This is a genomic window from Actinotalea alkalitolerans, assembly GCF_023369855.1.
Taxonomy (GTDB): Bacteria; Actinomycetota; Actinomycetes; order Actinomycetales; family Cellulomonadaceae; genus Actinotalea.
The window spans coordinates 1-55887 of record NZ_JAMBPP010000021.1; the positions used below are offsets into that span (position 1 = coordinate 1).

General features: G+C 72.2%; 56 protein-coding genes (1 of these 56 only partly in view). 16 read left to right on the forward strand and 40 right to left on the reverse strand.

The annotated features are described in order from the left end of the window. The coding region (locus M1R94_RS20975) for a hypothetical protein (protein ID WP_374109496.1) at positions 1 to 183 on the forward strand (183 nt) is incomplete at its 5' end. 70 nt (positions 184 to 253) lie between these two features. Here the strand turns inward: M1R94_RS20975 and M1R94_RS18720 are convergent. The 4 genes from M1R94_RS18720 to M1R94_RS18735 form a co-directional block, all read right to left on the reverse strand. Continuing rightward, a complete protein-coding gene (locus tag M1R94_RS18720) occupies positions 254 to 1591 on the reverse strand; it encodes a S1C family serine protease (protein ID WP_249383252.1) in 1338 nt (445 codons plus the stop codon). A gap of 86 nt (positions 1592 to 1677) precedes the next feature. Continuing rightward, a complete protein-coding gene (menD, locus tag M1R94_RS18725; protein ID WP_249383253.1) occupies positions 1678 to 3459 on the reverse strand; it encodes a 2-succinyl-5-enolpyruvyl-6-hydroxy-3-cyclohexene-1-carboxylic-acid synthase in 1782 nt (593 codons plus the stop codon). Further along, a complete protein-coding gene (locus M1R94_RS18730) occupies positions 3456 to 4424 on the reverse strand; it encodes an o-succinylbenzoate synthase (protein ID WP_249383254.1) in 969 nt (322 codons plus the stop codon). Before M1R94_RS18730 ends, menD begins: the two co-directional genes overlap by 4 nt. A gap of 32 nt (positions 4425 to 4456) precedes the next feature. Continuing rightward, positions 4457 to 4927, reverse strand: coding sequence for a hypothetical protein (locus tag M1R94_RS18735; RefSeq protein WP_249383255.1), 471 nt, complete (start codon positions 4925 to 4927; stop codon positions 4457 to 4459). 103 nt (positions 4928 to 5030) lie between these two features. Between M1R94_RS18735 and M1R94_RS18740 the strand changes: the two genes are divergently transcribed. Further along, positions 5031 to 5987, forward strand: a complete 957-nt coding sequence (locus M1R94_RS18740; RefSeq protein ID WP_249383256.1) for a 1,4-dihydroxy-2-naphthoyl-CoA synthase — start codon at positions 5031 to 5033, stop codon at positions 5985 to 5987. Between the two features lie 42 nt (positions 5988 to 6029). On the opposite strand, the gene M1R94_RS18745 is transcribed toward M1R94_RS18740, so the two are convergent. After that, entirely contained in the window at positions 6030 to 6239 is a 210-nt protein-coding gene (locus M1R94_RS18745; protein ID WP_249383257.1) for a hypothetical protein, read from the reverse strand. 126 nt (positions 6240 to 6365) lie between these two features. Beyond that, positions 6366 to 7517 carry a DUF3048 domain-containing protein gene (locus M1R94_RS18750; RefSeq protein ID WP_249383258.1) on the reverse strand — a complete coding sequence of 384 codons (1152 nt, stop codon included), beginning with the start codon at positions 7515 to 7517 and terminating at the stop codon, positions 6366 to 6368. A gap of 77 nt (positions 7518 to 7594) precedes the next feature. On the opposite strand from M1R94_RS18750, the gene menE reads away from it, so the two are divergent. Together menE and M1R94_RS18760 are read left to right on the forward strand one after the other, a co-directional pair. Beyond that, positions 7595 to 8815: an o-succinylbenzoate--CoA ligase gene (gene menE, locus M1R94_RS18755; RefSeq protein ID WP_249383259.1), complete on the forward strand. Its 1221-nt coding sequence runs from the start codon at positions 7595 to 7597 to the stop codon at positions 8813 to 8815. After that, on the forward strand, positions 8799 to 9668 hold the full coding sequence (locus tag M1R94_RS18760) for a 1,4-dihydroxy-2-naphthoate polyprenyltransferase (protein WP_249383260.1): 870 nt from the start codon (positions 8799 to 8801) through the stop codon (positions 9666 to 9668). The genes menE and M1R94_RS18760 overlap by 17 nt, the downstream gene beginning before the upstream one ends. 56 nt (positions 9669 to 9724) lie before the next feature. Here M1R94_RS18760 and M1R94_RS18765 read toward each other — a convergent pair whose 3' ends face one another. Next, the gene (locus M1R94_RS18765) at positions 9725 to 10036 is read right to left on the reverse strand and encodes a DUF4229 domain-containing protein (protein WP_249383261.1); all 312 of its coding nucleotides are present in this window, start codon (positions 10034 to 10036) and stop codon (positions 9725 to 9727) included. Positions 10037 to 10074: 38 nt separating this feature from the next. On the opposite strand from M1R94_RS18765, the gene M1R94_RS18770 reads away from it, so the two are divergent. Beyond that, entirely contained in the window at positions 10075 to 10542 is a 468-nt protein-coding gene (locus M1R94_RS18770; protein ID WP_249383262.1) for a PLD nuclease N-terminal domain-containing protein, read from the forward strand. On the opposite strand, the gene ccsB is transcribed toward M1R94_RS18770, so the two are convergent. From ccsB to M1R94_RS18800, 6 genes are read right to left on the reverse strand one after another with little or no spacing between them, the layout of a single operon-like run. Further along, entirely contained in the window at positions 10539 to 11528 is a 990-nt protein-coding gene (ccsB, locus tag M1R94_RS18775) for a c-type cytochrome biogenesis protein CcsB (RefSeq protein WP_249383263.1), read from the reverse strand. The two genes, M1R94_RS18770 and ccsB, sit on opposite strands and share 4 nt — an antisense overlap. Continuing rightward, positions 11515 to 13254, reverse strand: a complete 1740-nt coding sequence (gene resB / locus M1R94_RS18780; protein ID WP_249383264.1) for a cytochrome c biogenesis protein ResB — start codon at positions 13252 to 13254, stop codon at positions 11515 to 11517. Before resB ends, ccsB begins: the two co-directional genes overlap by 14 nt. Then, positions 13254 to 14114: a cytochrome c biogenesis CcdA family protein gene (locus M1R94_RS18785; RefSeq protein ID WP_249383265.1), complete on the reverse strand. Its 861-nt coding sequence runs from the start codon at positions 14112 to 14114 to the stop codon at positions 13254 to 13256. The genes resB and M1R94_RS18785 overlap by 1 nt, the downstream gene beginning before the upstream one ends. Further along, on the reverse strand, positions 14111 to 14692 hold the full coding sequence (locus tag M1R94_RS18790; protein ID WP_249383266.1) for a TlpA family protein disulfide reductase: 582 nt from the start codon (positions 14690 to 14692) through the stop codon (positions 14111 to 14113). The genes M1R94_RS18785 and M1R94_RS18790 overlap by 4 nt, the downstream gene beginning before the upstream one ends. Continuing rightward, positions 14689 to 15351, reverse strand: a complete 663-nt coding sequence (locus tag M1R94_RS18795; RefSeq protein ID WP_249383267.1) for a histidine phosphatase family protein — start codon at positions 15349 to 15351, stop codon at positions 14689 to 14691. Before M1R94_RS18795 ends, M1R94_RS18790 begins: the two co-directional genes overlap by 4 nt. 19 nt (positions 15352 to 15370) lie before the next feature. After that, on the reverse strand, positions 15371 to 15940 hold the full coding sequence (locus M1R94_RS18800; RefSeq protein WP_249383268.1) for a MarR family winged helix-turn-helix transcriptional regulator: 570 nt from the start codon (positions 15938 to 15940) through the stop codon (positions 15371 to 15373). A 200-nt stretch (positions 15941 to 16140) separates the two neighbouring features. Here M1R94_RS18800 and M1R94_RS18805 point away from each other — a divergent pair, with 200 nt between their 5' ends. Beyond that, positions 16141 to 16698 (forward strand): YceI family protein, encoded by a 558-nt coding sequence (locus tag M1R94_RS18805; RefSeq protein WP_249383269.1) that lies wholly within the window; start codon positions 16141 to 16143, stop codon positions 16696 to 16698. Positions 16699 to 16839: 141 nt separating this feature from the next. Here the strand turns inward: M1R94_RS18805 and M1R94_RS18810 are convergent, their stop codons facing one another. Continuing rightward, positions 16840 to 17475: a redox-sensing transcriptional repressor Rex gene (locus M1R94_RS18810; RefSeq protein WP_249383270.1), complete on the reverse strand. Its 636-nt coding sequence runs from the start codon at positions 17473 to 17475 to the stop codon at positions 16840 to 16842. Beyond that, a complete protein-coding gene (locus M1R94_RS18815) occupies positions 17472 to 17750 on the reverse strand; it encodes a glutaredoxin family protein (protein ID WP_249383271.1) in 279 nt (92 codons plus the stop codon). The genes M1R94_RS18810 and M1R94_RS18815 overlap by 4 nt, the downstream gene beginning before the upstream one ends. A 35-nt stretch (positions 17751 to 17785) precedes the next feature. Here M1R94_RS18815 and M1R94_RS18820 point away from each other — a divergent pair, with 35 nt between their 5' ends. After that, a complete protein-coding gene (locus tag M1R94_RS18820; protein ID WP_308199935.1) occupies positions 17786 to 18700 on the forward strand; it encodes an HAD family hydrolase in 915 nt (304 codons plus the stop codon). A 56-nt stretch (positions 18701 to 18756) separates the two neighbouring features. On the opposite strand, the gene M1R94_RS18825 is transcribed toward M1R94_RS18820, so the two are convergent. The 9 genes from M1R94_RS18825 to M1R94_RS18865 form a co-directional block, all read right to left on the reverse strand. Continuing rightward, positions 18757 to 19821, reverse strand: a complete 1065-nt coding sequence (locus M1R94_RS18825; RefSeq protein WP_249383272.1) for an arabinan endo-1,5-alpha-L-arabinosidase — start codon at positions 19819 to 19821, stop codon at positions 18757 to 18759. Further along, positions 19818 to 21329 (reverse strand): arabinosylfuranosidase ArfA, encoded by a 1512-nt coding sequence (gene arfA, locus M1R94_RS18830; RefSeq protein ID WP_249383273.1) that lies wholly within the window; start codon positions 21327 to 21329, stop codon positions 19818 to 19820. Before arfA ends, M1R94_RS18825 begins: the two co-directional genes overlap by 4 nt. A gap of 101 nt (positions 21330 to 21430) precedes the next feature. After that, entirely contained in the window at positions 21431 to 22369 is a 939-nt protein-coding gene (locus M1R94_RS18835; protein WP_249383274.1) for a carbohydrate ABC transporter permease, read from the reverse strand. Beyond that, complete coding sequence (locus tag M1R94_RS18840; RefSeq protein WP_249383275.1) at positions 22369 to 23322, reverse strand: carbohydrate ABC transporter permease; 954 nt, start codon at positions 23320 to 23322, stop codon at positions 22369 to 22371. Before M1R94_RS18840 ends, M1R94_RS18835 begins: the two co-directional genes overlap by 1 nt. 81 nt (positions 23323 to 23403) lie before the next feature. Beyond that, positions 23404 to 24774: an ABC transporter substrate-binding protein gene (locus M1R94_RS18845; protein WP_249383276.1), complete on the reverse strand. Its 1371-nt coding sequence runs from the start codon at positions 24772 to 24774 to the stop codon at positions 23404 to 23406. A gap of 171 nt (positions 24775 to 24945) precedes the next feature. Next, on the reverse strand, positions 24946 to 25965 hold the full coding sequence (locus tag M1R94_RS18850) for a LacI family DNA-binding transcriptional regulator (RefSeq protein WP_249383277.1): 1020 nt from the start codon (positions 25963 to 25965) through the stop codon (positions 24946 to 24948). A gap of 185 nt (positions 25966 to 26150) precedes the next feature. Then, positions 26151 to 26249, reverse strand: a complete 99-nt coding sequence (locus M1R94_RS18855) for a 30S ribosomal protein bS22 (RefSeq protein ID WP_003792170.1) — start codon at positions 26247 to 26249, stop codon at positions 26151 to 26153. 159 nt (positions 26250 to 26408) lie between these two features. Further along, a complete protein-coding gene (locus tag M1R94_RS18860) occupies positions 26409 to 26621 on the reverse strand; it encodes a helix-turn-helix domain-containing protein (RefSeq protein WP_249383278.1) in 213 nt (70 codons plus the stop codon). 145 nt (positions 26622 to 26766) lie between these two features. Next, complete coding sequence (locus tag M1R94_RS18865; RefSeq protein WP_249383279.1) at positions 26767 to 27951, reverse strand: acetoin utilization protein AcuC; 1185 nt, start codon at positions 27949 to 27951, stop codon at positions 26767 to 26769. Positions 27952 to 28111: 160 nt separating this feature from the next. On the opposite strand from M1R94_RS18865, the gene M1R94_RS18870 reads away from it, so the two are divergent. Together M1R94_RS18870 and M1R94_RS18875 are read left to right on the forward strand one after the other, a co-directional pair. Next, the gene (locus tag M1R94_RS18870) at positions 28112 to 29482 is read left to right on the forward strand and encodes a TrkH family potassium uptake protein (RefSeq protein WP_249383280.1); all 1371 of its coding nucleotides are present in this window, start codon (positions 28112 to 28114) and stop codon (positions 29480 to 29482) included. 124 nt (positions 29483 to 29606) lie between these two features. Beyond that, positions 29607 to 30242 (forward strand): potassium channel family protein, encoded by a 636-nt coding sequence (locus M1R94_RS18875; RefSeq protein ID WP_249383304.1) that lies wholly within the window; start codon positions 29607 to 29609, stop codon positions 30240 to 30242. Between the two features lie 66 nt (positions 30243 to 30308). Here M1R94_RS18875 and mmsB read toward each other — a convergent pair whose 3' ends face one another. The 8 genes from mmsB to M1R94_RS18915 form a co-directional block, all read right to left on the reverse strand. Next, positions 30309 to 31490: a multiple monosaccharide ABC transporter permease gene (gene mmsB, locus M1R94_RS18880; protein WP_249383281.1), complete on the reverse strand. Its 1182-nt coding sequence runs from the start codon at positions 31488 to 31490 to the stop codon at positions 30309 to 30311. A 5-nt stretch (positions 31491 to 31495) separates the two neighbouring features. After that, on the reverse strand, positions 31496 to 33025 hold the full coding sequence (gene mmsA, locus M1R94_RS18885; protein ID WP_249383282.1) for a multiple monosaccharide ABC transporter ATP-binding protein: 1530 nt from the start codon (positions 33023 to 33025) through the stop codon (positions 31496 to 31498). A 120-nt stretch (positions 33026 to 33145) separates the two neighbouring features. Beyond that, entirely contained in the window at positions 33146 to 34294 is a 1149-nt protein-coding gene (gene chvE / locus M1R94_RS18890) for a multiple monosaccharide ABC transporter substrate-binding protein (RefSeq protein ID WP_249383283.1), read from the reverse strand. Positions 34295 to 34410: 116 nt separating this feature from the next. Further along, positions 34411 to 35205, reverse strand: coding sequence for a DeoR/GlpR family DNA-binding transcription regulator (locus tag M1R94_RS18895; RefSeq protein WP_308199936.1), 795 nt, complete (start codon positions 35203 to 35205; stop codon positions 34411 to 34413). Positions 35206 to 35570: 365 nt separating this feature from the next. Continuing rightward, entirely contained in the window at positions 35571 to 37079 is a 1509-nt protein-coding gene (araA, locus tag M1R94_RS18900) for an L-arabinose isomerase (RefSeq protein ID WP_249383284.1), read from the reverse strand. Positions 37080 to 37150: 71 nt separating this feature from the next. Beyond that, complete coding sequence (locus M1R94_RS18905) at positions 37151 to 37879, reverse strand: L-ribulose-5-phosphate 4-epimerase (RefSeq protein ID WP_249383285.1); 729 nt, start codon at positions 37877 to 37879, stop codon at positions 37151 to 37153. A gap of 57 nt (positions 37880 to 37936) precedes the next feature. Next, entirely contained in the window at positions 37937 to 39559 is a 1623-nt protein-coding gene (locus M1R94_RS18910; RefSeq protein ID WP_249383286.1) for a xylulokinase, read from the reverse strand. A 66-nt stretch (positions 39560 to 39625) separates the two neighbouring features. Continuing rightward, positions 39626 to 40318, reverse strand: coding sequence for an acyl-CoA-like ligand-binding transcription factor (locus M1R94_RS18915; protein WP_249383287.1), 693 nt, complete (start codon positions 40316 to 40318; stop codon positions 39626 to 39628). Between the two features lie 134 nt (positions 40319 to 40452). Between M1R94_RS18915 and M1R94_RS18920 the strand changes: the two genes are divergently transcribed. Together M1R94_RS18920 and M1R94_RS18925 are read left to right on the forward strand one after the other, a co-directional pair. Beyond that, positions 40453 to 41409, forward strand: a complete 957-nt coding sequence (locus M1R94_RS18920) for an ABC transporter ATP-binding protein (RefSeq protein WP_249383288.1) — start codon at positions 40453 to 40455, stop codon at positions 41407 to 41409. After that, positions 41406 to 43046: an ABC transporter permease gene (locus tag M1R94_RS18925; RefSeq protein ID WP_249383289.1), complete on the forward strand. Its 1641-nt coding sequence runs from the start codon at positions 41406 to 41408 to the stop codon at positions 43044 to 43046. The genes M1R94_RS18920 and M1R94_RS18925 overlap by 4 nt, the downstream gene beginning before the upstream one ends. Before the next feature lie 24 nt (positions 43047 to 43070). Here M1R94_RS18925 and M1R94_RS18930 read toward each other — a convergent pair whose 3' ends face one another. From M1R94_RS18930 to M1R94_RS18950, 5 genes are all read right to left on the reverse strand, one after another. Then, complete coding sequence (locus M1R94_RS18930) at positions 43071 to 44060, reverse strand: LacI family DNA-binding transcriptional regulator (protein WP_249383290.1); 990 nt, start codon at positions 44058 to 44060, stop codon at positions 43071 to 43073. 23 nt (positions 44061 to 44083) lie between these two features. After that, entirely contained in the window at positions 44084 to 44977 is an 894-nt protein-coding gene (gene proC, locus M1R94_RS18935; protein WP_283253668.1) for a pyrroline-5-carboxylate reductase, read from the reverse strand. Between the two features lie 29 nt (positions 44978 to 45006). Further along, positions 45007 to 45774, reverse strand: a complete 768-nt coding sequence (locus M1R94_RS18940) for a hypothetical protein (RefSeq protein WP_249383291.1) — start codon at positions 45772 to 45774, stop codon at positions 45007 to 45009. A gap of 63 nt (positions 45775 to 45837) precedes the next feature. After that, the gene (locus tag M1R94_RS18945; RefSeq protein WP_249383292.1) at positions 45838 to 46569 is read right to left on the reverse strand and encodes an ABC transporter permease; all 732 of its coding nucleotides are present in this window, start codon (positions 46567 to 46569) and stop codon (positions 45838 to 45840) included. Then, positions 46566 to 47327 (reverse strand): ABC transporter ATP-binding protein, encoded by a 762-nt coding sequence (locus tag M1R94_RS18950; RefSeq protein ID WP_249383293.1) that lies wholly within the window; start codon positions 47325 to 47327, stop codon positions 46566 to 46568. The genes M1R94_RS18945 and M1R94_RS18950 overlap by 4 nt, the downstream gene beginning before the upstream one ends. An 87-nt stretch (positions 47328 to 47414) precedes the next feature. Between M1R94_RS18950 and radA the strand changes: the two genes are divergently transcribed. Both radA and disA read left to right on the forward strand, forming a co-directional pair. Next, positions 47415 to 48842: a DNA repair protein RadA gene (radA, locus tag M1R94_RS18955; protein WP_249383294.1), complete on the forward strand. Its 1428-nt coding sequence runs from the start codon at positions 47415 to 47417 to the stop codon at positions 48840 to 48842. 24 nt (positions 48843 to 48866) lie between these two features. Further along, the gene (disA, locus tag M1R94_RS18960; protein WP_249383295.1) at positions 48867 to 49952 is read left to right on the forward strand and encodes a DNA integrity scanning diadenylate cyclase DisA; all 1086 of its coding nucleotides are present in this window, start codon (positions 48867 to 48869) and stop codon (positions 49950 to 49952) included. Positions 49953 to 49985: 33 nt separating this feature from the next. Here the strand turns inward: disA and M1R94_RS18965 are convergent, their stop codons facing one another. After that, positions 49986 to 50582 (reverse strand): hypothetical protein, encoded by a 597-nt coding sequence (locus M1R94_RS18965; protein WP_249383296.1) that lies wholly within the window; start codon positions 50580 to 50582, stop codon positions 49986 to 49988. Positions 50583 to 50739: 157 nt separating this feature from the next. On the opposite strand from M1R94_RS18965, the gene M1R94_RS18970 reads away from it, so the two are divergent. Then, a complete protein-coding gene (locus tag M1R94_RS18970; RefSeq protein WP_249383297.1) occupies positions 50740 to 51630 on the forward strand; it encodes an HhH-GPD family protein in 891 nt (296 codons plus the stop codon). A gap of 27 nt (positions 51631 to 51657) precedes the next feature. Here M1R94_RS18970 and M1R94_RS18975 read toward each other — a convergent pair whose 3' ends face one another. Further along, a complete protein-coding gene (locus M1R94_RS18975) occupies positions 51658 to 52179 on the reverse strand; it encodes an amino-acid N-acetyltransferase (protein WP_249383298.1) in 522 nt (173 codons plus the stop codon). Between the two features lie 42 nt (positions 52180 to 52221). Next, positions 52222 to 53187, reverse strand: coding sequence for a sugar-binding transcriptional regulator (locus M1R94_RS18980; protein WP_249383299.1), 966 nt, complete (start codon positions 53185 to 53187; stop codon positions 52222 to 52224). A gap of 260 nt (positions 53188 to 53447) precedes the next feature. Here M1R94_RS18980 and M1R94_RS18985 point away from each other — a divergent pair, with 260 nt between their 5' ends. Beyond that, on the forward strand, positions 53448 to 55265 hold the full coding sequence (locus M1R94_RS18985) for a glycerol-3-phosphate dehydrogenase/oxidase (RefSeq protein WP_249383300.1): 1818 nt from the start codon (positions 53448 to 53450) through the stop codon (positions 55263 to 55265). Between the two features lie 85 nt (positions 55266 to 55350). Beyond that, on the forward strand, positions 55351 to 55887 hold the 5' portion of the coding sequence (locus M1R94_RS18990) for an MIP/aquaporin family protein (RefSeq protein WP_249383301.1). The gene runs 198 nt beyond the window's last position; only the first 537 of its 735 coding nucleotides appear in the window; its start codon is at positions 55351 to 55353; its stop codon lies off the right edge, out of view.

Genomic DNA, 55887 nt, shown 5'->3' on the forward strand with positions numbered 1-55887 from the left:
ATGGCGGGGGGTCGGCGGCGGTGGCGTCGGTCATCTGTCGTCCCTCTCTCGTGCCGGGTGTACGCAGCGTGGCGCGGGCCCCCCGGGGGGGGGGGGCCCGCCCCCGCCTCGGACCCCGCGGCCGAGCTCGCGGAGTCCGAGGCCAAGCTCGAGCCGATGCGTCACGCCCTCGGCTCGGACTGACCGACGACACCCCTGACCAGGCCTCGCCGCACGGCACCGGTCGCGGGCCGGGTCAGCCGTCGCGGGCGGGTCAGCCGCGCGGGCCGGACCGTCCGCGCTCGGGGGTGACCTCGGGGACCACGGCCGCTGCCACGGCCTGACGGACCGCGAAGGTCACCTCGACCTCGACGACCTCTCCCGAGCGCACGACCGTGAGCGTCGAGCCCTCGCCTGCGGCCCGCTCGCGGACGAAGGCCGTCAGCGACTCGGCACCGTTGACCGGGTCGCCGTCGATCGCGACGACCACGTCACCCACCCGGATCCCCGCGTCACCCGCCGGCGAGTCCGCGGTGACCTCCTCGACCACAGCCCCTCGCCGCGTCGTGCCGGACGCCGTGGCGGTGCCGTCGCTCAACGACACCCCGAGGAAGGCGTGCTCGACCGTGCCGTCGGTGATCAGCTGGTCGGCCACCCGCGCCGCGAGGTCCGCCGGGATGGCGAAGCCCAGACCGATCGACCCGCTCGACGAACCGCCCGAGAGCGTCGCGATCGACGAGGTGATCCCGATGACCTCGCCCGAGGCGTCGAACAGCGGGCCACCGCTGTTGCCCGGGTTGATCGCCGCGTCGATCTGGATCGCGTTGGTGACCACCGTCTCGTCGCTCGAGCCCGAGGTCGTGACCGGCCGGTCCAGGGCCGAGACGATGCCGGTCGTCACGGTGCTGTCCAGCCCGAGCGGGTTGCCGACGGCCATGACCGGCGCACCGACCCTGACCACGTCCGAGCTGCCCAGCACCGCCGGTGAGAGGTCCTCGGGCGGGTCGGTGAGCCGGATCACCGCGAGGTCCGTGGTCGGGTCGGTGCCCACGATCGTCGCGGGGTGCACCCGGCCGTCAGCCAGGGTCACGCGCAGGCCGCCGTCGACCGCACCGCTGACCACGTGGTCGTTGGTCAGGATGTTGCCGTCGGCGTCGATCACGACGCCCGAGCCCTGCCCCGTGCCCTGGGCGGACCGCACGTCGATGGCCACCACCGAGTCCCGGACGGTGGCCGCGACCGCCTGCCAGTCGGGGGTGGTCCCCGTCGAGCCTGCGACGGGGACGCTCACCGACTCCTGCCTGCCCAGGGCGTCGAGGGACGAGGTCTGGTCGGAGGCGCCGGTGAACGCGCCGGTGAGGCCCGCGGTCAGCAGGCTCGCCGCGAGCGCCGCGGCGGTCGCCGTCCCGGCCAGCGGCCACCAGCGGGGACGGCTCGCGACGGCCACCGAGGTCGGAGGCACGGCCGACCCGCCGGCGTCTGCGGGTGCGACCGCCCAGAAGGCCGTCGGGTCCGGGGCGTGCACCGGGTTCGCCAGCGGCGGTCGGGGCGGGGGCGGAGGTGCGCTGGGGTCGGGGGTGGTGCGGTCCGGGTCGGGGACGTGGGTGCTCATGGGTGGACCTCCTTCAGGTTCACCCATCTCACCTCGCCGCCCTGCGACCCCCCTGGGTGCTGGCTGGGAGTTCCCTGGGAACGGGGTCAGCCCCCGTGCACAGCGTCGCGGACGGCCCGTGCGAGCGCCGCGTGCAGGTCGCGCCGGCCCGACCGGTCGACGCCGACCTCGACCACCGAGGTCCCGGTGACCGGCCGGGCCAGGACCGCACGCAACCCGTCGAGCTCGTCCACCCGGACGTGCGCCACGCCGTACCCGGCGCACAGGGCACCGATGTCCGCGCCGTGCGGGGTCCCGAAGACCCGCTCGAAGGCTGAGGTGTGCTGCGGCTCGCCGTGCTCGAGGGTCGCAAAGATCGAGCCGCCGTCGTCGTTGGCCACCACCACCTGCAGGTCGGGTCGCCGCTCGAGCGGACCCACCAGCAGGCCGCCGACGTCGTGCAGGAAGGTCAGGTCGCCCACGTACGCCCGGACCGGGCCGGCCAGCGCCAGCGCGACCCCCGAGGCGGTCGAGAGCACACCGTCGATCCCGGCGAGCCCGCGGTTGGCCAGCACCAGCGGCGAGCCACGCCAGCCGCCGACCAGGTCGAGGTCGCGCACCGGGTTGCTCGAGCCGACCACGAGGACCCCGTCGGGGGCGGTCGCGGCGACGACCGCGGCGGCCACCTGCGGTCCGGTCGGCCGGGGCGAGCGGGCGAGGACCTCGCCGACCGCCGACGAGGCCCGCCGACCGGCCTCCTGCCACCGGGCGAGCCACGCGACGCCGTCGGGCCCACCGTGACCGGACGTCCCCACCGGTCGCACCGGGAGATCACGAAGGTCGGTCACGACCAGCCGTGCCGAGCGGGTCGCGTCGGGCCAGGCAGCACCCCAGGGAGCGACCACGACCGTGTCGACGTCCTCGCGCCCGAGGAGCTCCTGCACGGGACGGGACAGCGTGGGCCGGCCGAGCACCACGACGCGCTGGACGCGCCCCCCCAGATGAGGCTCGGCGAGCAGGAGCCGGTAGGCGGGGATCGTGCACGCCCCGCCCCAGGCCCCCGAGGTCGGCTCGGCGAGCAGCGGCCAGCCGTGGGCCTCGGCGAGGTCGCGGGCCGCCGGGCCGGCGCCGTCCCCGGCCACGACGACCGTGCGCAACGGCTCGGCACCCGCCGGCGCGTCGCCGGCCTGCACCCCGGTCCCCGCGCCGCCGCGCGGCACGACCGCCGTCAGGCCGGGGTCGACCCGGTCGGGCCAGGGCTCCTCGCCAGGCACCAGCGGGTCCCGGAAGGAGAGGTCGAGATGCACCGGACCGGGGTCGCCGGTGCGCGCACCGGTCGCAGCGGCCACCGCTCGCGCGGCCAGGTGCCGCAGGTCACGGTCCTCCCCCGGACGTCCGGTCGGCGCGGGGACGTCCAGGGTCAGCCGTACCGGCTCGAGCAGGCCGACCTGCTCGGTGGTCTGGTTCGCCCCCGTGCCGCGCAGCTCGTGCGGGCGGTCCGCGGTGAGGAGCAGCAGCGGCAGACCCGCGTGGTAGGCCTCGAGCACCGCCGGGTGCAGGTTCGCCACCGCGGTCCCCGAGGTGGTGACCACCGCGACCGGTCGGAGCGCGCCCCGGGCCCGGGCCGCCTGAGCCAGGCCGAGCGCCAGGAAGCCGGCGCTGCGCTCGTCGATCCGGACGTGCAGGTCCAGGGCGGGGGCCGCCGGGTCGCGGTCCGCGTCTGGTCGGGCGCACTCGGCGACCGCGTGGGCGAGCGGGGCGCTGCGCGAGCCGGGGGCCAGCACCACGTGCCGCACACCCAGGTCGGCCAGGGCCTGCACCAGCACCCGCGCGGCACGCGTGGACGGGTTGCCGGGAGCGCCCGGCACGGTCGAGTCTCGCTCGGTCATCCGCGGGCCTCCATCCGCCCGGCCCTGGCCCTCCACCGGCCGGTCAGCTCCGCATCGGCCGCGTGGGCCGCCAGCAGCTCTGCGGTCGGCTCGGGTCGCCGCACCGTGATCATCCCGTCCACCGGGAGCAACGGCTCGGGGACGACGTCGTCCACCATCAGCTGGGCGGTGGCCAGCCCGCACGCGTAGGGCAGCTCGGGCAGCGCAGCGGCCAGGGCGATGCCCGCGGCCAGCCCGACCGAGGTCTCCAGGGCCGACGACACCACCACGGGCAGCCCGACCTGCTCGGCGAGCTCGAGGCAGGCACGCACCCCGCCCAGCGGCGCGACCTTGAGCACGACGACGTCCGCTGCCTCGGCGCGCACCACCGCCATCGGGTCCTCGGCACGGCGGATGGACTCGTCGGCCGCCACCAGGACGTGCGTGGCCCGCCGTACCGCGGCGAGGTCGGCCACCGAGGCGCACGGCTGCTCGACGTACTCCAGCCCTCCCGCGGCCCGGTCCAGCACCCGCAGCCTCGAGATCGCGGTGGGCAGGTCCCACGCCCCGTTGGCATCGATCCGGATCCGACCGTCGGGACCCAGCGCGTCACGCACGGCCTCGAGGCGCTCGACCTCGGCGGCCACGTCCTGGCCGGGCTCGGCGACCTTGACCTTGGCGGTACGGCAGCCCGCGGAGGTGGTCACGAGTCGATGCGCGGCAGGCCCGTCGACCGCGGGGACCGTGACGTTCACCGGGACCGCCTGACGCACCGGGTCGGGCCAGCCGAGATCGGCGGCCTCACGGGCGGACCGCCACCACGCGCGCGCCTCGGCGTCCTCGTACTCCCAGAACGGCGCGAACTCCCCCCAGCCCGCGGGACCGCGCAGCAGCACACCGTCCCGGGACGTCACGCCGCGGAACCGGGTGCGCAGGCCCACCCGGTACACGTGCAGCCCCGTGGACGGGAGGGCGGCGGAGGTCACCGGGCCACCGTAGTGCCGCCACGCCACCGACCTCACTCCCGGGCGACCGCGTCCAGCACCACCACCTGGTCGACGCCCGTGGTGCAGAAGCGGCCGAAGGACCCGTAGTAGCTCGAGGGGTCCGACCATCCGGGCAGCGTCCCGAGCGCGACGACGGCGCCGGTCCCGGTGACCCGTGCGCCGTCCAGGAGCTCGCTGCCTCCTGCGAGGCGCACCCGGTCACCGGCGTGCTCGGCGTCGGACGGCCAGACCACCCACCGGCGTGGATGGTCCTCCTGGCCGGCCGTCCCGGGGTCGAGCTCGAGCGTGAAGCACCCGTTGTCCTCGACCCAGAAGGTCCCGGCCAGCGCGGTGCGGTCACCGACGAAGGGCTCGTCCGGGGGCTGGGTCGGCAGACCGAACCCGGCCTGCACGTCGTGGCCACCGCAGGCGCCCAGCCCGATGACCGCCACGAGCATCGTCACCGCGCACGGCAGACCGCGCGGCCGCGCTCGACCGTCCACGGCACGACCTCCCGCCGGCCGCGTCCGGGCAGCCTTGCCGGTGATCATCCGGCTCGACCGGTGCCGTCCACAAGGGGAGACCACCTGACCTATCGTGGCGGCCATGAGCGCACTCCCCCAGGTCTCGGCCACGTTCGACCCGACCCGCTGGCGCCCGGTCGAGGGGTTCGAGGGCCTCACCGACCTCACCTACCACCGCGCGGTCACCCGGCCGGCCGGTGAGTCGGCCCCCCGCGACCTGCCGGTCGTGCGGATCGCCTTCGACCGCCCCGAGGTGCGCAACGCCTTCCGACCGCACACCGTCGACGAGCTCTACCGCGCGCTGGACCACGCCCGGATGACCTCCGACGTCGGCTGCGTGCTGCTGACCGGGAACGGACCCAGCGCGAAGGACGGCGGCTGGGCGTTCTGCTCGGGTGGCGACCAGCGGATCCGCGGCCGGGACGGCTACCGCTACACCGAGTCCACCGCGACCCAGACCGCCGACGGCATCGACCCCGCCCGGGCCGGGCGTCTGCACATCCTCGAGGTGCAGCGACTCATCCGGACCATGCCCAAGGTCGTGGTGGCCGTGGTGGACGGCTGGGCCGCGGGAGGGGGCCACTCGCTGCACGTCGTGGCCGACCTGTCCATCGCCTGCCGTCAGCACGGCCGGTTCAAGCAGACCGACGCCGACGTCGGCTCGTTCGACGGCGGCTACGGATCGGCGTACCTGGCCCGTCAGGTGGGCCAGAAGCGCGCGCGGGAGATCTTCTTCCTCGCTCGCGAGTACTCGGCCGACGACGCCGAGCGGTGGGGGGCGGTCAACGAGGTCGCCGACCACGACGACGTCGAGGAGCTCGCGCTCGAGTACGCCCGGACCATCGCGACGAAGTCCCCGCAGGCCCTGCGGATGCTCAAGTTCGCGTTCAACCTCGCCGACGACGGCCTCGCCGGGCAGCAGGTGTTCGCCGGGGAGGCCACCCGCCTGGCGTACATGACCGACGAGGCGGTCGAGGGCCGGGATGCGTTCCTCGAACGCCGGGCACCGGACTGGGCCCCTTTCCCGCACCACTTCTGAGCCCGTCGTCCCGGGGCCCCCCACCCCGGGACGACGAAGCGGTCAGTAGGTGCCCAGCACCCACACGCCGAAGTCGAGCACGGTGCGCAAGGTCAGCACGCCCACCGCCAGCACGCCGAACAGCAGCGTCACGGCCAGGGCGACCGGGACGACCGAACGCAGGCGCTCACGGTCGAGCCCGACGCCCCGACGGCTCGCGGGGACTCCGTAGGGCGAGTGGGGACCGACGTGGTGGACGGTGATCTGGGCCATGCACCCAGCCTGGTCGCACCCGGCCGCGAGCGGATCGGCCCGAGGGCTGGATCCTGAGGCGGCCGGGTCCTCCGCAGGGTGCGCAGGATCGGCCCGCCCTCATCCTCCGGTCGTACGCCGAGAGGCTCAGCCGACGGTGAGCGAACCCTTGCCCGCCGGGATCATCTCGACCCAGGTGTTGCCCGGAGCGAGCAGGATCGGCTGACCGCCGGCGTCGACGAGCTCCATCGGAGCGTCCTCGGCGCCCTTGCGCCAGGTGCCCTCGACCACGTGGCCTCCGGTCGCCACCGTCGCCGGGCCCTCACCGACCAGCTCGTAGGTCGGCACGGCGGCTCCGCCCTGGGCCCCGAAGCCCGTGGCCGGGTGGTTGGCGGTGACCGCCACGACGTTGACCGACGTCAGCTGGGCGCCGCTCGGCGCGGTCGCGGGGGTCGAGCCCTCCGAGCGCAGCCAGACACCGCCGGTCGGGTCCCACGCCCACGACGGGGACGACTGACCCGACAGCCGGAACGCCAACGACCCAGCCGGGGTACCGCCGGCCGGTGCGGTCGCCAGGTCCGCGCGCTGCGCGAAGGCGAACTGCTGCGCGGGCGATGCCCGGTGGTTCTCGTCGGCCTCGTCGATGAACGCCTGCACCGATCCGTACACGTTGTGCGGGGCGCTGCGGGTCCGGATGCGGTACATGCCGCCGGCCCCCGCGTCCTGGCTGATCGGCTGCGAGGCGCTCGCATCGACCATGGCGAGGATGCCGGGCTGCCCTCCCGAGAACGCGATCAGCCCGCGCATCGGGGCGGTGATCGCCGGGTCCATCGGGCGGACGGAGCGGATCGGCCCGACCTCTTCGGGGACCTGCGAGTGGAACACCGCGACGAAGCGTGAGACCTCGAACTCGACGATCGTCTCCCAGACCACATCGGCCTGGTCGAGACCGCTCTGCGGCCGAACGCTCGAGGTGTTCTCGATCTTGACCGAGACCGCGGGACGCTCGGGGACCGCCTCGACGGGCACCCCGGTCAGCGGCCACACCACCGGAACGACCGGCTCGGGCGGGTTCCCACGGTTGTCGTCGATCGTGGGGGTGACGGTCACCGGGTCCGGCGCCTCGGGGGCCGGTGGGGACGAGCACGCGCTCACCAGCGCGAGCGAGACGAGGACCATCCCGGCCAGGGCCGCGCGCACCGGACGGTGCGGTGCGCGCCCGGCTCCGGGGACCCGGCCGGCGGTCGTGCGTGCCTGCGGTCCCACGTGCTGGGGGGTGGTCGCGGTCGTCCGTGCCACGGGGCAGCTCCTTCTCGTGCCGGCCCAGGTGGCCGACTTCCGCCGATCACTGTACGGCGCGTCCTACCCTGGCAGGTGTGACCCGGCCCGTGACCACGCTGCCCGTGGGCCGGACCGACCTCGGGCTGGCCCGCACCGTGTCCCGGGCCCTGCGCCACGCGATGGACGGGACGGGCCCCGCGATCGCCCCGGTCGAGCCCGACGGGCCGTCCCCCGACCTGCCCGTGAGCCGCGGGGTCCCCGACGACGTCGCCCTGGTGGTCCGGACGTCGGGCTCGACCGGGCAGCCGCGGGGCGTGATGCTCGCCGCGGCCGCGCTGCAGGCCTCGGCAGCAGCGACCCACGCCCGCCTGGGAGGCCCTGGGCGCTGGGTGCTCGCCCTGCCGCTGACCCACGTGGCCGGCCTCCAGGTGCTGCTGCGCGCCGCGGCGGCGGGGGTCGAGCCCCTCGTGGTGCCGGCGGGTGCAGGGTTCTCCCCGGCGGACCTCGCCACCGTCGTCGCCGGGGCGCCGAGCGACCTGCCGCTGTACACCTCGCTCGTGCCGACCCAGCTGCACCGGGTGCTCGAGCCCACGGCCGACCCGTCCTGGGTGGGTGCCCTGCGCCGGGTCGACGCGCTGCTCCTGGGGGGTGCGGCCGCACCGCCGGCCCTGCTCCGTGCGGCTGCCGACGCCGGGCTCCGGGTGGTCACGACCTACGGGATGACCGAGACCTGCGGTGGCTGCGTCTACGACGGGCACCCCCTGGACGGCGTCCGGGTAGCCGTCGACCCGCAGGGACGGATCGTCCTGGCCGGGCCGGTGCTGGCCCAGGGCTACCTCGGCCGGCCGGACCTGGACGCCGAGGCCTTCCACCTCGACGAGAGCACGGGTGCCCGGTGGCTGCGGACCCAGGACCTGGGCTCGCTCGACGGGGGCCGGCTGACGGTGCTCGGACGCGTCGACGAGGTCATCATCACCGGAGGGGTCAACGTCGCCCCCGCGCCCGTCGAGGCGGCCCTGGCGGCGCTGCCCGGCGTGGGCCAGGTCTGCGTGGTCGGGGTCCCGGACACCCGGTGGGGACAGGCGCTCACCGCGGTCGTGGTGGTCGCGCCCGGCTCCGTGCCCCCCGACCTGGGGGATGCCCGTGCCGCCGTCACCCGTACGCTGGGGGGCGCTGCCGCTCCCCGGCACGTGGTCGTCGTGGGCTCGCTGCCCGAGCGCGGACCCGGCAAGGTGGACCGCGCCGCGGTCGCCGTCCTGGCGGCCCGAGCACTCGACCGCACGCCCTGGACGGAGACCGATGGCCACCCCCGCTGAGTGGATCGAGGGCGCGCGTCTGCGCACCCTGCCGGCGGCGGTCGCCCCGGTCCTGGTGGGCACCGGGGCCGCAGCCCAGCTGGGCTCCGCATCGGTCCCGCGCGCCCTGCTCGCCGCAGGCGTCGCCCTAGCTCTCCAGGTGGGCGTGAACTACGCCAACGACTTCTCCGACGGTGTCCGGGGCACCGACGTCGACCGGGTCGGCCCGATGCGGCTGACGGCCTCCGGTGCCGCGCCGCCCCGGCAGGTCAAGACCGCCGCGTTCGCCTCGTTCGCGGTCGGAGGCCTGCTCGGCCTGGCGCTCGTGCTGGTCAGCGGCCACTGGTGGCTGCTGGCTGTCGGTGCGCTCGCGATCGCCGCCGCATGGGGCTACACCGGCGGTCGACGGCCCTACGGCTACCGCGGGCTCGGCGAGGTGGGGGTCTTCACGTTCTTCGGTCTGGTCGCGGTGCTCGGCACCACCTACACCCAGGCCGACCGGATCTCCTGGCCCGCGGTGCTCGGCGCCGTCGCGATCGGCCTGCTGGCCTGCGCGCTGCTCATGGTCAACAACCTGCGCGACATCCCCACCGACGCCGTCGTGGGCAAGCGGACCCTCGCCGTGCGGCTGGGTGACCACCGTTCCCGCCGGGTCTACGCCGTGCTGGTGGTGCTGCCCGTCCTGCTCGGCCTGGCCTGCGCCCTCGCGGCGCCCTGGTCACTGCTCGTGCTGCTCCTCGCCCCCGCAGCGGGGATCCTCGCCGGCACGGTGCTGCTCGGGGCCCGTGGGGTGCTCCTCAAGCCGGTGCTGGCCGGTACCGGTCTGCTCGAGCTGGGCTTCGGGGTGCTGCTCGGCCTCGGACTGGCCCTGTGAGGGCTCGCGGCTGAGCTCTCCCCGGCTGGGTGCGCCCCGCGATCACCCGACAGGACTCAGCGCGAGCCGTCGTCCGTGCGGGACTCGGGCCCTGCAGCGGGCGCGTCGGCCTCGGCGTCCTCGGCCAGGGCGTCCTGCTCGACCCCCGCGCTGAAGCGCTGCCCGCCGGCACGGCGTCGCTCGGCCCGCTCGGCCAACCATGTCGCCGCGGCGTCCCGCGGTCCGGTCAGCGCCGCGTAGGAGATCGCCCAGGCGAGCAGCGCGGCCACCAGGACGAGCAGCCACCCACCCATCCCGGCCAGCGCGAGGCCTACCAGGCACAGTCCGAGGAGGCCGAGGCGCAGCAGGGAGTAGACGATCAGGGGCACCGGTCCAGCGTAGGCGCCATCCGGCTTAGGGTGGACAGATGCTCCGCGCACTCGTCTACGTCGTCCCCCTGGCACTGGCGATCTACGCGTTGATCGACCTCTCGCGCAGCGAACCGTTCGAACGGGTAGGCATCCGCCGCCTGGTGTGGGTCGCGATCGTCGTGCTGCTGCCCGTGGTCGGTCCGATCGCGTGGATCGCCGTGAGCCGCAACCGCCGCTCGACCGAGGGCCCCCGCACCGGCACGCCGTCGGGTGGTCGACCTCGCCCGACGGGGCCCACCCGGCCGGGTGGTCGGCTCCCGCGCCGCCAGGAGAGCACGGCACCCGACGACGACCCGGACTTCCTGTGGCGGCTCGAGCAGCAGCAGCGCCGCCGTGGCCAGGGACCGGCATCGCCCGGCGCGAAGCCCGGAGACGACGTACCACCGACCGACCCGAGCGACCCGACCGAGCCGACCGAGGACGACAACGACACCCCGCCCGACACGGGGGCCACCCGCGGCTAGAGGCCGCTGTAGCTGTGCAGACCGTCGAAGAGCAGGTTCACGCCGGTGAAGTTGAAGATGACGGTCGCGTAGCCGACCACCACGAACCACGCCGCGCGACGTCCTGACCAGCCCCGGGTCGTGCGGGCGTGCAGGTACGCGGCGTAGACCACCCACACCACGAAGCTCCAGACCTCCTTGGGGTCCCAGCCCCAGTAGCGGGCCCAGGCCTGCTCGGCCCAGATGGCCCCCGCCATCACGGTGAAGGTCCACAGCACGAAGCCGACCGCGTTGATCCGGAAGGACAGCCCCTCGAGCTCGGCGGCCGGTGGCAACGCGTCGAGCATCCGCCAGCGGGACCCGGCCAGGCGGCTGCTCCCCGACGCCCGCGAGTCCTTGAGCAGCTGGAGGGTGCTGACCGCGAAAGCCACCGTGAACAGACCCGTGGCGATCACCGCGATCGAGACGTGGATGACCAGCCAGTAGCTCTGCAGGGCCGGCTCGACCGCGTCGGCAGGGACGTAGAAGGCGGTCAGCCCCAGGCCCAGGGCGAGCACCGCGATGCCGATCACGATCGTGCCGAGGAAACGCAGGTCCCGGCCCCGGCACAGCGCGAGGAAGGTCAGCACGGCCACGAGGCTGCCGACCAGGGCGAACTCGTACATGTTGGCCCACGGCACCCGTTCGGCGGCGACCCCGCGCAGCACGGTGCCGGCCACGTGGAGGACCGCACCGACGCCGGTGGTGGCCATCGCGATGCCGACAGCGCGTCGGCCCGCACGGGTCACCACGCCCTCGGGCCCCGACGGGTCGCCGACGGCCGGTCCCGTGGCGCTCGGGACGACGGGGCCTCCACCGGCACGTGCGTTCGCCACCGCACCGGCCCGGACGGGGCGGGCAGCACCGTCGGCGAGCCGCGCGAGGTCGACCGCGAAGGCCACCAGGCCGATCGCGTAGGCAGCGGTCGCGCCCCAGACCAGCAAGGTGCTCAGCTCACCGAGACTCATGTTCCTGCCTCTCGTGCGACGTCCCCGGCGAGGTCTCGCGGGCGGACGTGTCGTCGTGCGGGGTGGGGCCCGTGCGGGCCGCCGGGGCGTGCGAGGGCGCGGGGTCCAGTGCGCGCACCGCGTCCAGGAGGCGGTCGAGCTCTCCCTGGAGGCCGATGTCGTCCCCGCGGGCGAGCCCTGCGCCGTCGACCACTGTACGTCCCTGCACGGTGCGGATCCGCAGCCAGAGCCGCCGCCGAGGCGTGAACAGCGAGGTCGACAGACCGACCAGGGCGGCGATCGAGAAGGCCAGGATCCAGGCCAGCGCGGGGTCGTGCCGCAGGTCCAGGGCGACGAAGCGGGGCAGGTCGTTCCAGGTCAGGGTCCCGAGCCCGTCAGGCAGGTCGACCGTCTGCCCCGGCTCGAGGAAGAGGGTCACCGGGCGGCCGTCCGGCTCGAGGGCCTGGGTCATCCCGCTCTCGTCGAGGCGGTAGACGTTCTGCGGGATGCCGTCGTCCAGTCCCAGGTCCCCCGCCCACACGGTCAGCACGAGCAGCGGGCTCAGCGGTTGGGGGTAGATCGAGCGGGCGCCGAGGGGGGTCACCTCGGCGGTCGGCAGCAGGTACCCGACGATGCCGACCTGATCACCCGTGGACACGTCAGGGACCTTGATCACACCGCGGGAGCGGTAGAACGTGTCCTCGGGCAGGAAGGGGACGGCGCCCGCGAACGCCACCTCGCCGTCCGCGTCGTGCACCACGACGTCGGGGGCGTACCCGTTGCCCTGGAGGTAGATCTTGGCCTCGCCGACGGTCAGCGGGTGGTTGACGCGGATGGTCCGGGGCGACTCCTGCTCGCCGGGCAGACGGACGGTGACATCGGCCACGAAGTCCCGCGGGCGGGCCTCGGCGTCCTCGGTGAAGGCAGCGGTGAACCTGTCGAGCCGCAGCGTGAAGGGCGTCAGCGAGCGGGGGTCGAAGCCCGTGCCCGACTCGAAGGAGTCGTAGTCGGTGACCGCGTTGGCGAAACCGCGGCCCTCGACGACCAGGGCCTGCCCGCGGTAATGCAGGAACTGCCCCGCGGCGACCGACACGAGGATGCCGAGCAGGGCGAGGTGGAAGACCAGGTTGCCCGTCTCGCGCAGGTAGCCGCGCTCGGCCGAGACCGTGCGAGCCCCGTCGGGCTCGACGTCGTCGTCGGTGCGGAAGCGTGGCAGGGCGCGCAGCGGGCCGGTCAGCGCCACCCGGGCTGCTGCGACGACCTGCTCGGGGGTCGCGTCGAGGACGACCTCGCCGCGGGCGGGGAAGCGGGTGAGTCGGCGCGGCGTGCGCGGTGGGCGGGCCCGCACCCCGCGCAGGTGGGCAGCGACCCGCGGGAGGATGCAGCCGATCAGCGACAGGAACAGCAGCAGGTACACGGCCGAGAACCACACCGAGGCGAAGACGTCGAAGAAGCCGAGCCGGTCGAGCCACGGCCCGATGGTCGGGTTGTCCGCCAGGTAGCCCGCCACGGCGGCAGGGTCCTGCGGGCGCTGCGGGAGCACCGAGCCGGGAACGGCGACGACCGCGAGCAGCATCAGCAGCAGCAGCGCGACGCGCATGCTGGTCAGCTGCCGCCACGTCCAGCGCAGCGTCCCGACCAGGCCGAGGCTGGGCAGGCGGGGTGGCTCCTCGGAGCCCCCGGCACCCTCCTGGTCGTAGGCGTCACCGGTGTGACCGGCGGGCCGATAGCTCGCGTCGGTCGCCATCACACCACCGGCTCGAAGCCGCCGATGAGTCCCTGCAGGGACTGCGTCCAGGCTCCCCACAGCCCGCTGACCAGCGCGAGGCCCACCACCACGAGCACCACCCCGCCCAGCCGCATGATCGCCACCCGGTGCGCCCGCAGGAAGCCCAGCGCCCGCGTCGACCGCTCGAACCCGAGGGCGATGAGCAGGAAGGGCAGGCCGAGACCTGCGCAGTAGGCCACCGAGAGCAGGGCACCGCGGCCCGCCGAGGCCCCGTCCAGGGCCAAGGTGTAGACCGCCACCAGGGTGGGGCCGATGCACGGTGCCCAGCCCAGGCCGAAGACCACGCCGAGCAGCGGCGCACCCCAGAGACCGGCCGAGGGCGCGAGCCGCAGCCGGCGCTCACGCTGCGCGAACGGCAGCCAGCCGGTGAAGACCAGTCCCATGAGGATCACCACGACGCCCAGGACCCGCGTGATCGGGTCGCTCCACTGGTTGACCACGGCCCCGAGCGACCCGGCCAGCACCCCGAACAGCACGAAGACCACGGTGAAGCCGAGGACGAACAGCCCGACCCCGGCGAGCATGCGCCCACGGGCGACCTCGCCGAGGGTCGTGGGTGACGGCTGGTGGGCAGGGGCTCCGGACGCAGCCTGCGCTGAAGCACCCGCGACGACCCGGTCGGCGACGGGTCTGGCCGCGGCGCTCCCGGCCATCCCGGTCACGTAGCCCAGGTAGCCGGGCACCAGGGGCAGCACGCACGGCGAGGCGAACGAGACCAGACCGGCGATCACCGCGACCGGGACGGCGAGCAGCAGGGACCCGTCCAGGACGGTGGCCTGGAAGGTGTCCCCGATCCCCGCGAGCAGCGCTGCGTTCACTCCTCCTCCGCGAGCAGCTCGTCGACCACGGAGCGCAGCGTGGAGGGGTCGATCAGACCCAGGACCCGACCGGCGACCTTGCCCTGACGGTCCAGCACGACGGTGGTCGGCACGGCCTGCACCGGGACGACACCCTGGAGCGCGGCCACCGCGGCTCCGTCGGCGTCGTGCACCGAGGGGTAGGGGATGGCGAAGGTGCGTTCGAAGGGCTGGGCCGCGCCGGGGTCGTCGGTCGAGTTGATCCCGAGCAGGTGGACCCCGCGGTCGGCGTAGTCCTCGGCCAGGGCGACCAGGTCGGGCGCCTCGGCGCGGCAGGGCGGGCACTGCGCGTACCAGGTGTTGAGCACCACGACGTCGCCGCGCCAGTCGGACACGTCCACCGGCTCACCCGCGAAGTCGGTCCCGACGATCTCGACCGGGCCGGTGCGGTCACCGGCCTCCCAGGTGGTGACCGACCGGTCTCCCGAGACGTACCCGGCCTCTGCGCCGGTCTCGGTCCACCCTCCGCTCACGCTCGGGGCGCAGCCGACCAGGCCGAGGGCGAGCACCGCGGCCGCCGCACCCCGCCACCGGCTCATGCCCCGGGGACCGTCGGGGCGTCGGGCAGCAGGTCGGCTGCGGGCTCGCTGTAGGTGATGCCGGTGAGCAGGTCGCCGTCGTAGTGCAGCGAGGTCAGGGAGGCGACGCTGCACTCGCGCCGGCGCGGGTCGTGCCACAGGCGCTTGCCCTCGAGGGCCTGCCGGGTCACCCAGATGGGGAGCTGGTGGCTCACGATGACGGCCTCGTGCCCCTGTGCTGCGGTCCGGGCCGCCGCGACGCCGGCGAGCATCCGGGCGACCTGGGCACGGTACGGCTCGCCCCACGACGGGCGCAGCGGGTTCCACAGGTGGCGCCAGTGCGCGGGACGGCGCAGCGAGCCGTCACCGACCCCGAAGGTCAGTCCCTCGAAGTGGTTCTCGGCCTCGAGCAGCCGCTCGTCGGTGGCGAGGTCGAGCCCGAAGGCCTCCGCGATGGGCGTCGCGGTCTCCTGCGCGCGCTGGAGGGGTGAGGCGACCACGTGCACCACGTCGCGGCGGGCCTGCCCGGACGGGCCCGAGCCCGAGAGGTGTGCCGCGACCCGCTCGGCCATCGCCTGGCCGCGCTCGGAGAGCCGGAACCCGGCGATCCTGCCGTAGAGCACACCGTCGGGGTTGTGGACCTCGCCGTGGCGCAGGAGGTGGACTGTCGTGGTGGCCATGGGACCAGTGTCCCAAACCTCACGGGGTGGGTGTGCCACTCCCCGCAGCCGCGGGTGCCTGCGGGGACGGCCCCTGGGCGACGATCGCCATCGCCTCGCCCAGCGCGCGGAGCTGGTCCGTGGTCAGCAGGTCGACCATGTGCCGCCGCACGGCGTCGACGTGGCCGGGGGCGGTCTGCTGGAGGGTCGCGAAACCGGTGTCGGTCAGCACGCAGTTGACCCCGCGGCCGTCGTCGCGGCAGGTGCGGCGCTCCACCAGCGAACGGTCCTCCATCCGTCGCACGGTGTGGGTGAGCCTGCTGCGCGAGAAGACGAGCTCGGCGGCGAGCTCGGACATGCGCAGCGTGCGCTGCGGGGACTCGGAGAGCCGGACGAGCACCTCGTACTCGCTCAGCGACATGCCGGCCTCGGCCTCGAGCTGGCGGTTGAGCGCGTCGTTGAGGCGCGAGGAGCCGAGGAGGAAGGCACGCCAGGCGCGTTGCTGACCGTCGTCGAGCCACCGCCCGTCCGGGGCCTGGCCGTCCTGGTGCTGCATCGGGTCCGGCACGTCGACGGTCTCGTCGAGGTCCGCGTGGTCCACCTGTGTCATGTCGCCCTCTTTCCTCTGCGCCCTCCCCCGTACGACCGGGCACGGCCCCAGGGTTTCACGCGCCGGGGGGATTCGGGCGCTCACGGGGCTTGCGTCGCTGGTTCGAGTGTAGTACAAATATCAACTAAGAGTTCTTGAGAGTTCAACCATTCTCTCGGAGCCACCTTCCCACCCCGAACCGTCGTCCCCGGAGGACCACCATGACCGTCGTCACCACCCGCCCCGAGACCCTCACCCCCGGCACCTGGACCATCGACGCCTCGCACTCCGAGGCCGCCTTCAGCGTGCGTCACGCCGGGATCTCCCGGGTCCGCGGGACCGTCGCGATCACCGAGGGCACCATCGTCGTCACCGATGACCTGGCCGGCTCGACGGTCACGGTCTCGCTCGACCCCGCCACGATCGACACCCGCGACGCAGGGCGCGACGGCCACCTCAAGAGCGCCGACTTCTTCGACGTCGAGAGCCACCCCACCTGGAGCTTCACCTCGACCGCGATCCGCACCGACGGTGAGGACCACGTCATCCAGGGCGACCTGACGATCCACGGCCAGACCCGTCCGGTCGAGCTCGCCACCGAGTTCAACGGTGCCGCCGTCGACCCGTTCGGCAACGCGCGCGTCGGGTTCTCGGCCACCACGACGATCTCCCGCAAGGACTTCGGGCTCACCTGGAACGCCGCCCTGGAGACCGGTGGCGTGCTGGTCAGCGACAAGGTCACCATCTCCCTCGAGGTCTCGGCCATCAAGGCCGTCTGACCCCAAGCACCCGCCGCCGCGCCACGCCCCCCAGGGCGGACCCGCGACCCGGCAGCACCGGACGCCGTCGACGCCCCCCTGCGTCGGCGGCGTCCTGCGTCCGGGTGACGTCCGTACCCACCGGACCGGCCGTCGGCGCGGTCAGCCGCCGGTCTTGCGCCGCTCGTGGAAGGCCAGGATCTGCAGCTCGGTGGCGAGGTCGACCGACCGCACGTCGACCCCGTCCGGCACCTGCAGGACGAGCGGGACGAAGGTGAGGATCCCGGTCACACCGCTCGCGACCAGCCGGTCGCACAGCTCCTGGGCGACCGGTGCCGGGGTCGCGAGCACCGCGATCTGCGCCCTCTCGCGCGCGACGATCTGCTCGAGACCCTCGGCCGGCTCGACCACCAGGTTCGCGACGGAGGTCCCGACGACCGCGGCATCGGCGTCGACCAGCGCGGCCACGCGGAACCCCTGCCCGGCCCCGGCGACGTAGTTGGCCAGGGCGTGCCCCAGGTTCCCGATCCCGACGATCACCACGGCGAGGTCTCCGGTCAGCCCCAGGGCGGCCGTGACCTGGGTGTGCAGGTGGGCGACGTCGTACCCGACCCCACGCACCCCGTGCGACCCCAGGAAGGACAGGTCACGTCGCAGCTGGGCCGACCCGACGCCGGCGTGCTCGGCGAGCTCCCCCGAGGAGGTCGTGGTCACCCCCGACCCGGCGAGCGCCTCGAGTGCGCGCAGGTAGATCGGGAGTCGCGCGACCGTCGAGGCGGGGACCGCCCGTGCACTCACCTGCGACCCCGTCCGTCCTGCAGGGCTCGGTGCAGCCGCGCCGCATCCACCCGCCAGAACCCCTGGGGCACCCCGTCGACGGTGACCACGGGCACCTTCTCGCCGTACTCCTCGACCAGGGTCGCGGTCTGCGGACCGGCGTCCTGGATGTCGACCTCCGCCCAGGACTCCCCCGCCTCGGCGGCGACCTGCTCGACGACCACCCGCGCGTCCTCGCACAGGTGACACCCCGCACGGACGTAGAGCACCAGGCGGTCCGGATCCTGTGCGCTCATGGGTCAACCCTAGAACGCCTGGTTACAGTGACCGTGTGGCCCAGCAGAGACACCCTGCCGTCGGCACCTCCGACGAAGCCCCCCAGGACGCGGCCCGAGCCGTGGTCGAGGAGGCCGCACGGTCGAACCCGGCGGTCCCGGCCCCCGAGGACCCGACCCCGCCTCCCCCCGCCGAGACCACCGCGACAGCCGCCTTCTTCGACCTGGACAACACGATCATCCGCGGAGCAGCCGCGTTCCACCTGGCCATCGGGCTGCGCCGCCGCCGCTTCTTCGGCACCTGGGACCTGATGAGCTTCGGCTTCCACCAGGCCCGCTACCTGGCGTTCGGCGAGAACATGCAGCAGATCAAGCAGGTCAGGTCGCGGGCGCTCTCGATCGTCGCGGGACGCTCGGTCGCAGAGATCGCGGCCATCGGCGAGGAGGTCTGGGACGAGGTCCTCTCGCTCCGTGTCTTCCCCGGCACCCAGGCCCTGCTCAGCGACCACCTCGAGGCCGGCCACCAGGTGTGGATCATCACCGCGAGCCCGGTCGAGATCGGCGAGCTCATCGGTCGGCGTCTCGGCGTGACCGGGGCGCTCGGGACGGTGGCCGAGCACCAGGACGGCTTCTACACCGGGGCGCTGGTCGGTGACATGCTGCACGGACGCGCGAAGGCCGCCGCCGCCGCCGAGCTCGCCGAGCGGCAGGGCCTGCGGCTCGAGGACTGCTACGCCTACGGGGACTCGATCAACGACGTGCCGATCCTCTCCTCGGTCGGGCACCCCGTGGCCATCAACCCCGACGTCCGGCTGCGCCGCCACGCCCACGCCGTCGGCTGGCCGGTCCGCGAGTTCCGCGGTCGCCGGCGCCGGGCGGCACGCAGCGGCGCCCAGGCCGCCAGCTGGGCCGGAGCCGTGTGGGCCGCGGGTCTGGTGCTGCGCGCCGCACGACGCGCCCTGCGCGGCTGACCCCGGGCGTCACGGCACCTGCACCTGCACCTGCACCTGCACCCGACGAGAAGACGTCAGCCGGCCCGAGCGACCGGCCACCCGTCGACCCACGCGAGCTCGTGGATCGCGAGCTGGAAGCCCCCACCCAGCCGCTCGTCGTAGTAGTGGAACGCCAGGTGGTCAGCGGAGACGGACTGCCCCCCGGGGCCGACCATCGGACCGTCGGACTCGAGCAGCACGGTCCCCCCGCCCTCGAGCATCGGGACGCCGTCGCGGTCCAGGTACGGGCCGGTCACCTCCTCGGCGCGCCCCACGGCGATCCGGTAGGTGCTCATCAGCCCCTGGCAGCACGAGTCGAACGAGACGAAGAGGTAGTACCGGCCCTCGTGCGGCACCACGAACGCCGCCTCGACGGCGTTCGGCGGCTCGCCCCGGTCGGCGATGCGCAACGGCTCGGCCGCGAGGTCCGCCCGCAGCCCGTCCGGCCAGGACAGCTCGACCATCCGGATGCCGCTCCAGAACGACCCGAAGGCCATCCACGGCGTCCCGTCGGCGTCCACGACGATGCCGGGGTCGATCGCGTTGAAGTCGTCGCCCGAGGTCGACGCGAGGACCTCGCCCCGGTCGACCCATCCGTAGTCCGGGTCGTCGGGGTCCAGGGTCGTGCCGGTGTGCAGCCCGATCACCGAGGTGTTGCTGCCGAAGGTCGAGGCGGACCAGTAGACGTAGTAGACGCCGTCGTGCAGGTAGACCTCGGGAGCCCAGTAGTTCTTGACCCCGCGCACCCTGTCGGCCACCCAGGCCGGCTCGTCGTCGGACTCCCAGAGGGTGCCGGCCACCGTCCACTCGCGACCGTCCGGAGACGTCCGCACCTGGGGGCTGCCGCCCGCGACCCGCTCGTCCCCGGTCGAGACCACGACCCACGGGGCGCCGTCCTGCCCGACCACCAGGGCGGGGTCGTGCACCGCGAGGTCACCGCTGAGCGTCAGGGCCGTCGCGGTCGGCGTGCGGGGCAGCAGCGCCACCACCAGCGCGACCACGAGCCCGACCACGACCACGGCCGACCCCGCGACCCGGAGCACCCGCCCGCGGCCCCCGCCCTGGCGAGGCCCGGCCGTACCCTGCGGTGCGGCCGTCACGGCCGGGTCGAGAGCCGGACCATCGACCACGAGACCGGGGGCAGCTCGACCCGCACCACACCGTCCTGGCAGGTCGCGGTGTCGTTGGGCTGCGGCACCAGGGTCCCGTCGTCGTCGACCGTTGCCCGCGCGTAGGGGTCGGGGTTGGCCAGGGTCAGGGCCTCGACCACGGCCGGCGAGCGCAGCGCCCGCACGTCGACCTCCACGACGACCGGATCGCTCAGCGACCGGTTGACCGCGAAGAGGGCCACCGCACCGGACTCCGGGTCGTGGGTCGCGACCGCGTCCACCAGGGGCGTCTGCCCGTAGGTCTTCGTCTCGTGGCTCGGGGTCGAGAGCTCGACCCGAAGGACCTGCCCGACGGCGTGACGCGAGGTCAGCGCGAACGGGTGGTAGGTCGTCTGCTTCCAGATCCGCCCGCCGGGCTCGGTCATGATCGGCGCGATCACGTTGACCAGCTGCGCCAGGCTCGCTGAGCGCACCCGGTCGCTGTGCCGCAGCAGGGAGATGAGCAGGTTGCCCACGACCACCGCGTCGGCGACGTTGTAGTGGTCCTCGAGCAGCACCGGTGCCACCGGCCAGCTGTCCCGCGGGGGGACCGACGGGGTGGCGTTCTGGTACCAGACGTTCCACTCGTCGAAGGAGATGCTGATCCGCTTGTCGGAGCGTTTGACCGCCCGCACCGCGTCAGCGGTCGCCACGACGTCCTCGATGAAGGCGTCCATGTTGATCGCCGACCCGAGGAAGCTGGCCAGGTCGCCGTCCTCCTCGAAGTAGTAGGCGTGGGCCGAGATGTAGTCCACGAACTCGTAGGTCTCGGTCAGCACCGTGGCCTCCCACTCCCCGAAGGTCGGCATCGCCGAGCTCGAGCTGCCGCACGCGACGAGCTCGAGGTCCGGGTCGACCATCCGCATCGCGCGGGCCGTCTCGGCAGCCACCCGGCCGTACTCCTGCGCGGTCTTGTGGCCGATCTGCCAGGGTCCGTCCATCTCGTTGCCCAGGCACCACATCCGGATGCCGTGCGGGTCCTTGGTGCCGTTCGTCCGGCGCAGGTCGGAGAAGTGCGTCCCCTGCTCGATGTTGCAGTACTCGAGCAGGTCCAGGGCCTCCTGGACACCGCGGGTGCCGAGGTTGACGGCCATCATCGGCTCGACGCCGGCCTTGGCGCACCACCGCATGAACTCGTCGACCCCCACGGTGTTCGGCTCGGTGCTGTGCCAGGCGAGGTCGAGCCGGGAGGGCCGCTGCTCGACCGGGCCGGTGCCGTCCTCCCAGCGGTAGCCCGAGACGAAGTTGCCGCCGGGGTAGCGCACCGTGCTGATGCCGAGCTCACCGACCAGCTCGATGACGTCCTTGCGGAAGCCGTCCTCGTCCGCCGTGGGGTGCCCGGGGTCGTGGATCCCGGTGTAGACGCACCGGCCGAGATGCTCGACGAAGGTGCCGAAGGTTCGACGTCGGACCGGGGAGACCGTGAACGAGGGGTCGATGGTCAGGGAGGCGTGCAGCATGGACGATCGCTCCTAGCGAGGGAGGAGGGTGGGACGAGGGACCGGCGTCGGGCCGGGTGGGGCGGCGCCGCAGAGCGGCGGGTGGCGGGCGGGGCCGGCGGCTACTTGAGGCTGCCGAGGGACAGACCGCCCTGCCAGTACCGCTGAAGGAGCAGGAAGGACAGCACCAGCGGGAGCACCGAGACGAAGGCACCCGTGGTGATCAGGTTCCAGACCTGCTCGCCGCCGGCCCCGGCGTTGGACAGCGCCTGCCAGTTGTTGAGCCCGACCGTGACCGGGAGCAGCCGCGGGTTCTGCAGCATCGCCAGCGGCAGGAAGAAGTTGTTCCAGGTCGCGACGACCGAGAGCAGCAGCACCGTGACGATGGCAGGCCGCAGCAGCGGCAGGGCGACCTGGAAGAACAGCCGCACCTCTCCCGCGCCGTCGACCCGGCCCGCGTCGAGCAGCTCGTCGGGCACGGCGTCCTGGGTGTACACGCGGATCAGGTACACCCCCAGCGGGCTGAGCAGCGAGGGCAGGATGACCGCCCACACGGTGTTGACCAGACCGAAGCGGCTCAGCAGCACGAAGGTCGGGATGACCAGGGCGGTGAGCGGCACCATGACGGCCCCGAGCAGCATCGCGAACGCCGCGGTGCGCCCCTTGAAGCGGTACTTGGCGAAGCCGTAGCCCGCCAGGACCGCCAGGATCGTGGCCCCCACGCCGCCGCTGAGGGCGTACATGAACGAGTTCCGGAACCAGATCCAGTAGATGCCGCCCTGGTGGGTGCCCAGCCCGCGCAGGTTGTCCATGAAGGACAGCTCGTCGTCGAACCAGAGCGGACCGCCCGACCCCACGAAGAGCCCCGAGTTGCTCTTGGTGCTGGCCACGAAGAGCCACCACAGCGGCAGGATGAAGTAGATCGCCAGGATCAGCAGGAAGATGTGCGACCACACCCGTCGCGAGCCCGGCCCGCGGGCGGCGGGGACACGCCGTCGGGTGCGGGCCGTCAGGTCCTGGGGCGGGGCGCCCGCAGCGCCGCCGCTGGTCTGCACGCTCATCACTTGAGTCCGCTCTGCTTGCGGGTCAGGAACAGGAAGATGTAGGAGCCGATGAACACCACGACCCCCAGGGCGAAGGCGATCGTCGAGGCGTAGTTGAACTGGCTGTAGGCGAAGGCCAGGGAGAACGCGTACATGTTCGGGGTGTACGCCACGGGGATGGCGCCCTGCGCGACCCCGCGCAGCACCTGCGGCTCGGTGAAGAACTGCAGCGTCCCGATGAGGGAGAAGATCACCACCATGACCATGGCCGAGGAGATCATCGGCACCTTGATCCGCAGGGCGACCTGGAGGCCGTTGGCCCCGTCGATGCGTGCCGCCTCGTAGATCGAGGTGTCGATGCCGCGCAGCGCCGCGAAGATGATGATCATGTAGTAGCCCGACCACTGCCAGGTCACGATGTTGACCAGGCTGCCGAAGATCAGGCTCTGGCTCAGGAAGTTCGGGGCGGTGGCCCCGAAGAGGCCGAAGATGTCCGACGCCGGGCCGAACCGCGGGCTGTAGAGGAAGCCCCACATGAGCGCGCCGATCATCCCCGGGATCGCGTACGGGATGAAGATCATCAGCCGCGACATCTTGGCCAGCCGGGTCGCCAGGGTGTCCAGGACGAGCGCCGCGATGAGCGCGATGGTGATCTGGATCGGCACCATGACGAGCACGAACGCACCGACCCTGCGCAGCCCGGACAGGAAGATCGGGTCGGTGAAGGCCTTCGCGTAGTTCTCCAGGCCGCTGAACCGTTCACCGGTCGCCAGGGTCTTGGTGTGCAGGCTCATCCAGAACGCGTAGACCAGGGGGGCGATCAGGAAGGTCACGAAGATGAGGGCGAACGGGCCGATGAACAGGTAGCCCCAGCGCTGGCGGTGGCTGTCCATCGACCGGGGGTGCCGGGCGGTCCGGCCCGAGGGTGGTGCCGACGAGCCCGTCGGCGTGGTGACCGTCTCAGTGGCCATGAGTCTCTCCAGGGTGCTCAGGGGAGCCGGGGTCGCCGACCGGTCGTGGCGCGTGGCCCGTGACCGGTCGGCGACCGGCGGTCACTCGGTGACGGTGAAGCCCTGCTCGTTCGCGTACTGGACGAGTGCGGCCTGGAGGTCGTCCATGACCTGCCCGGCGTCACGCTCACCCTCGACCATCGAGAAGATCATCTCGGTCTGCTGGTCGTAGGCGTAGTTCTGGAAGGGGCTGAAGGTGAAGCCCTCGTACGCCGCGGCGGCCGGGAGGAACACCTCCTTCTGGATCTGCTGGCCGTCGAAGAACGGGTACTCCAGGTCGGCGAAGTAGTCCGTCTCCAGGATCGGGCGCCACAGCGGGAACAGCGCTCCCTCCTCGATGCCGATCTTCCAGGCCTCCTCGGTGCCGAAGACCTCCATCGCGACCCGGGCGGCGAGCTCGGGCTGGGAGGACTGGCTGGTCACGGCGAAGGTCGAGCCGCCCCAGTTGATCTGGACGGGGTTCTCGACGTCCCACTGGGGGATCGGCGCGGCGCGCCAGACGGCGTCCTCGTCCGCGTCGGAGAGCCCGCCCAGGTAGCCCGGGCCCCATGCGGCGGCGATGTAGACCGCGTAGCTGCCGTCGACGAGCTTGGTGTTGTAGTCGGTGGTGAAGGCGTCGTCGGTCGCGACCAGGTCCTGCTCGACGAGCTCCTGCCAGTAGGCGAGGACCTCCTTGGCGTCGTCGGTCGCCACATTGACGCCGATGTCGGTGGGTGCGCCGGCGTCGTAGGTGAAGGGCTCCCACCCGGCCTGGGCGAAGAGCGCGGTGTTCAGCGCCCGCCCGTTGGTCGGGAAGTCGGTGATGTGGCCGTCGTAGCCCGCGTCGCGGAGCTGCTGCGCAGCGAGGGCGAAGTCCGCCCAGGTGGTCGGCACCTCGACGCCGAACTCCTCGAAGATGTCCTCGCGGTAGAGCATGCCCATCGGGCCGCCGTCGACCGGGACCGCGTAGACCGCGTCCCCGCTCGAGACGTCGCTCCATGCGCCCTCGGAGTAGTCGTCCTGGATGTCGGCCGCTCCGTAGGGGGCCAGGTCCACGAGGGCGTCACGGATGGTGAAGCTCTGCAGCACCTCGGCCTCGAGCATGATGACGTCGGGGGCGCCCGTGCCGGCCTCGATCGCGGTCGAGAACCGGGTGTACTGGTCGTTGCCCTGACCGGCGTTCGTCCAGCAGATCTGGACGTCGTCGTGGGTCTCGTTGAACTGGTCGACGACCTGCTCGAAGGCCGGGTACCAGGCCCAGACGGTGACCTGGGTGGCCTCGTCGTTGAGGATCGAGTTGGTGCACGACTCGCCCTCGGCGGGGGTGGTGCCGCCCCCGCCGTCCGAGCACGCACCGAGCCCGGCCACGAGGACCATCGCTCCCAGTCCGGCCGTCGGCACGCGCCAACGGCCCAAGCTCCGATTGCCCTGCATGCGAATCCTCCTTGATCCGACCGGAGGCGCGTCGCCGTCCGGGGCTTGCACGAGCCGCCGCTCCGGCGTCTCTACATCGTTGTATACGGAACAATGCATCGTTGTAGACACATCCGTCAAGTGGTCCGCATCACAGTTCTGCAACGATGGAGACGCCCCGCCCCCGCGACGTCAGGGCGCGCCGGGCACCGTCGACCCGCGTTCCAGGATGCGGTAGTCCGCGTAGACCTGGACCGGGACGTGATCGGTCTCCTTGCCGGCGATCCGCTCGACGAGCAGGGCCACCGCGGTCCGTGCGATCTGCTCACGGCCAGGGTCGACCGTGGTCAGCGAGGGGGTCGAGTAGATCCCGTCGTCGATCGCGTCGAAGCCGATCACCGCGACGTCGGCCGGGACCCGCAGCCCGCGCACCTGCAGCTCGTGCATCGCGCCGAGAGCCATCGCGTCGTTGAAGGCGAAGACCGCGTCAGGACGCGCCCCCGAGTCGAGCACCGCGGCCATCGCCGAGGCTCCGGTGGCGCGGTGCCAGAGACCGGCCTCACCGAAGAGGGCCGGGTCCGCCGGGATCCCCGCCCGCTCGAGCGCCTGGAGATGTCCCTGCAGCCGCAGGCCGGCCGAGCCCACGACCTCGCCCGTGTGCACTCCGATCGCAGCGATCCGGCGCCGACCGAGGCCGATCAGGTACTCGGTCGCCGCGCGGGCGGCCTCCACGTTGTGCATCGTCACGTGATCGACCGGACCGTGGAAGATCCGCTCGCCGAGCAGCACCATCGGGAAGTCCACCCGGAGGAGGTCCTCGTCACCGGCCCCGATCGCGAGCGGGCTGAAGATCAACCCGTCGGTCAGGTGTCGCCGTGCCCCCGAGAGCACCTCGAGCTCGCGCGAGCGCTCGCTGCTGGTCTGCTCGATCAGGACGGTGAGACCCTGCGCCTCGGCTGCCACGATCACCGCGTCGGCCAGCTCGGCGAAGTACGGCAGGCTCAGCTCGGGCAGGGCCAGGCCGATGATGCCGGTGCGGCCGGTCCGAAGGTTCCTGGCGGTGACGTTGAGCTGGTACCCGAGGTCCTCGATGGCACTGAGCACCTTGGTGCGGGTGGTGTCCCGGATGTAGGGGTAACCGTTGACCACGTTGGAGACGGTCTTGATCGACACACCGGCGCGCTGCGCGACGTCGTGCATGGTCACGGCCACGGTGCCTCACCTCGCCTCTCGAACGACCTCACGGCCGCGCCCGCCCTGGTAGACGCTCGCCAGGTACGATTCCACCCTACATCGATGTAGAGACCCTGGTGGTGACAAACCTCAGGCCCGACACCGCCGGTGCCGGGCCTCGAGGACGATCCTGTGCCGCAACGCTGCCGCGGCAGCGCGTGCGACTACTTCTTGTTGCGGCGCTGGTGGCGCGTCTTGCGCAGCAGCTTGCGGTGCTTCTTCTTGGCCATGCGCTTGCGGCGCTTCTTGATGACGGAGCCCACGGGTCCTCGCAATGTGATCGGAAGATGCGCGACGTGCCTGCTCGTCACTGACTCGCGACGGCCGACTCCCACGCTCGGGAAAGTCCGCGCTCACTCTACCCGTTCCGCGGCCCGGCTGCGTCCTGCACCCCGGCAGGCCCTCACCGGGCCAGGTCTCGGTCACGACGTGAGCCGGTCCCCCTCGACCGAGGAGGCCGCCAGGTACGCGTCGAGCGCGTCCTGAGGGACGCGGAAGGACCGCCCGACGCGGACCGCGGGCAGCTCACCGCCGTGCACCAGGCGGTAGACGGTCATCTTCGAGACGCGCATGCTCTCGGCCACCTCCGCGACGGTGAGGTACCGCACCCGCGGCTGGCCCGGCCCACTGGTCATGCTGCCCCGTTCGCCCTGCCGGACGGCCCGACGGCCACGGCATCGATGCGCGACCTGCTGCCGCGCACCGTAACCCTAGGGCCTGGTGGGGCTGCTGTGAAAGGGGTGAACAGAGTGAAAGTTGATCACCCGTGCCACGGCACGGTCAGTCGTACAGCGGGTCGAGGTCGAACCACGGGAAGGCGGCCTGCCGTGCGGCCAGGATCACCCGGTCGACGTCGTCGGCCGGGTCGTACCCGTCAGCCCACGGGCGCGGCGGGAGCGCCCGGCCACGGTCGCCCATGACCTCGGGGGCGTCGGTGTCGAGCAACGCCTCGACGCGGTCCCGCCACGCCGCCGGCACCAGGGTGTCGACACCAACCGGAACGTGCGCAGCGATCGCGATGAGGTGCGCCCACACCCGGGGGACGACCTGCACCACGGCGTAGCCGCCACCCCCCAGGGCGACCCAGCGACCGTCACAGATCTCGTGGGCGAGATCGTGCACCCGGCGGATGCTCTCGCGCTGGGCGTCCACCGAGACCGCGAGGTTCGTCAACGGGTCCATGCCATGGGCGTCGCACCCGTGCTGGCTGACGATCACGTCGGGTGCGAAGGCCCGCACCACGGGCAGGACGACCGCCTCAGCAGCCCTCAACCACGCGGTGTCCCCCGTCCCGGCGGGCAGCGGGACGTTGACGGCCCTCCCACGGGCCTGCGGTCCGCCGACGTCGGCCGCGTGGCCCGTCCCGGGGAAGAGGCTGTACCCGCTCTCGTGGATCGAGACCGTCAGCACGCGCGGGTCGTCCCAGAACGCCTGCTCGACGCCGTCGCCGTGATGGGCGTCGAGGTCGACGTAGGCGACCCTGTGGGCACCGTCGGCGAGCAGCCGGCGGATCGAGGCGACGACGTCGTTGTAGATGCAGAACCCCGAGGCGTGCCCACGCATCGCGTGATGCATGCCCCCGGAGACGTTGACCGCGTGCACGGCACGCCCGGCCCACACCGCGGCGGCAGCCTCGACGCTCCCTGCGACCACGCGCGCCGCCGCCTCGTGCATGCCGGGGAACACCGGGTCGTCCAAGGTGCCCAGACCACGGCTCGGATCCGTGACGCCGTCCCGTGAGGCCGCCTGCACCGCGGTCACGTAGTCGCCGTCGTGGGCCGTGCAGAGCACCTCGTGCGACGCCGGCTCGACCTCGACCAGGCTCACACCCGGGGCGTCGAGCAGACCCAGGTCGCGGGCCAGATCCATGGTGAGCTCGAGGCGCAGGGGCGCCATCGGGTGGTGCACGCCGAAGTCGTAGCCGAGCATCGCCGGTGACCACACCACGTGCACCGGTTCGACCATTCCGACACGCTACCCCTCGGGTGGCCTGTGCACCCCTCGCGGGGCCACGGGCCCGCGACCGGGAGCCACCCGCCCGCGCGGCCACGCGCGCCGTGGACCTGCGTGGGCCGCGCGGCATGCCAGAGTGGACCCGCCCGGTCGGTCACATGCGGAGGTGCGGATGGAGCTCCCGCGCCCCTTGCTGCGCGGGCGCGAGCTGGTGGACCAGGTGGCCCGCCAGTCCCCTGCGCGCCTGGCACTGTCGGTCTTCGCCTGCGTCATCGCCCTGTTCACCGGACTGCTGATGCTGCCCGCGGCGACGGCTGCCGGCACCTCACCCCCGTTCGCCGACGCGCTGTTCACCGCGACCTCGGCGGTCTGCGTGACAGGGCTGGTGACGGTGGACACCGGCACCTACTGGTCGGGGTTCGGGCAGGCGATCATCCTCCTGGCCATCAAGATCGGCGGGCTGGGCGTGATGACCCTGGCCTCGCTGCTCGGCATGGCGGTCTCGCGCCGCATCGGCCTGACCCAGAAGCTCCTCACCGCCTCGGAGACCAAGACCGCGCGGCTGGGCGAGGTCGGCTCGCTGGTGCGCGTCGTCATCATCGCCTCGACCGCCATCGAGGTGCTCATCGCGCTCGTGCTCGTCCCACGGTTCATCGTCATCGGCGAGGACGTCGGCGAGGCCGTCTGGCACGGTGTCTTCTACGCGATCTCGGCCTTCAACAACGCCGGCTTCGTCCCCACCGAGGAGGGTCTGGCCCCGCACACCGCCGACTGGATGCTCGGCCTGCCGATCCTGCTCGGGGTGTTCATCGGCTCTCTCGGCTTCCCGGTGATCCTCAACATCGCCCGTCACCGCACCCGCACGCGCCGGTGGAGCCTGCACACCAAGCTGACCGTCACCACCTCGAGCATCCTCGTGCTGGTGGGCGCGGTGACCATCGGTGCCCTCGAGTGGCGCAACGAGGACACCTTCGGCCCGCTCGCCTGGCCCGCCAAGATCATGGCGTCGCTGTTCGCCGGGGTCATGCCCCGGTCGGGAGGCTTCTCGATGGTCGAGGTCGGCCAGATGCGGGAGTCGTCGTGGCTGCTCACCGACGCGCTGATGTTCGTCGGTGGCGGCAGCGCCTCGACCGCGGGCGGCATCAAGGTCACCACGCTGGCCGTGATGCTGCTCGCGATCCTCGCCGAGGCGCGCGGGGACCGGGACGTCGAGGCCTTCGGTCGCCGCATCCCCCGCGAGACCCTCCGGCTGGCCGTCGCGGTGTCCTTCGTGGGCGCCACGGCCGTCCTCGTCTCGACCCTGGTCCTGCTCGAGGTCACCGACCTCGGACTGGACGTGGTCCTCTTCGAGGCGATCTCGGCCTTCGCGACGGTGGGCCTGAGCACCGGGATCACCCCGGACCTGCCCGAGACGGGCAAGTATGTGCTGTCGGTGCTCATGTTCGTCGGACGGACCGGCACGATGACCCTTGCAGCGGCCCTGGCCCTGCGCGACCGGCGCCGGGTGATCCGGTACCCCGAGGAAAGGCCGATCATTGGCTGAGAACCAGGCGTCCGAAGGGCGTCAGCCCCTCCAGGCCGAGACCACCGACGGCGGTGGCGGGCGTACCGTCCCGGTCACCAAGGAACGCACCCGCAAGCCCGAGAAGAGCGCCCAGGACGGCGGGGTGCTGGTGATCGGCCTCGGCCGGTTCGGCTCCTCGATCGCGCTGACCCTGGACCGTCTGGGGCACGACGTCCTCGCGGTCGAGAAGTCACCTTCCCTCATCCAGCACTACACCGGGCGCTTCCCACTGGTCGAGGCCGACGCGTCCAACCCCGAGGCGATGGCCCAGATCGGCGTGTCCGACTTCCCGGTCGCCGTGGTCGGGGTGGGGACCTCCCTCGAGGCGAGCGTCCTGATCACCGGCAACCTCGTCGACGCGGGCACCCCGCAGATCTGGGCGAAGGCGACCTCGACCGAGCACGCGCGCATCCTGCAGCGCATCGGAGCCCACCACGTGGTGCTCCCCGAGGCCGACGCGGGCAACCGGGTGGCCCACCTGGTCTCGGGCAAGCTGCTGGACTACATCGAGGTCGAGGACGGCTTCACCATCGTCAAGATGCGACCGCCGCGCGAGACCCAGGGGTTCACCGTCGGGCAGTCGCAGATCCGCAAGAAGTACGGCGTGACCGTGATCGGTGTGAAGCCCCCCGGCGAGGACTTCGTCTACGCCGGCGAGGACACCCGCATCTCGGCCAACGACCTGCTCATCGTCTCGGGCCACTCCGACCTCCTCGAGAGGTTCGCGGCGCGCCCCTGACGCCGCAGGGCCCGGTCCACGAGGGTGGACCGGGCCCTGCGGGGTGCCCGACGACGGGCGGGTGGATCAGCGGGTCGAGCCCGCGCGACGCTTGTTGTAGACGTCGAAGGCGACGGCGAGCAGCAGCACCATGCCCTTGATGGCCTGCTGGTAGTCGATGCCGACCCCCATGAGGGACATGCCGTTGTTCATCACACCCATGATCAGACCACCGACGATGGCGCCGATGACCGTGCCGACACCACCGGTGACCGCGGCGCCACCGATGAAGGACGCCGCGATGGCGTCGAGCTCGAACATGGTCCCGGCCTTGGGGTTGGCCAGGTTGAGGCGGGCCGTGAACACGACGCCGGCGAGCGCAGCGAGCACGCCCATGTTGACGAAGATCCCGAAGTTGACCCACTTGACCTTGATGCCCGAGAGCGTCGCGGCGCTCAGGTTGCCGCCGATCGCGTAGACGTGGCGCCCGAAGATGGTGCGCTTGGTCACGGCACCGTAGATGAGCACCAGGGCCGCGAGGATGATCAGCACGAACGGCAGGCCGCGGTACGTCGCGAGCTGGTACGTGAAGGCCATCACGACGAGACCGGTCACGACGATCTTGGCCGCGAACATCGGGATCGACTCGACGGCCTGCTGGTAGCGCAGACGCGCAGCCCGCGACCGCCACTGCGAGACCGCGAAGCCGACCACACCGAGGCCACCGATGACCAGGGTGAACACGTCGACACCTTGCCCACCCAGATAACCGTTGGCGTAGCCCGAGGCGATGTTGCGGAACGGGGTCGGGAAGGGCGAGATCTGGGTGTTGCCCAGCACCACCATCGTGCCGCCGCGGAAGATGAGCATGCCGGCCAGCGTCACGATGAAGGCGGGGATGCCCACGAACGCGACCCAGAAGCCCTGCCAGCAGCCGACCAGCGCACCCACCAGGAGCGCACCGAGCACGCCGACCCACCAGGGCAGGCCCTGCCGGACGACCAGCACGCCGGCCACGGCCCCCGTGAAGGCCACCACCGATCCGACCGACAGGTCGATGTGCCCGCCGATGATGACGATCACCATCCCGACCGCGAGGATCAGGATGTAGGAGTTCTGCACGACGATGTTGCTGACGTTCTGGTTGCTCAGCAACGTGCCGTCGGTGAGCACCGCGAAGAGCGCGATGATCAGCACGAAGGCGATGAAGATACCGCTCTGCCGCAGGTTGCGGGTCAGGAGCGTCTTGACGTTCTCGAGCGCGCCCATCGCGTTCAGTCCTTTACCTTGGTCATGTACTGCATGAGGAGTTCCTGGTTGGCCTCGGCCCGCGGCACCTCACCGGTGATGCGACCTTCGGAGAGGGTGTAGATGCGGTCGCAGATCCCGAGCAGCTCGGGCAGCTCCGAGGAGATGACCAGCACGCCCTTGCCTGCGTCGGCGAGCTTCTGGATGATCACGTAGATCTCGTACTTGGCCCCGACGTCGATGCCACGCGTCGGCTCGTCGAGGATCAGGATGTCCGGGTCGGAGTAGATCCACTTGCTCAGAGCGACCTTCTGCTGGTTGCCGCCCGAGAGCTTGCCGACGACCGAGGCGACGCTGGGCGCCTTGATGTTCATGCTCGCCCGGTACTCCTCGGCGACCTTGAACTCCTCGTTCTCGTTGACCCACCCACGGGTGGCCATCTTCTTGAGCGAGGCGACCGAGATGTTGCGCTTGATGTCCTCGATGAGGTTGAGCCCGTAGCGCTTGCGGTCCTCGCTCGCGTACGCGATCCCGTGCGAGATCGCGTCGCTGACGGTCTTGATCCCGATCTCCTGACCGTCCTTGTAGATGCGGCCCGTGATGGCCGAGCCGTACGCCCGGCCGAACACGCTCATCGCGAGCTCGGTCCGCCCGGCACCCATGAGCCCGGCGAGGCCGACGATCTCACCGCGCCGGATGTTCAGGCTGGCGTTCTCGACGACCACACGGTCGTGCTGGATCGGGTGGTGCACCGTCCAGTCCTCGATCCGCAGGATCTCCTCGCCGATCGAGGAGGTGTGCGAGGGGTAACGGTGCTCGAGGTCGCGACCGACCATGCCCTTGATGATCCGGTCCTCGGTCGAGGTCGGCTCGGTCATGTCGAGGGCCTCGATGGTCCGGCCGTCACGGATGATCGTGGTGGTGTCGGCGACGTTGGCGATCTCGTTGAGCTTGTGGGAGATCATGATCGAGGTGATGCCCTGGCCCTTGAGGTGGCGCAGCAGCCCGAGCAGGTGCTCGGAGTCCTCGTCGTTGAGCGCCGAGGTCGGCTCGTCGAGGATGAGCAGCTTGACCCGCTTGGAGAGCGCCTTGGCGATCTCCACGAGCTGCTGCTTGCCCACGCCGATGTCCATGACCTTGGTCACGGGGTTCTCGGACAGGCCCACCCGCGCGAGCAGCTTGGCAGCCTCGGCGTTGGTCCTGTTCCAGTCGATCATGCCTCTGCTGACCTGCTCGTTGCCCAGGAAGATGTTCTCGGCGATCGACAGGTAGGGGCTCAGGGCGAGCTCCTGGTGGATGATGACGATGCCGTGCGCCTCGCTGGCCTTGATGTCGTGGAAGCCCACGACCTCGCTGTCGAACACGATGTCACCGTCGTACGTCCCGTGGGGGTAGACCCCCGACAGGACCTTCATGAGCGTGGACTTGCCGGCGCCGTTCTCTCCGCAGATCGCGTGGATCTCTCCACGTCGCACCTTGAGAGTGACGTCCTGCAGTGCCTTCACGCCCGGGAACGTCTTGGTGATACCGCGCATCTCCAAGATGTAGTCGTCCATGGCACAGCCGTCCTTGGTCGTCGGGCGGCCCGGCGGGCCGGCAGAGCACGTGGCTCTGCCGGCCCGACGGACCTGGGGGGTGAGGCGACGGGCCAGGGTCGGCCCAGTGCGTCAGGGCTCTCAGATACCGAGCTCTTCGGCGGTCCAGTAGCCCGAGTCGACCAGGAGCTCCTGGACGTTGTCCGTGTAGATGATGTACGGCGTGAGCTGGATGCTCGGGACGATCTTCACACCGTTGTCGTAGGTCGTGGTGTCCAGGCCCTCGGGGGTCTCACCCTTGAGCAGGGTGTCGACGAGCTCGACCGTCGCGGCGGCGAGCTCACGCGTGTCCTTGTAGATCGTGGCGAACTGCTCGCCGGCGAGGATGGACTTGACCGAACCGACCTCGGCGTCCTGGCCCGAGATGATGGGCAGGTCGTCCGAGGCGTAGCCGGTGCCGGTCAGGGCGCCGATGATGCCGATGGACAGGCCGTCGTAGGGCGAGAGCACGGCGTCGACGCGCGAGCCGTCCGAGTAGGTCGACGTGAGCAGGTTCTCCATGCGGGACTGGGCCGTGGCCGGGTCCCAACGCAGGGTGGCGACCGTGTTGAAGTCGGTCTGGCCGGACTTCACCACGAGCGTGCCGCCGTCGATCAGCGGCTGGAGGACGTCCATCGCGCCGTTGAAGAAGAACGTGGCGTTGTTGTCGTCGGGCGAACCGGCGAACAGCTCGATGTTGAACGGCCCGGTGGCGTCGCCCTCGGACTCGTCCTCGTTCAGCAGGCCCAGGCCCACGAGGAGCGAGGTGGCCTGCTGCTGGCCGACCTTGTAGTTGTCGAAGGTCGTGTAGTAGTCGACGTTCTCGCTGTCGCGGATCAGGCGGTCGTACGCGATGACCGGGATGCCGTTCTCGGCAGCCGACTCGAGCTGGTTGGTCAGGGCGGTGCCGTCGATCGAGGCGATGATCAGGGCGTCGACGCCCTGGGTGATCATGTTGTCGATCTGGTTGACCTGGGTGGGGATGTCGTCCTCGGCGTACTGGAGGTCGACCTGGTAGCCCAGGGCCTCGAGCTGCTCCTTGACGTTCGCGCCGTCGGCGATCCACCGCTCGGAGGACTGCGTGGGCATCGCCACGCCGACCGTGCCGCCGCCCTCGGTGGTGGTCTCGCCGCCACCCTCGGTGCCGCCGCCACCGCCGCCACTGCCACCTGCGCCGTCGCCGCCGCAGGCCGCAAGACCCATGACCAGCGTCACACCTGCCGCGAGAGCGGCGAGCTTCTTGGTGTTCATCTTCTCCTCCTCGAGAATTACTGCGTCTTCCTGATGTGGAACGGACTGGTCGGAAGGACCGGTCCAAGCGACCTGACCAGGTGATTGCTCGGACCGGTCAGGAAGTGTGGGGGGTGCTACTCGGTCTGGATGACGTCCAGACCTGCCTCGCGTAGTCGCCGGACCTGCTCGGCGGGAGCGGTGGGGCCCGTGATCACCGTGCGGACCTCCTGGACCGCCGCGACTCGGCCCAGGTGGACCTGGCCGAGCTTCGAGCCGTCGGCGACGACCACCACACGGGCGGCCGAGGCGATCATGCGTGCCTTGACCTCGGCCTCGGGCAGGTTCACGTTGGTGACCCCGTGCTCGACGTCGATCCCGTTGCAGCCGATGAAGGCCACGTCGGCGTGCACGCGGTCCAGCAGGATCGTCGCCATCGGGTCCACGAGGGAGTGCTGCAGGCTGCGCAGCGTGCCCCCGGTCACCACGACGGTGAAGCGCGGCAGCGCGGGCTCGAGCTCGAGGGCGATGCTCAGCCCGTTGGTGATCACCACGACGCGGTCGAGGTCGGTCCGTGCCACCAGGGCGCGGGCTACCGCGGTGGTCGTGGTACCCACGTCGAGCAGCACGCTCATCCCGGAGGTGACCATCGCTGCGGCCCGCTCCGCGATGCGCTGCTTCTCGACGGCGTGGGAGACCAGCGCCTCCTCGAAGGAGGGCTCGTGCTTGGGCAGGGCCATCGCACCGCCACGCACGCGTCGGACCGAACGGCTCAGCTCGAGTGCCGCGAGGTCGGCCCGCACGGTCACGTCGGAGATGCCGAACTCCTCGGAGAGGTCGGCGACGCGCACGAACTCGCGTTCGGCGATCGTCTGGAGCATGCGTTCGCGACGGATCGTCACGGGCAGCGGCTCGATCTCTTCCTTGAGCACGGGATCACTGTCGTCCACCGGCCGTTCTTGCGTCAACTTCTTGAACACAACTTTTGGTTGCGAAACAGTAACGAGGGTCACGGCCCGGTCACGGGTAGGACGGAGGGCCTAGCCCGCGACGCCCGTCTGCAACATCTGCCCGTGTCTTCGCAGGTGGGCGCGCAGGTACGCCGCGTCCCACCCCGGTACCACCGGGGTGGGACGACATCCACGCTTCCGTTATCGAAAGGGACCACAAGTTCCCACAGGCGAGGCGGGAACTGTCCTCTCCTGCCCCTTCCACCCGGCCACCACCCGGCCACGACCCGGCCGCGACCCGGTCGAAGGCAGCTCAGGAGGTGGTCATGGGGCGGTGACGGACGTTCTCAGAGGCCCTGGGCGAGGCGGTAGTAGGCCTGGTTCCACCGGATCTCCTGGGCGAACTGGCGTGACGTGGTGCCCTCGTCGATGAGCAGCAGCTCGGTGCGGGCGATGTCGGAGAAGTCGCTGAAGACCTCGGTGCCCACCTGCGTCGACAGCACGGTGTGGTGCGCCGCCCCCGCCATCAACCACGCCTCGGCCGAGGTCGCGAAGTCCGGCCTGGGCTTCCACACCGCTCGGGCGACGGGCAGGTGCGGCAGGTCCTCGTCCGGCGGGACGATGTCGACCGCGTTCGCGGTGAGACGGAACCGGTCACGCATGTCGGACAGTGCGACCACCACACCCGGGCCGGCGTCCGTGTCGAAGACCAGTCGGACCGGGTCCTCGCGCCCGCCGATGCCCAGGGGGTGCACCTCGAGGCTGGGTCGCGAGGTGGTCAACGACGGGCAGACCTCGAGCATGTGCGCGCCGAGGATCTTCTCGTCACCGGGGACCAGGTTGTAGGTGTAGTCCTCCATCAACGACGCACCGCCGGGCAGCCCCTCACCCATCACCTTGGCGGCGCGCACCAGGAGGGCCGTCTTCCAGTCGCCCTCGGCCCCGAACCCGTAGCCCTGGGCCATGAGCCGCTGCACCGCGAGCCCGGGAAGCTGGCGCAGGGCACCCAGGTCCTCGAACGTCGTCGTGAACGCGGTCGCACCGATCTCGCCGAGCAGGGCCAGCAGGCCGAGCTCCTGGCGGGCGCCGTAGCGCATCGAGTCGTGCCGCTCGGCACCGGCCCGCAGCTCGGGCGCGACGTCGTACAGGTCCTCGTACTCGGCCACCAGGGTGTCCACGGCGCTGTCCTCGACCGCGTCGACGGCGGCCGCGAGGTCGTTGACGCCCCACGTGTTGACCGACACGCCGAACCGCAGCTCGGCCTCGGTCTTGTCCCCCTCGGTGACCGCGACGTTGCGCATGTTGTCGCCGAAGCGCGCCAGGCGCAGCTCGTGGGTCGCCGCCCAGCCGGCCGCCGCGCGGACCCAGGCCCCGACCCGGCTCTGCACGACCGGGTTCGAGACGTGCCCGACGACGGTCTTGCGGGCCACGCCCAGGCGGGACTGGATGTACCCGAACTCGCGGTCGCCGTGCGCGGCCTGGTTGAGGTTCATGAAGTCGAAGTCGATGGTCGACCACGGCAGCTCGACGTTCGCCTGGGTGTGCAGGTGCAGCAGCGGGGTGCGCAGCGCGTCGAGCCCGGCGATCCACATCTTCGCCGGGGAGAAGGTGTGCATCCACGCGATGACGCCGATGCACGCGTCCGAGGCGTTGGCCTCCAGGGCCATCCGTCGGATCGAGTCCGACTCCTTGAGGACGGGCTTCCACACGATGCGCACCGGCACGGCGTCGGCTGCCCCGAGCTCACGGGCGATGGCCTGGGACTGCTCGGCGACCTGACGCAGCGTGTCTTCGCCGTAGAGGTCCTGGCTCCCGGTCAGGAACCAGACCTCGCGGTCGGCGTACGGCTTGCTCATGGGGACTCCTTCGTCACGTGCTGGATGTCGGGGTGGGTCGAGGCGGGTGGGGGGACGGCGCGCACCGGCGGTCAGCGGCCGTAGACGTTCTGGTACCGGTCGTACAGGCGGTCGATGTCGGTCGGGTCGATCGGCAGCGGCGAGCCGAGCTGGCGCGAGATGTGCACCGTGCGGGCGACCTCCTCGCACATCACCGCGGCCTTGACCGCGGCCTTGGCGTCCTTGCCGATCGTGAACGGACCGTGGTTGCGCATCAGGACCGCCGGGGACCGGCTGCCCCGCAGGGTCTCGACGATGCCCTGACCGATCGAGTCGTCCCCGATCAGCGCGAACGGTCCGACCGGGATGTCCCCGCCGAACTCGTCGGCCATCATCGTCAGCACGCACGGGACGGCCTCACCCCGGGCGGCCCACGCCGTGGCGTAGGTCGAGTGGGTGTGCACCACACCGCCGACCTCGGGCATGTGCCGGTAGACGTACGCGTGCGCCGCGGTGTCCGAGGAAGGCGACCGGTCCCCGTCCAGGAGGTTCCCGTCCAGGTCGCACACGACCATGGACCCGGGGGTCAGCTCGTCGTACGCGACCCCCGACGGCTTGATGATCAGCAGGTCGCGCGAGCCGTCGTCAGCGCCACCGTCGGCCGCAGCGAGCCGGACCCGCTGCGAGACGTTGCCCGCGGTCCACACCACGAGGTCCCAGCGCGGCAGCTGGAGGTTCTGCTCGCAGACGACCTGCCGCACGCGCTCGATCTCGAGCAGGACGTCGTCGTCGTAGGAGTCCAGTGCCTGGGTGGTGCTCATCGCTCGATCTCCTGCGTCGTGTGGGGGTGCACTGCCGGACGTGTCGTCAGGGCGGGTCTAGAGGGCATCGACCGCGGCCCGCTCGATCGCCAGCCCTGCGGAGTAGCGCTCGAGGAAGGCCTCGAATCCCCGGACGTCGTCGGCGTCGGGCTGCACGACGTCGACCGCTGCGTCGCCGAAGACCTGGGTGGCCAGGTAGTCGCCCAGGCTCAGGCCGTCCTGGTCGGACACCGCCCCCAGGTAGGCCGCCAGCACCGCGATGCCCCACGCGCCACCCTCTGAGGCGGTCCGGCCGACGGCGACCGGCGCACCGATCGCGGCCGCGAGCAGCCGCTGGGCCACGCCCGCGGTCCGGAACATGCCACCGTGGGCGAACATCGCGTCGAGCTCGACGCCCTCCTCGGCCAGGACCCTCATCCCCAGGCTCAGGGTGCCGAAGGCCGAGTAGATCTGGGTCCGCATGAAGGTGCCGAGCGTCAGCCGGCTGTCCGGTGTGCGGACCACGAGCGGCCGCCCCTGCTCGAGCCCGGTGATCGGCTCGCCCGAGAGGTAGTTGTACGCCAGCAGCCCGCCGCCGTCGGCCGCACCGTCCAGCGCCGCCCGGAAGAGCACCCCGAACACCTCGTCGCGGCTCGCCGTGCTGCCCACCGCGGACGCGAGCTCGCCGAACAGCCCCGCCCAGGCGTCGAGCTCGCTCGCGCCGTTGTTGCAGTGCACCATCGCCACCGGGTCACCCGCCGGGGTGGTCACCACGTCGAGCTCGTGGTGGATCCGCTCGAGCGGTTTCTCCAGCACGACCATCGCGAAGATGCTGGTCCCTGCGCTGACGTTGCCCGTGCGGGGGGCGACCGAGTTGGTCGCGACCATGCCGGTACCTGCGTCGCCCTCGGGCGGGCACAGCGGGATGCCGGGACGCAGCGTCCCGGTCGGGTCCAGCAGCCTGGCACCCTCCTCGGTGAGCCGACCGGCCTCCTGGCCCGCGGCCAGCACCTGGGGCAGCAGGGTCGCGACCCGCAGGTCCGGATGCCGCCGGGTGACCAGCTCGTCGAGGCCGGCGAGCATGCGTGCGTCGTAGTCCTGCGTGGCGGGGTCGATCGGGAAGACGCCCGAGGCGTCGCCGACGCCGAGGACGTTCCGCCCGGTGAGCCGACCGTGCACGTACCCGGCGAGCGTGGTCAGGACGCTCACCTGCGGGACGTGGGGCTCGTCGTCGAGGATCGCCTGGTAGAGGTGCGCGACCGACCAGCGCAGCGGGATGTTGACGCCGAACACGTCCGTCAGCTCGCCGGCCGCACGTCCGGTCGAGGTGTTGCGCCAGGTCCGGAACGGGACCAGGAGCGCGCCCTGGGCGTCCAGCGCCAGGTACCCGTGCATCATCGCCGAGATGCCGATCGCGCCGACCGTGCCGGGCCGCACGCCGTAGCTCCGCTCGACGTCGTCGAGGAGGGCCGCGACGCACTCCTGGAGGCCGGACCAGACAGCGTCCAGGGAGTAGGTCCAGACGCCGTCGACGAGCTGGTTCTCCCACTCGTGGCTCCCGCTCGCGATCGGTGCGTGGTCGGGTCCGATCAGGCAGGCCTTGATCCGGGTCGACCCCAGCTCGATGCCGAGCGAGGTCCGGCCGGCGCCGATGGCTGCGCGCACGCCCTCGTCGTCACCCTCGGCACGTTGCTCAGCCATGTCATCTCCTCGTCGAGTGTCCGCACCGATCGGCGGGCGTGAATCGCCACCCTTGCATGTTAGCGCTCACACGACACCTGTCAAGGAGCCCGAAGGTCCTGTCGCGGGCTCCCCGCCGACACCGTCGGGACGCACGCCGTCGATGCCGAAGCCGACCTCGAGCACGGCGAAGCACTGGTCCAGCACCTCGCGCAGCGGCTCGCGGAAGCCGGTGCCGTGCCAGTGGTGCAGCGCACCGACCAGCGCACCGACGACCGCGTGCGCCAGGACCTGCACGTGGAGGTCCACGGAGGTCCGGCCGAGCCGCTCCGCCAGCAGGGCGCCGAGCTCTTCGGAGACCGCGTACGCATGGCGCGCCGACGCCGCCTCGACCGTCGGGGTCGCCATGACGAGCTGCATCCGACGCCGGATCCGGAGCTCGTCCTGAGCGCTCATGCTCTCGACCACCCCGAGCATCACGCCCCGGAGCGCCAGCAGCGGCGACGCCCCCGTGCCGGCTCGCACCAGCGGTGCCATCTGCGGGTCCCACTCGTCCCACAGGACGAGCTGCTCCTTGGTGCCGAAGTACCGGTACACGCTGCTGGGCGAGACCTCGGACGCCTCGGCGATCTCCTCGACCGTGACCCCGTCGAAGCCCCTCGCGTCGAAGAGGTCGAGGGCCTCGGACTGGATCCGACGCATCGCGGCGATGCGCTTGCGCTCACGCAGGCCGAGCGGTCGCACCTCCGCCGGCTCACTCTCGGCCACGGTTCCGGTCACGGCTGCAGCATAACCCGACCTGCACGGAACTTTCTCTTGCCAGTGACCGTGAATTAGCAGTGAGTGGCTCTTGACAGTTGCTGTCACTTTCTCATAGCCTCGGACCAGAGGAACGAGCCGACGAGGAGGGCCCTGTGGAGCACGTCATCCGAACCCAAGGTCTGGTCAAGGCCTTCGGGCGCACCCAGGCCCTGAACGGCCTCGACCTGGAGGTCGGCCGGGGAGAGGTGCACGGCTTCCTCGGGCCGAACGGGGCAGGCAAGTCCACGACGATCCGGGTGCTCCTCGGCCTGCTCCGCAAGGACGGCGGGCACGCGACGCTCCTCGGCGGCGACCCGTGGCGTGACGCCGTCTCCCTGCACCGGCGTCTGGCCTACGTGCCCGGCGACGTCCAGCTGTGGCCGAACCTCTCCGGGGGTGAGGCGATCGACCTGCTCGGCGCCCTGCGCGGCCCGGTCGACGTCGGGCGCCGCGACGAGCTCGTCGAACGATTCCAGCTCGACCCGACCAAGAGGTGCTCGACCTACTCCAAGGGCAACCGCCAGAAGGTGGCCATCGTCGCGGGCCTCGCCTCCGACGTCGAGCTGTACCTGCTCGACGAGCCGACCAGCGGGCTCGACCCCCTGATGGAGACCGTGTTCCAGGAGGTCGTGCACGAGATCACCGCACGCGGGGGCACGGTGCTGCTGTCCAGCCACATCCTCACCGAGGCCGAGGCGCTGTGCGACCGGGTGTCGATCATCCGCGACGGTCGCATCGTCGAGCAGGGAACGCTCGCGAGCCTGCGCCACCTCACCCGGACGACCCTGCACGTCACCACCCGTCACCCCCTCGACGGGCTGGACGGCCTGCCCGGCGTGCACGACGTGGTGACCACCCACGACCGACGGGCAGCGGGCTTCGAGGTCGAGGCCGACCACCTCGACGGAGTCGTGCAGCACCTCGGCGGGATCGGCGTGCTGACGCTGACGAGCGCGCCTCCCACCCTCGAGGAGCTCTTCCTGCGCCACTACGGCTCCGAGCCCGCGCGGCCGGACGGCACCGACGTCCCCGCCACCCCACGGCCCCGGCGCGCACGGACGAGCCGATGACCACGACCCGACCGCTCGCCGGTTCCTGGCGCCTGGTCCGCCTGGCCGTGCGCCGGGACCGGACCGTCCTGCCGGTGTGGATCGCCTCGATCACCGTGCTCACCTGGGCGGTCGTCGCGAGCTACGCCGCAACGGTGCCCACCGAGGCCGACCGCATCGCGACCGCGACCCTGAGCGCGAGCAACCCGATGACCCGGATCTTCGACGGGCCTGCCTCGGGCGCCTCGCTCGGCGCGATGTCGCTGGTCGAGGGCTACAAGGTGTTCGCGATCCTCACCGCGCTGATGAGCGCGCAGGCGATCGTCCGGCACACCCGCGCAGACGAGGAGACCGGGCGGGCGGAGCTCCTCGGCTCTGCTCCCGTCGGCCGTCACGCGCGGCTCTGCGCGGCCCTCGTGCTGGTCCTGGGGGCCAACCTCGTGCTCGGCGTCACGACAGCGACCGCCGTCGCGGCCAACGGCCTGGCCTGGTCAGGGGCCTGGGCGGCCGGTCTCGCGGTGGCCGGGACCGGATGGGTGTTCGCCGGCGTCGCGGCCGTCGGGGCGCAGGTGCTCAGCACAGCCCGTGGGGCGAACGCCGTGGCCGGCGGCGCGCTGGGGGTGGCGTTCGTCCTTCGCGCGATCGGTGACCTCAGGGGCGAGATCACCGACGGCGGGCTCGCGCTGGTCAGCGCATGGCCCTCGTGGCTCTCGCCGCTGGGGTGGGGTCAGCAGATCCGGCCGTTCTACCAGGACCGATGGTGGATCGCCGGGCTGTTCGTCGCTCTCACCGCCGCGCTCGTCGCGGTCGCCGCGATGCTGACCGACCGTCGAGACCTCGGCTCGGGGATGGTGCCGGCACGCCGCGGCCCGGCGCGCGCGTCCCGATGGCTGATCTCCCCGCTCGGCCTCGCCTGGCGGATCCAGCGCGGTGTCCTCCTGGCGTGGCTGGTCTCCGTGGCGGTCTTCGGCGCCGTGCTGGGGTCGATGGGCGACACCCTCGAGGACTACCTCGCCGAGAACGCGACCGTGCGCCAGATGCTCCTGTCCCTCTCCCCCGACGCCGACCTGATGGACCTCTTCTTCGCTCTGATCATGGCGCTGGTCGGCCTCGCCTGCGCCGGGTACACGGTCCAGGCGCTGCTCCGGATGCGCTCGGAGGAGGTGAGCGGACGCCTCGAACCGCTCCTGGCCACCGCCGTCGGGCGTCGTCGCTGGCTGATCGGCCACCTGCTCATCGCGGGCGCGGGCACCGTCCTCCTGCTGACCGTGAGCGGTCTCGCGAGCGGGCTCACCTACGGCGCGATCACCGGTCACTGGACCGAGGGCGTCGGCGGCTTCCTCGCTGCAGCGCTCGTCCAGGCGCCCGCTGCCCTGGCCCTGGGCGGGCTGGTCCTGACCGTGTTCGGGCTGCTGCCCCGCTTGGCCGCCCCGATCACGTGGTCCGCACTCGCCGCGGCGCTGGTGATGGGCCAGCTCGGCGCGCTGCTCGACCTGCCGCAGTGGCTGCTCGACGTCTCACCGTTCACCCACGTGCCGCTGGTCCCCGCCGAGGCGTTCACCCCAGGGCCGGTCGCCGCGCTCTGTGCCGCGGCGATCCTGCTGGGAGCACTCGGCGTCGCGACCTTCCGACGGCGGGACCTGGTGATCGGGGCCTGAGCGGCACCCACCGGCCCCGGGGCCTCAGCGGCGCGGCGGGCCGCTGCTCGCGCGCACCACCAGGTGAGCAGGGATGACGTCGGGCCGGACCTCGCGCCCGGCGATCGCCTCGAGCAGCAGCTCCATGCACCGGCGGCCCAGCGGGCCGAACTCCTGGCGCACCGTGGTCAGCGGGGGGAAGAAGTGCGCCGAGCCGTCCACGTCGTCGAAGCCGACCACGGAGACGTCGTCGGGCACCCGGACCCCCTGCTCGGCGAACGCGTGCAGCAGCCCGAGCGCGAGCTGGTCGTTGGCCGCGAACACCGCCGTCGGCAGACCCCGGGCGACCAGCTCGCACCCCACCTGGTACCCACGCTCCGCACCCCAGTCCCCCTGGACCAGCGCGCCCGCGCCGAGCCCGAGGGACGCGAGCTCGTCGCGCCAGCCGTTCACCCGTGCGCGCCCGTCGAGCCAGTCCGGCGGACCGGCGAGGTGCAGCACCTCACGGTGCCCCAGGTCGGCCAGGTGCCTGGTCGCCAGCCGGGCCCCGCCGTACTGGTCGACGGCGACGGTGTGCACGCGCGAACCCGCCGGGAGGTCCCGCGGTCCGACCATCACCACAGGCACGGGCGCGTCGAAGTCCTGGACCGCGCCGACGGCGTCGTCGTGCGCCGCGATGACCACGACGCCGTCGACCCCCTGGGACATGAAGTGCTCGAGGGCCCGGTGCATCGCCTCGGTCTCCCAGCGCAGCACGGTGGCCACGCTCACGAACAGACCAGCGTCCCGAGCGGCCTCCTCGATCGCGATGAGAGTGCTGGTCGGCCCGAACAGCGCGGAGCCTGCCGTCATCACGCCGATCGTCGCGCTGCGCCGCGTGACCAGCGCGCGCGCCGCGGTGTTGCGCCGGTAGCCGAGCTCGGCGATCGCCTGCATCACCCGCTCGCGGGTCTCGGGACGCACGCTCGGGTGCGCGTTGAGCACCCGCGAGACGGTCTGGTGGGAGACCCCCGCCACCAGAGCGACATCGCTCATCGAGGGCGGACGCGGTGGGACGTTCACCCGTCGAGCTCGGCCGCGAGCTCTCGCGCGCGGTCACGGGCCGCCGTGGCCGCCGCGAGGACTCCCGCACGCACACCGTGCGCGTCGAGCGCCGCGAGGGCGGCGACCGTGGTGCCCCCCGGCGAGGACACCCGCTCACGCAGGACCACGGGGTGCTCTCCGGACTGCTCGACGAGGGTCGCCGCGCCCCGCACCGTCGCGGTGGCGAGCTCGAGAGCCAGGGGCCGCGTCAGGCCCAGGAGCACCCCCGCCTCGGCCATCGCGTCGATCAGGTAGAACACGTAGGCCGGGCCCGAGCCCGAGATCGCGGTCACCGCGTCCTGGTCCTTCTCGGGCACCGTCACGACGAGTCCCGTCGCGGCGAGCAGGCGCTCGACGGTCGCGACGTGCTCGGCCCGCGCGTTCCGGCCCGGGCTGACCGCGCTCGCGCCCTGCCCGATGACCGCAGGCGTGTTCGGCATGACCCGCACCACGGGCGTCCCCTCGGGGAGCCTGGCCTCGAGGAAGGAGGTCGGCAGCCCCGCCGCGACGCTGACCACGAGCGTCCCCTCCCGCAGCCGCGGCGAGATCTCCGCGAGCACACCGGCGACGTCCTTGGGCTTGAGCGCGACGACCACGACGTCGGCCCTGCGCACCACCGTGGCGTTGCCGTCGGCTGCTCGGACGCCGTAGCGCCCCGAGATCTCCGTCGCGCGCGCGGCGCTCGGCTCGCTGACGTCCAGGTCGTCCACGTCGACCCCCGCGGCCAGGACCGCGGCGATGATCGCCTCACCCATGACCCCTCCGCCGAGGACCGCGACCCGGGTCCCCGCTGCCGCGGAGCCCGCGCCGTCAGGTCGGGGGCCGTCGCTCGTCGCGCCGTCCGGGTGGGCGTCGTCGGGTCGTTCCATGGGATCTCTCCTCGTCGCCGGGACGGGTCTCAGAGCGGGAAGGCCGCGTAGAAGCTGCGCAGGTCCGTCGAAGGACCGTCCACCTGGATCAGCACCGTCCCGTTGGTCCACCAGACGGTCCCCGTGCCGTCCTCGCGGGGAAGCATGAGGTAGCGACCCACCTCGGCGCCGTCCACCGTCACCGCACCCTGCTCGACCGCGTCGTCCTGCTCGGCAGGCTCGTCCTGCTCGGCGGGCTCCTCCTGGTCAGCGGGCTCCTCCTGGTCAGCGGGCTCCTCCTGCTCGGCAGGCTCCCCGCCCGACGCGGCGATCGCATCGGCCTGCTCGGCGAGCACCCGGTCGAGAGCGGCCGAGGCGGCCTCCGCGGTCGGCCACTGGCCGGCCAGCAGCACCAGCGGTTCGGGGCCCCCGTCCTCGTAGACGAGGCGGTAGCCCTCGACGGCCCCCAGGGGGAGCAGCGGCGGGTGCTCGGCGGCCTCGGTGAGCGCCCAGGACAGGACGACGTCGGGGAGCGCGTCGAAGAAGGCGGTGCCCGCCTCCCGCTCGACCGGCTCGAGCGTCGGGCTCGGCGGCGGGAGGGTGATGACCTCGGCCTCGGGCACGGCGGGCGGGTCACCCTGGTTGCCGAGCACCAGCACGGTCACGACCGCACCGATCGCGATCAGCGCACCGGCGCCGATCAGCAGCCAGCGCCGCGTCCGTCGCGGTGCGTCGGGCGGTACCGGGTCCTGCTCGCCCCCCGCGGAGCGGTGCCGGGCCGAACCTTCGGGACCAGGTCCCGAGGTGCTGGTGCTCATCCGTGTCTCTCCCTGCCGATGACTGACGAGCAGCCTACGGCCTGAGCCACCCCACCAGCCCGTTCACCGCGTGCTCCGACGCAGCGTCGCCGTCCCGAGCATCAGTGCCCCGACGATGAACAGCGCGACGGCGGTGACGGCGCCGCGCACGTCGTGCAGTCCGGCGCCCGCTGCCAGGTCTTGCAGGGCCTCGAGCCCGTAGGTCAGGGGCATCGCCCGGGAGATCACCTCGAGCACCGTGGGCATCTGGTCACGAGGCATCATCAACCCGGCCGTGACGAGCTGCGGGAAGATGATCAGCGGCATCATCTGCACGGCCTGGAACTCGGTCCGGGCGGCCGCCGAGGCCGCGAGTCCCAGCGCGGTCCCCAGCAGCCCGTCGAGCACGGCGACCAGGACCACGACCCACAGCGCTCCGGCGACCTCCATGCCCAGCACGAGCACGGCGAACCCGGTCAGGACCAGGGCCTGCAGCACCGCGAGGGCCCCGAAGGCCAGGGCGTAGCCGATCACGATGTCGCCACGCCCCACCGGCAGGGTCATCAACCGCTCGAGGGTCCCGGACTGACGCTCACGGAGCGTCGCGACGCTGGTCACCAGGAACATCACGACGAGCGGGAAGAGGCCCAGCAGCAGGGGGCCGAACTGGTCCAGCACCGGCGTGCCCTCGAACATCCACGCGATCAGCCACAGCACCAGGCAGGGAAGACCCACCAGCAGCCCGATCGTGCGCGGGTCGTGCCGGACCTGCCGGAGCACGCGCTCGGCGGTCGCCAGGGTCAGTCGCGGGCTCATCGACCCTCCACCAGGTGCAGGAAGGCGGCCTCGACGTGCGATGCACCGGTCCGGGCCAGCAGGTCGGCGAGCGTCGAGTCGGCCAGCAGGTGGCCCTCGCGCAGGAGGAGGAGCCGGTCGCACCGTTGCGCCTCGTCCATGACGTGGCTCGACACGAGCAGCGTGGTGCCCCCGGCGGCGAGGCGACCGAAGAGGTCCCACAGGTCCCGGCGCAGGACGGGGTCCAGGCCGACCGTCGGCTCGTCCAGCACGAGCAGCTCGGGCGAGGCCAGCAGGGCGACCGCCAGGCTCACCCGAGAGGCCTCCCCGCCCGAGAGCGTGGAGACACGGCGTCCGGCGAGGGCGGTGAGGTCGACCTCGGCGAGGGACCTGGCGACGTCGTCCTCACCCACCGCGACCAGCCGGGCGAAGTAGCGCAGGTTCTCGACGACACTGAGGTCGGCGTAGACGCTGGGCGACTGGGTCACGTACCCGACCCGTCGGCGCAGGGACTCCTCCCCGGCGGGACGGTCCAGCACCTCGACCGTCCCGGCGGTGATCTGCTGCACCCCGACGACGGTGCGCATCAGCGTGGTCTTGCCGCTCCCGCTCGGGCCGAGCAGCCCGACCACCTGGCCGCGCGGCACCGTCGCGTCGATGCCGCGGAGCACCTCGATCCCGGGGCGCCGGTGCCCGGCCGGACGGACGACCCGTAGACCGTCGACCCGGACAGCCGCCCGGCCCGGCTCGGACGGTTGTCCGGACCCGTTATTCCTCATGTGAGGAATAGTCCACCGCGCGCCCTCCGTGCGCAAGGGACCACTCGCGCGCAGGGCGTGTCGGCCGTGGCAGATACCGTGCTCGGCGTGACGACCTCCTCGCGCGCCCCCGCCCCCTCCGGTGCCCGCGGGGTGCGCCCGGCCCGCCCCGCCTACCGCTGCGCCGAGTGCGGGTGGTCGACCGCCAAGTGGGTGGGCCGCTGCGGGGAGTGCCAGGCCTGGGGGACCGTGACCGAGGAGGCCGCCGAGACCGCGGGCCCCCGGACCCGGCCGGTCGCGCCGACCCGCTCGCCCGCCCGGCCGATCGGCGAGATCGACGTCGAGACCGCCCGTGCCCGGCCGACCGGCGTCGGAGAGCTCGACCGAGTCCTCGGCGGAGGGCTCGTGCCGGGGGCCGTCATCCTGCTCGCGGGCGAGCCCGGGGTGGGCAAGTCGACGCTGCTGCTCGACGTCGCCAGCCGGGTCGCCGAGGGCACCGGGCAGCGGGTGCTGTACGTGACCGGTGAGGAGTCCGCCGGACAGGTGCGGCTGCGGGCAGAGCGCATCGGCGCCCTGGCCCCAGGGCTGCTCCTGGCCGCCGAGACCGACCTCGGCACGGTGCTCGGCCACATCGAGCAGACGAGCCCCACCCTGCTCGTCGTGGACTCGGTGCAGACGATCGCCTCGGCACAGGTCGACGGCTCGCCGGGCGGCGTCAGCCAGGTGCGCGAGGTCGCCGCGGCTCTGATCGCCGTCGCCAAGGAGCGGGACATCCCCGCGGTCCTGGTCGGCCACGTCACCAAGGACGGCAGCGTGGCAGGCCCGCGCACCCTCGAGCACCTGGTGGACGTCGTGTGCCAGTTCGAGGGCGAGCGCCACTCGAGGTTGCGGATGGTCCGCGCCGTCAAGAACAGGTACGGCCCCACCGACGAGGTGGGGTGCTTCGACCTGTCCGAGCACGGGATCGTCGGGCTCACCGACCCCAGCGCGCTGTTCCTGTCCCGCAACCACCAGCACGTCCCGGGCACCTGCGTCACGGTGACCCTCGAAGGACGCCGCCCCCTGGCCACCGAGGTGCAGGCCCTGGTCGCCGCCTCGGTGCTCAGCAACCCCCGGCGGACCACCAGCGGCGTCGACTCGAGCCGGCTCGCGATGGTCCTCGCCGTGCTCCAGCGTCGAGTCGGTGCCCGGCTCGCCGATCAGGACGTGTACGTCTCGACCATCGGCGGGGCGCGGGTGGTCGAGCCCTCCTCCGACCTCGCCGTCGCCCTGGCCACGGTCAGCGCCGCCGAGAACGTCGCGCTGGTCGAGGGTCTCGTGGCGATGGGCGAGGTGGGCCTCGCCGGGGAGATCCGTCCGGTCGTGGGGCTGGCCCGCCGTCTCGCCGAGGCCCGACGCCACGGCTTCACCCGGGCCGTGGTGCCCACCGGAACGGTCGAACCCTCCGACGTCCCCGACGGACTCGTGCTGCTCGAGGCCGCCGACCTCGCCGAGGCCGTCGTCCTCAGCCGGGGATCGCGCCTCGCTGACGGCTGACCGGCGCTCGCGTACGATGCGCTCGTGGTCACGACAGAGCGCTCCGCCGAGGACATCCTGCGCTCGACCCTCGCCGCGGTCGCCCCCGGCACCGAGCTCCGCGACGGCCTCGAGCGGATCCTGCGCGGACGGACCGGCGCCCTGATCGTCCTGGGCCAGGACCGCACCGTGGAGTCGATGTGCTCGGGCGGCTTCGCCCTCGACGTCGAGTTCTCCGCGACCCGCCTGCGCGAGCTCGCCAAGATGGACGGTGCGATCGTCGTCGACCGTGACGCCACCCGCATCCTGCGGGCCGCGGTCCAGCTGCTGCCGGACCCCACGATCGAGACCACCGAGTCCGGCACCCGGCACCGCACCGCCGAGCGGGTCGCCAAGCAGTCGGGCTTCCCGGTGGTCTCGGTGAGCCAGTCCATGCGGATCATCGCGCTCTACGTCGGCGGGTACCGGTACGTCCTCGAGGGCTCGGACATCATCCAGTCCCGCGCGAACCAGGCCCTGGCGACGCTCGAACGCTACAAGTCCCGGCTCGACGAGGTCTCCGGAACCCTCTCGGCCCTCGAGATCGAGGACCTGGTCACCGTGCGCGACGTCGCAGCTGTGGTCCAGCGCCTGGAGATGGTGCGCCGGATCTCCGAGGAGATCGCGGGGTACGTGGTCGAGCTGGGGTCCGACGGGCGGTTGATGGCCCTCCAGCTCGACGAGCTCATCGGCGGGCTGGGCTCGGACCGGGAGCTCGTCATCCGGGACTACACCGAGTCGGCCCGCACCGGACGTTCGCTGCCCGAGGTCCAGGGAGCCCTCGCCGCGCTCGACGCCACCGAGCTGCTCGACCTGGGACACATCGCGCGCGTGCTGGGCCTGATCTCGGTCGACGACTCCCTCGACGGTGCCGTCGGCCCGCGTGGCTACCGTCTGCTGTCGAAGGTGCCGCGCCTGCCCGCCGCGATCGTCGACCGCCTGGTCGGACACTTCGGCGGGCTCCAGAAGCTGCTCGCCGCGGGCATCGAGGAGCTGATGGCGGTCGACGGCGTGGGTGAGCAGCGCGCCCGGGCGGTGCGTGAGGGGCTGTCCCGCCTGGCCGAGTCGAGCATCCTCGAGCGGTACGTCTGACCGTTCCGGTACGACCGGCCGGGCGACGCCGGCTCAGCCGAGGTCGAAGACCGCTGCCGCGCTCTGGGCACCCAGCACCCCGACGGTCGCCGAGTACGTGCCGGGCCGCGGCTCGGGAAGCCCTTCGCTGCACGCCTCGTCCGACCGCGTCCGGTCCCAGGTGACCTCTGCGACGTCACCCTCACCGGGCTGCAGCAGCAGCAGGCGCTCGCCCCCCTCCTCCTCGCAGTCGGTGCTCGACCAGATGCGGTCGGCCCCCGAGGTGATGAGGAGGTCCCGGCCCGCGGGGCCGGTGTCCACCGTGCAGCTCTGCGGACCGGTGTTGGTGTACCCGATGGTGAAGACCGGCCGAGCATCCTCGGGGTAGGTCCTCGCGTCACTGACCAGCGTGAGCGTCAGGTCAGCAGCGGTGCAGGCCACCATCCCGGCCGGGGCAGGCTCCTGATCCTCCTCGGAACCCTGCGCGGGCACCTCCTGCCCGGGGTCCTGCGAGGTGGCGTCGCCCTGCCCGGAGACGACGAACGCCCACACCAGCACGCCCACGACGACCAGACCGAGCAGGATGAGCACCCGCCGGATCCAGTAGACGCGCGCGGGCTGGGACCCCACGGGACGCAGGACGGTGCTCATCGGCCCTCCTGTTCGCACGGAGGTGGTCGGCGTCGACCGGCCACCCGGCATCGGATGCTCCTGCTCACGCTAGGCCCGTCCCCTCCGGACTCCGGGTAGCCGCGCCGCACCGGAGGCACCGGTGGGACGCAGCCGGCCGGTGAGGCATGATCTGCGGGTGTCGCTGATCGTGGACCCGGTCGTCGCGTGGTTCGCGCAGAACGCCCGTCCGCTGCCGTGGCGCGACCCGCACTGCTCACCCTGGGGCGTCCTGGTGAGCGAGGTCATGCTCCAGCAGACGCCGGTCGTGCGCGTCGAGCCACGATGGCGTGAGTGGATGGCCCTGTGGCCGACCCCTGCCGACCTCGCAGCTGCCGGGACGGCTGAGGTGCTGCGAGCCTGGGACCGGCTCGGGTACCCACGCAGGGCCCTGCGCCTGCACCAGTGCGCACGGGTCGTCGTCGACAGGCACGACGGCGAGCTGCCCACCGCGGAGGCCGACCTCCTCGCACTGCCCGGTGTCGGCACCTACACGGCCGCCGCGGTGACGGCCTTCGCCCACGGTCGTCGCGCCGTGGTGGTGGACACGAACGTCCGCCGGGTCCTGGCCAGGGCGCTGACCGGGACCGCCCTGCCCGCACCGAGCCTGACCGCCGCCGAGATGCGTGCCGCGGGGTCGGTCGTGCCCGCCGGGGACCTCGCCTCGACCCGGTGGAACGCCGCGGTGATGGAGCTCGGCGCGCTGGTGTGCACCGCGAGGTCCCCCCGGTGCGGCGTCTGCCCGATCGCCGACGCCTGCGCATGGCGCCTGGCCGGGATGCCGGCCGACGCGCACGCCCACCGCCGCCGCCGCCAGACCTGGGCGGGCACCGACAGGCAGGTCCGTGGACGGGTGATGGCCCTGCTGCGCTCGGCCGACCACCCGCTGCCCGTCCACCTCCTCGAAGAGGTGTCCGCCGACGCCGAGCAGCGCGAGCGAGCACTGGCCGGGTTGGTGCGCGACGGCCTCGTGGTGCGCCACGAGGATCCCGCGACCGACGACGCGGTCTCCTACCGGCTCCCCGACTGACCCGCTCGGCAGGTCGGGCCCGGCGGATCAGTCGAGCTCGGCGAGCATCCTGGTGTTGCCCAGGGTGTTGGGCTTGACCCGGGCGAGGTCGAGGAACTCCGCGATGCCGTCGTCGTGCGATCGCAGCAGCTCTCCGTAGACGTCCTGGTCCACGGGGGTGCCCTCGATCGTGCGGAAGCCGTGCGCGGAGAAGAAGTCGACCTCGAAGGTCAGGCAGAACAGCCGACGCAGCCGCAGCACCCGGGCACGCCCGACCAGGGCCTCGAGCAGCGCACCGCCCACCCCTCGCCCGCGCCACAGCGGGTCGACCGCGAGCGTCCGCACCTCACCGAGGTCGAGCCACATCACGTGCAGCGCCCCGCAGCCCACGAGGCGGCCGGTCGCGTCCTGGGCGACGACGAACTCCTGGACCGCCTCGTAGTACCCGACGAGCTCCTTGGCCAGCAGGATGCGCCGGTCGGCGTAGGGCGTCACCAGGTCACGGATCCCCCGCACGTCTGCGGGCACCGCGGACCGGATCGTGTACTGCGTGCTCTCGGGGACGGTCACGGGCTCGCTCTCGCAGCGGGGTGGTCGGTCGGCACCCACACGTTAGGGCACCCGGTGCACCCCCGCGGAGCGGACCAGCCGCGAGGCGGTGACCTCGTCGATCACCAGGTCGGTGACGACACCGGCCGCGAGCGCGGCGAGCAGCGGGCCGAGCTTGTTGTCCCCCGCGACCGCGCACACCCGTCGCGGGATGCGCCGCAGCTCGGCGGGGGTCGGCCCCGTGGCGCGGGCGTTGAGCGCGATGTCCTCGTAGCTGCCGTCTCCCCGCAGGAAGACCGTGCACACATCACCGACGACCCCCTCGTCGTGGAGCAGGGTGACGTCCTCGGAGTCGAGGTACCCCGCGGAGTAGACGTGGCTGGGCACACCGCCGCTCACGGCCCCCACCCCGAAGAGGGCGATGTCTGCACGTCGTTGCACGTCGAGCACACGTCTGACCGATCGTTCACGCCACATCGCGGCCTTGGTGTCGGGGTAGTCGAAGAAGGCGGGCACCGGGAAGTGGTGCACCGAGGCGTCGAAGGCGGCCCCGAAGCTCGAGATGAGATCGCTCGCGTACTCGATCCCGCTGGTGCGGGTGTTGGCCGCACCGTTGAGCTGCACGACGGCGCTGCCCCGCGTGGCCTTGTGGGTCAGGCGACGTCCGATGCTGGCCAGCGTGGTGCCCCACGCGATGCCGAGCACCATGTCGGAGTCGAACCACGAGCCGATCAGCTTGGCCGTGGTGATCGCGACCTGGTCGAGCCGTTCGATCTCGTTCGCGGAGTCCGCGACCGGGGCGACGTACGCCTCGATCCCGAAGACGTCGGCAATCGTGTGGCTCAGCCCGGGAGCCCGGGTGTGCTCGGGACGCAGCGTGATCTCGACGATGCCCGTCTGGCGGGCCCTCTTGATCAGCCGGGACACCGTGGACCGCGAGGTGCCCAGGTGCCGGGCGATCAGCTCCATCTTCATGTCCTGCAGGTAGTACATCGACGCTGCTCGCAGCACGTCGGGTTCACGTTCCATGACAGACCACCCCAGATCCGGACAGGGCGCCGGTGCCCCGCCTCACCGCCGAACACCGGTCCCGGGTTCGGGGCCGCCGATTGCACATCCGTGCACTCCCCTTGCGCGTTCGTGCCGATGATGGAAAGCATAGGGGTGTCGCGCGACCGGCACCCGCCAAGAGACCAACGTCCCCTTCTTCGGGGGAGGTTCCTCGGAACCCGTGCCGGGCCGCGACGATCTGCCGCAGAGCGCGGAGACGCACGGTCGAGGAGGACGCGGTGAGGACAGCGGCACTGACAGCCCAGGCCCGGACGCAGGCACTGGACGCCCTGGAGGAATCGACCACCGACGGCCACGACCTCGACGTCCTCGTCGTGGGGGGTGGGGTCACCGGCGCCGGCATCGCGCTCGACGCCGTCACCCGCGGCCTCAAGGTCGCGATCGTCGAGGCGCAGGACTGGTCCTCGGGCACCTCGAGCCGTTCGAGCAAGCTGGTCCACGGCGGTCTGCGCTACCTGCAGATGCTCGACTTCCACCTGGTCCACGAGGCCCTGACCGAGCGCGACCTGCTCCTCAAGCGCCTGGCGCCCCACCTGGTGCGCCCGGTCTCCTTCCTCTACCCGCTCGAGCACCGTGTCTGGGAACGCGCCTACGTCGGCGCGGGCGTCGCGCTCTACGACACCCTCGCCAGCGCCGCGCCCGGCCGCAGGGCCCTGCCCTGGCACCGTCACGTGACCCGCAGCGGCATGGAGCAGATGTTCCCCGACCTGCGGCACGACGCCGCGATCGGAGCGGTGCGCTACTGGGACGCGAGCGTCGACGACGCCCGCCTCGTCGCGATGCTCGTGCGGACCGCTGTCTCCTACGGTGCCCACGCCGCGAGCCGGACGCAGGTGGTCGAGCTCACCAAGCGGGCCGACGGCACGGTCAACGGTGCGGTCGTGGCCGACCTCGAGACCGGCCGCCGGATCACCGCGCGTGCCGCTCACGTCATCAACGCCACCGGGGTGTGGACCGAGGAGACCGAGGCGCTCGCCGGTGGCGAGGGTGGGCTGCGGGTGCTGGCCTCCAAGGGGATCCACATCGTCGTCCCGCGCGAACGGATCCGCGGCGACGTCGGGCTGATCCTGCAGACCGAGAAGAGCGTCCTGTTCGTGATCCCCTGGTCGCGCTACTGGCTGATCGGCACCACCGACACGCCCTGGGAGCAGGAGCTCCAGCACCCGGTGTCGACCTCGGCCGACATCGACTACGTCATCGAGCACGCCAACGCCGTCCTGGCCGACCCGCTCACCCGCGAGGACGTCATCGGCACCTGGGCCGGGTTGCGTCCCCTGCTCCAGCCCGGGACCAAGGAGGGCACGTCGTCGGCCAAGGTCTCGCGGGAGCACACCGTGGCCTCCCCCGCCCCGGGCCTGACGGTGATCGCCGGCGGCAAGCTGACCACCTACCGGGTGATGGCCAAGGACGCCGTCGACTTCGCTCTCGGCGACCGCGCCAAGGCCCTGCCCTCGATCACCGACACCATCCCGCTGGCCGGGGCCGAGGGGCTCGCCGTGCTGCAGCGTCAGGGCCGACGGCTGGCGCACCGGTACGGCTGGACCAAGGCGATGCTCGACCACCTGCTGCACCGCTACGGGTCGCTGCTCACCGAGATCATCGACCTGATCGAGGACGACCCGAGCCTGGCCACGCCGCTCGAGCACGCCCCCGCCTACCTGCGCGCCGAGGCGGCGTACGCCGCGAGCCACGAGGGTGCGCTGCACCTCGAGGACGTGCTGGTGCACCGCACGCGGCTGACCTACGAGATCGCCGACCGCGGCCTCGCGGCGCTCGACGAGATCGCCGACCTCGTCGCCGACCGGCTGGGGTGGACGCCCGAGCAGCGCGCCCAGGAGGTCGCCGCCTACACCGCGCGCTGCGAGGCCGAGGAGGCTGCGGCCCGCCAGCCGGACGACGCGAGCGCAGAGGCGACCCGGCTGACCGTGGACGACGTCGCGCCGCTGATCCCGCTCGGCAGCGGCACCGCCGAGGGTGGTCTCAAGCCCGGCTCACCCCCGGAGTCTCGAGGTGCGGCCGGTCCCGCCGGCACCTGAGCCACACCTCGCTCGATCTCTCCGGGCACACCCCGCGCCCGGAGTGCACGTGACAACGAAGTCTCGCGAGTGAAACGAGGAACACATGGACGTCACCCTGACTACGGTCTTCATCTCGGAGGTCATAGGAACGGGCTTCCTGCTCCTGCTAGGTGCAGGTGTTGTCGCCAACGCCATCCTGCCGCGCAACAAGGGGTTCAACGGCGGATGGCTCCTGATCAACTTCGGGTGGGGCCTCGGCGTGTTCGCCGGTGTCTACGCGGCCTGGCAGTCCGGGGCGCACATCAACCCCGCAGTGACATTCGGCCTGATCGCCAACGGTGCGGAGGAGTTCGCACCCGGGGTCGCGGTGAGCGTCTCGTCGACCCTGGTGTACCTCGCGGGTCAGATGCTCGGCGCCTTCCTCGGTGCCGTTCTCGCCTTCCTCGCCTACAAGAAGCACTTCGACGAGGACGCCGACCCGGCCACCAAGCTCGCGGTGTTCTCGACCGGCCCGGCGATCCGCTCCTACGGGTGGAACTTCGTGACCGAGGTCATCGGCACCTTCGTGCTGGTGTACATCATCCTGCAGTTCGGCAACACCCCGTCCGAGCTCGGCCCCCTCGCCGTGGCCCTGCTCGTC

What these genes read in the sequence shown, in the direction of transcription:
- M1R94_RS18760 (WP_249383260.1), top strand. Translation starts at nt 8,799, where the DNA reads ATGGCCACCCCCGCTGAGTGGATCGAGGGCGCGCGTCTGCGCACCCTG.
- M1R94_RS18770 (WP_249383262.1), top strand. Translation starts at nt 10,075, where the DNA reads ATGCTCCGCGCACTCGTCTACGTCGTCCCCCTGGCACTGGCGATCTAC.
- arfA (WP_249383273.1), bottom strand. Translation starts at nt 21,329, where the DNA reads ATGCTGCACGCCTCCCTGACCATCGACCCCTCGTTCACGGTCTCCCCG.
- M1R94_RS18840 (WP_249383275.1), bottom strand. Translation starts at nt 23,322, where the DNA reads ATGGCCACTGAGACGGTCACCACGCCGACGGGCTCGTCGGCACCACCC.
- M1R94_RS18845 (WP_249383276.1), bottom strand. Translation starts at nt 24,774, where the DNA reads ATGCAGGGCAATCGGAGCTTGGGCCGTTGGCGCGTGCCGACGGCCGGA.
- M1R94_RS18930 (WP_249383290.1), bottom strand. Translation starts at nt 44,060, where the DNA reads ATGAGCGATGTCGCTCTGGTGGCGGGGGTCTCCCACCAGACCGTCTCG.
- M1R94_RS18870 (WP_249383280.1), top strand. Translation starts at nt 28,112, where the DNA reads ATGGAGCTCCCGCGCCCCTTGCTGCGCGGGCGCGAGCTGGTGGACCAG.
- mmsA (WP_249383282.1), bottom strand. Translation starts at nt 33,025, where the DNA reads ATGGACGACTACATCTTGGAGATGCGCGGTATCACCAAGACGTTCCCG.
- M1R94_RS18720 (WP_249383252.1), bottom strand. Translation starts at nt 1,591, where the DNA reads ATGAGCACCCACGTCCCCGACCCGGACCGCACCACCCCCGACCCCAGC.
- M1R94_RS18740 (WP_249383256.1), top strand. Translation starts at nt 5,031, where the DNA reads ATGAGCGCACTCCCCCAGGTCTCGGCCACGTTCGACCCGACCCGCTGG.
- proC (WP_283253668.1), bottom strand. Translation starts at nt 44,977, where the DNA reads ATGGAACGACCCGACGACGCCCACCCGGACGGCGCGACGAGCGACGGC.
- M1R94_RS18815 (WP_249383271.1), bottom strand. Translation starts at nt 17,750, where the DNA reads ATGAGCGCACAGGATCCGGACCGCCTGGTGCTCTACGTCCGTGCGGGG.
- menD (WP_249383253.1), bottom strand. Translation starts at nt 3,459, where the DNA reads ATGACCGAGCGAGACTCGACCGTGCCGGGCGCTCCCGGCAACCCGTCC.
- M1R94_RS18790 (WP_249383266.1), bottom strand. Translation starts at nt 14,692, where the DNA reads ATGAGCCGGTGGCGGGGTGCGGCGGCCGCGGTGCTCGCCCTCGGCCTG.
- M1R94_RS18860 (WP_249383278.1), bottom strand. Translation starts at nt 26,621, where the DNA reads ATGACCAGTGGGCCGGGCCAGCCGCGGGTGCGGTACCTCACCGTCGCG.
- ccsB (WP_249383263.1), bottom strand. Translation starts at nt 11,528, where the DNA reads ATGAGTCTCGGTGAGCTGAGCACCTTGCTGGTCTGGGGCGCGACCGCT.
- araA (WP_249383284.1), bottom strand. Translation starts at nt 37,079, where the DNA reads ATGAGCAAGCCGTACGCCGACCGCGAGGTCTGGTTCCTGACCGGGAGC.
- chvE (WP_249383283.1), bottom strand. Translation starts at nt 34,294, where the DNA reads ATGAACACCAAGAAGCTCGCCGCTCTCGCGGCAGGTGTGACGCTGGTC.
- M1R94_RS18910 (WP_249383286.1), bottom strand. Translation starts at nt 39,559, where the DNA reads ATGGCTGAGCAACGTGCCGAGGGTGACGACGAGGGCGTGCGCGCAGCC.
- M1R94_RS18945 (WP_249383292.1), bottom strand. Translation starts at nt 46,569, where the DNA reads ATGAGCCCGCGACTGACCCTGGCGACCGCCGAGCGCGTGCTCCGGCAG.
- M1R94_RS18865 (WP_249383279.1), bottom strand. Translation starts at nt 27,951, where the DNA reads ATGGTCGAACCGGTGCACGTGGTGTGGTCACCGGCGATGCTCGGCTAC.
- M1R94_RS18950 (WP_249383293.1), bottom strand. Translation starts at nt 47,327, where the DNA reads ATGAGGAATAACGGGTCCGGACAACCGTCCGAGCCGGGCCGGGCGGCT.
- M1R94_RS18940 (WP_249383291.1), bottom strand. Translation starts at nt 45,774, where the DNA reads ATGAGCACCAGCACCTCGGGACCTGGTCCCGAAGGTTCGGCCCGGCAC.
- M1R94_RS18800 (WP_249383268.1), bottom strand. Translation starts at nt 15,940, where the DNA reads ATGACACAGGTGGACCACGCGGACCTCGACGAGACCGTCGACGTGCCG.
- M1R94_RS18805 (WP_249383269.1), top strand. Translation starts at nt 16,141, where the DNA reads ATGACCGTCGTCACCACCCGCCCCGAGACCCTCACCCCCGGCACCTGG.
- M1R94_RS18835 (WP_249383274.1), bottom strand. Translation starts at nt 22,369, where the DNA reads ATGAGCGTGCAGACCAGCGGCGGCGCTGCGGGCGCCCCGCCCCAGGAC.
- M1R94_RS18745 (WP_249383257.1), bottom strand. Translation starts at nt 6,239, where the DNA reads ATGGCCCAGATCACCGTCCACCACGTCGGTCCCCACTCGCCCTACGGA.
- M1R94_RS18925 (WP_249383289.1), top strand. Translation starts at nt 41,406, where the DNA reads ATGACCACGACCCGACCGCTCGCCGGTTCCTGGCGCCTGGTCCGCCTG.
- M1R94_RS18905 (WP_249383285.1), bottom strand. Translation starts at nt 37,879, where the DNA reads ATGAGCACCACCCAGGCACTGGACTCCTACGACGACGACGTCCTGCTC.
- mmsB (WP_249383281.1), bottom strand. Translation starts at nt 31,490, where the DNA reads ATGGGCGCGCTCGAGAACGTCAAGACGCTCCTGACCCGCAACCTGCGG.
- M1R94_RS18980 (WP_249383299.1), bottom strand. Translation starts at nt 53,187, where the DNA reads ATGGAACGTGAACCCGACGTGCTGCGAGCAGCGTCGATGTACTACCTG.
- M1R94_RS18795 (WP_249383267.1), bottom strand. Translation starts at nt 15,351, where the DNA reads ATGGCCACCACGACAGTCCACCTCCTGCGCCACGGCGAGGTCCACAAC.
- M1R94_RS18965 (WP_249383296.1), bottom strand. Translation starts at nt 50,582, where the DNA reads ATGAGCACCGTCCTGCGTCCCGTGGGGTCCCAGCCCGCGCGCGTCTAC.
- resB (WP_249383264.1), bottom strand. Translation starts at nt 13,254, where the DNA reads ATGGCGACCGACGCGAGCTATCGGCCCGCCGGTCACACCGGTGACGCC.